At 59.5% G+C, this 55,057-nt stretch carries 57 protein-coding genes (1 of these 57 running past the window's edge); 27 read left to right on the top strand and 30 right to left on the bottom strand.

Annotated elements, in window-relative coordinates; translation table 11 throughout:
• Window positions 1–277 precede the first annotated feature (277 nt).
• Both BBF94_RS04245 and BBF94_RS04240 read right to left on the bottom strand, forming a co-directional pair.
• Window positions 278–661 carry a PaaI family thioesterase gene (locus tag BBF94_RS04245; RefSeq protein ID WP_065257797.1) on the bottom strand — a complete coding sequence of 128 codons (384 nt, stop codon included), beginning with the start codon at window positions 659–661 and terminating at the stop codon, window positions 278–280.
• Window positions 661–2,985, bottom strand: coding sequence for a Tex family protein (locus BBF94_RS04240; protein ID WP_065257796.1), 2,325 nt, complete (start codon window positions 2,983–2,985; stop codon window positions 661–663). Before BBF94_RS04240 ends, BBF94_RS04245 begins: the two co-directional genes overlap by 1 nt.
• A gap of 361 nt (window positions 2,986–3,346) precedes the next feature.
• Between BBF94_RS04240 and ompR the strand changes: the two genes are divergently transcribed.
• Together ompR and BBF94_RS04230 are read left to right on the top strand one after the other, a co-directional pair.
• Entirely contained in the window at window positions 3,347–4,087 is a 741-nt protein-coding gene (gene ompR, locus BBF94_RS04235) for an osmolarity response regulator transcription factor OmpR (RefSeq protein ID WP_007952694.1), read from the top strand.
• Between the two features lie 112 nt (window positions 4,088–4,199).
• Window positions 4,200–5,513: an ATP-binding protein gene (locus BBF94_RS04230; RefSeq protein WP_065257795.1), complete on the top strand. Its 1,314-nt coding sequence runs from the start codon at window positions 4,200–4,202 to the stop codon at window positions 5,511–5,513.
• A gap of 85 nt (window positions 5,514–5,598) precedes the next feature.
• Here BBF94_RS04230 and rimK read toward each other — a convergent pair whose 3' ends face one another.
• Window positions 5,599–6,504: a 30S ribosomal protein S6--L-glutamate ligase gene (gene rimK / locus BBF94_RS04225; protein ID WP_065257794.1), complete on the bottom strand. Its 906-nt coding sequence runs from the start codon at window positions 6,502–6,504 to the stop codon at window positions 5,599–5,601.
• Window positions 6,501–6,980, bottom strand: coding sequence for a retropepsin-like aspartic endopeptidase RimB (gene rimB, locus BBF94_RS04220; RefSeq protein WP_065257793.1), 480 nt, complete (start codon window positions 6,978–6,980; stop codon window positions 6,501–6,503). Before rimB ends, rimK begins: the two co-directional genes overlap by 4 nt.
• 218 nt (window positions 6,981–7,198) lie before the next feature.
• Between rimB and BBF94_RS04215 the strand changes: the two genes are divergently transcribed.
• Window positions 7,199–7,606, top strand: a complete 408-nt coding sequence (locus tag BBF94_RS04215; RefSeq protein ID WP_065257792.1) for an RNA-binding S4 domain-containing protein — start codon at window positions 7,199–7,201, stop codon at window positions 7,604–7,606.
• A gap of 66 nt (window positions 7,607–7,672) precedes the next feature.
• Here the strand turns inward: BBF94_RS04215 and BBF94_RS04210 are convergent, their stop codons facing one another.
• A complete protein-coding gene (locus tag BBF94_RS04210; protein ID WP_065257791.1) occupies window positions 7,673–8,473 on the bottom strand; it encodes a phosphatase PAP2 family protein in 801 nt (266 codons plus the stop codon).
• Between the two features lie 104 nt (window positions 8,474–8,577).
• On the opposite strand from BBF94_RS04210, the gene hslO reads away from it, so the two are divergent.
• On the top strand, window positions 8,578–9,480 hold the full coding sequence (hslO, locus tag BBF94_RS04205) for an Hsp33 family molecular chaperone HslO (RefSeq protein WP_065257790.1): 903 nt from the start codon (window positions 8,578–8,580) through the stop codon (window positions 9,478–9,480).
• A gap of 181 nt (window positions 9,481–9,661) precedes the next feature.
• Window positions 9,662–11,203 carry a phosphoenolpyruvate carboxykinase gene (locus tag BBF94_RS04200; protein WP_065257789.1) on the top strand — a complete coding sequence of 514 codons (1,542 nt, stop codon included), beginning with the start codon at window positions 9,662–9,664 and terminating at the stop codon, window positions 11,201–11,203.
• 178 nt (window positions 11,204–11,381) lie between these two features.
• On the opposite strand, the gene BBF94_RS28115 is transcribed toward BBF94_RS04200, so the two are convergent.
• Window positions 11,382–11,471, bottom strand: coding sequence for a hypothetical protein (locus BBF94_RS28115; RefSeq protein WP_263970145.1), 90 nt, complete (start codon window positions 11,469–11,471; stop codon window positions 11,382–11,384).
• Between the two features lie 492 nt (window positions 11,472–11,963).
• Window positions 11,964–12,281, bottom strand: coding sequence for a hypothetical protein (locus BBF94_RS04195; protein ID WP_065257788.1), 318 nt, complete (start codon window positions 12,279–12,281; stop codon window positions 11,964–11,966).
• Window positions 12,282–12,578: 297 nt separating this feature from the next.
• On the opposite strand from BBF94_RS04195, the gene BBF94_RS04190 reads away from it, so the two are divergent.
• The 4 genes from BBF94_RS04190 to BBF94_RS04175 all read left to right on the top strand — a co-directional run bounded on the left by BBF94_RS04190 (window position 12,579) and on the right by BBF94_RS04175 (window position 17,192).
• Complete coding sequence (locus tag BBF94_RS04190; protein ID WP_065257787.1) at window positions 12,579–13,082, top strand: polysaccharide deacetylase; 504 nt, start codon at window positions 12,579–12,581, stop codon at window positions 13,080–13,082.
• Between the two features lie 385 nt (window positions 13,083–13,467).
• Window positions 13,468–15,417: a RecQ family ATP-dependent DNA helicase gene (locus BBF94_RS04185; protein WP_065257786.1), complete on the top strand. Its 1,950-nt coding sequence runs from the start codon at window positions 13,468–13,470 to the stop codon at window positions 15,415–15,417.
• Window positions 15,418–15,505: 88 nt separating this feature from the next.
• On the top strand, window positions 15,506–16,729 hold the full coding sequence (locus tag BBF94_RS04180; protein WP_065257785.1) for a 3-hydroxyacyl-CoA dehydrogenase: 1,224 nt from the start codon (window positions 15,506–15,508) through the stop codon (window positions 16,727–16,729).
• A 31-nt stretch (window positions 16,730–16,760) separates the two neighbouring features.
• The gene (locus BBF94_RS04175) at window positions 16,761–17,192 is read left to right on the top strand and encodes an acyl-CoA thioesterase (protein WP_065257784.1); all 432 of its coding nucleotides are present in this window, start codon (window positions 16,761–16,763) and stop codon (window positions 17,190–17,192) included.
• Window positions 17,193–17,256: 64 nt separating this feature from the next.
• Here BBF94_RS04175 and BBF94_RS04170 read toward each other — a convergent pair whose 3' ends face one another.
• The 4 genes from BBF94_RS04170 to BBF94_RS04155 all read right to left on the bottom strand — a co-directional run bounded on the left by BBF94_RS04170 (window position 17,257) and on the right by BBF94_RS04155 (window position 22,111).
• On the bottom strand, window positions 17,257–17,736 hold the full coding sequence (locus tag BBF94_RS04170; protein WP_065257783.1) for a glycine zipper domain-containing protein: 480 nt from the start codon (window positions 17,734–17,736) through the stop codon (window positions 17,257–17,259).
• Window positions 17,737–17,946: 210 nt separating this feature from the next.
• A complete protein-coding gene (locus tag BBF94_RS04165; protein ID WP_065257782.1) occupies window positions 17,947–20,295 on the bottom strand; it encodes an FdhF/YdeP family oxidoreductase in 2,349 nt (782 codons plus the stop codon).
• Entirely contained in the window at window positions 20,292–21,131 is an 840-nt protein-coding gene (gene fdhD, locus BBF94_RS04160; protein ID WP_065257781.1) for a formate dehydrogenase accessory sulfurtransferase FdhD, read from the bottom strand. The genes BBF94_RS04165 and fdhD overlap by 4 nt, the downstream gene beginning before the upstream one ends.
• Before the next feature lie 92 nt (window positions 21,132–21,223).
• Window positions 21,224–22,111, bottom strand: coding sequence for a LysR family transcriptional regulator (locus tag BBF94_RS04155; protein WP_065257780.1), 888 nt, complete (start codon window positions 22,109–22,111; stop codon window positions 21,224–21,226).
• Window positions 22,112–22,247: 136 nt separating this feature from the next.
• Here BBF94_RS04155 and lysM point away from each other — a divergent pair, with 136 nt between their 5' ends.
• Window positions 22,248–22,688, top strand: a complete 441-nt coding sequence (lysM, locus tag BBF94_RS04150) for a peptidoglycan-binding protein LysM (RefSeq protein ID WP_065257779.1) — start codon at window positions 22,248–22,250, stop codon at window positions 22,686–22,688.
• Between the two features lie 93 nt (window positions 22,689–22,781).
• On the opposite strand, the gene yrfG is transcribed toward lysM, so the two are convergent.
• Window positions 22,782–23,444 (bottom strand): GMP/IMP nucleotidase, encoded by a 663-nt coding sequence (yrfG, locus tag BBF94_RS04145; protein ID WP_065257778.1) that lies wholly within the window; start codon window positions 23,442–23,444, stop codon window positions 22,782–22,784.
• 88 nt (window positions 23,445–23,532) lie between these two features.
• Between yrfG and nudE the strand changes: the two genes are divergently transcribed.
• Together nudE and cysQ are read left to right on the top strand one after the other, a co-directional pair.
• Window positions 23,533–24,099: an ADP compounds hydrolase NudE gene (gene nudE / locus BBF94_RS04140; RefSeq protein WP_065257777.1), complete on the top strand. Its 567-nt coding sequence runs from the start codon at window positions 23,533–23,535 to the stop codon at window positions 24,097–24,099.
• A gap of 5 nt (window positions 24,100–24,104) precedes the next feature.
• The gene (gene cysQ / locus BBF94_RS04135) at window positions 24,105–24,938 is read left to right on the top strand and encodes a 3'(2'),5'-bisphosphate nucleotidase CysQ (RefSeq protein WP_065257801.1); all 834 of its coding nucleotides are present in this window, start codon (window positions 24,105–24,107) and stop codon (window positions 24,936–24,938) included.
• A gap of 15 nt (window positions 24,939–24,953) precedes the next feature.
• Here cysQ and BBF94_RS04130 read toward each other — a convergent pair whose 3' ends face one another.
• The 4 genes from BBF94_RS04130 to rfbC are packed head-to-tail and all read right to left on the bottom strand — an operon-like array spanning window position 24,954 to window position 29,194.
• On the bottom strand, window positions 24,954–25,409 hold the full coding sequence (locus BBF94_RS04130; protein ID WP_065257776.1) for a YiiD C-terminal domain-containing protein: 456 nt from the start codon (window positions 25,407–25,409) through the stop codon (window positions 24,954–24,956).
• Complete coding sequence (locus tag BBF94_RS04125) at window positions 25,406–26,791, bottom strand: sigma-54-dependent transcriptional regulator (protein WP_065257775.1); 1,386 nt, start codon at window positions 26,789–26,791, stop codon at window positions 25,406–25,408. Before BBF94_RS04125 ends, BBF94_RS04130 begins: the two co-directional genes overlap by 4 nt.
• Window positions 26,788–28,596 carry a sensor histidine kinase gene (locus tag BBF94_RS04120; protein ID WP_065257800.1) on the bottom strand — a complete coding sequence of 603 codons (1,809 nt, stop codon included), beginning with the start codon at window positions 28,594–28,596 and terminating at the stop codon, window positions 26,788–26,790. The genes BBF94_RS04125 and BBF94_RS04120 overlap by 4 nt, the downstream gene beginning before the upstream one ends.
• 52 nt (window positions 28,597–28,648) lie before the next feature.
• The gene (rfbC, locus tag BBF94_RS04115; RefSeq protein ID WP_065257774.1) at window positions 28,649–29,194 is read right to left on the bottom strand and encodes a dTDP-4-dehydrorhamnose 3,5-epimerase; all 546 of its coding nucleotides are present in this window, start codon (window positions 29,192–29,194) and stop codon (window positions 28,649–28,651) included.
• A 179-nt stretch (window positions 29,195–29,373) separates the two neighbouring features.
• Between rfbC and BBF94_RS04110 the strand changes: the two genes are divergently transcribed.
• From BBF94_RS04110 to BBF94_RS04100, 3 genes are all read left to right on the top strand, one after another.
• A complete protein-coding gene (locus BBF94_RS04110) occupies window positions 29,374–32,286 on the top strand; it encodes an aminotransferase (protein WP_065257773.1) in 2,913 nt (970 codons plus the stop codon).
• A gap of 179 nt (window positions 32,287–32,465) precedes the next feature.
• On the top strand, window positions 32,466–33,572 hold the full coding sequence (gene aguA / locus BBF94_RS04105; protein WP_065257772.1) for an agmatine deiminase: 1,107 nt from the start codon (window positions 32,466–32,468) through the stop codon (window positions 33,570–33,572).
• A gap of 245 nt (window positions 33,573–33,817) precedes the next feature.
• Complete coding sequence (locus BBF94_RS04100) at window positions 33,818–34,030, top strand: hypothetical protein (RefSeq protein WP_065257771.1); 213 nt, start codon at window positions 33,818–33,820, stop codon at window positions 34,028–34,030.
• A gap of 64 nt (window positions 34,031–34,094) precedes the next feature.
• On the opposite strand, the gene BBF94_RS04095 is transcribed toward BBF94_RS04100, so the two are convergent.
• Window positions 34,095–36,182, bottom strand: a complete 2,088-nt coding sequence (locus BBF94_RS04095; RefSeq protein WP_065257770.1) for a TonB-dependent receptor — start codon at window positions 36,180–36,182, stop codon at window positions 34,095–34,097.
• Between the two features lie 255 nt (window positions 36,183–36,437).
• Between BBF94_RS04095 and BBF94_RS04090 the strand changes: the two genes are divergently transcribed.
• The 6 genes from BBF94_RS04090 to BBF94_RS04065 all read left to right on the top strand — a co-directional run bounded on the left by BBF94_RS04090 (window position 36,438) and on the right by BBF94_RS04065 (window position 41,137).
• Window positions 36,438–37,106 (top strand): DsbA family protein, encoded by a 669-nt coding sequence (locus BBF94_RS04090; RefSeq protein ID WP_065257769.1) that lies wholly within the window; start codon window positions 36,438–36,440, stop codon window positions 37,104–37,106.
• Window positions 37,107–37,405: 299 nt separating this feature from the next.
• Window positions 37,406–38,692 carry an OprD family porin gene (locus BBF94_RS04085; RefSeq protein ID WP_065257768.1) on the top strand — a complete coding sequence of 429 codons (1,287 nt, stop codon included), beginning with the start codon at window positions 37,406–37,408 and terminating at the stop codon, window positions 38,690–38,692.
• A 232-nt stretch (window positions 38,693–38,924) separates the two neighbouring features.
• Window positions 38,925–39,671, top strand: coding sequence for a 2OG-Fe dioxygenase family protein (locus tag BBF94_RS04080; RefSeq protein WP_065257767.1), 747 nt, complete (start codon window positions 38,925–38,927; stop codon window positions 39,669–39,671).
• A gap of 79 nt (window positions 39,672–39,750) precedes the next feature.
• Window positions 39,751–40,128, top strand: coding sequence for a GNAT family N-acetyltransferase (locus BBF94_RS04075; protein ID WP_065257799.1), 378 nt, complete (start codon window positions 39,751–39,753; stop codon window positions 40,126–40,128).
• Window positions 40,125–40,841 carry an AzlC family ABC transporter permease gene (locus BBF94_RS04070; RefSeq protein WP_065257766.1) on the top strand — a complete coding sequence of 239 codons (717 nt, stop codon included), beginning with the start codon at window positions 40,125–40,127 and terminating at the stop codon, window positions 40,839–40,841. Before BBF94_RS04075 ends, BBF94_RS04070 begins: the two co-directional genes overlap by 4 nt.
• Window positions 40,820–41,137 (top strand): AzlD domain-containing protein, encoded by a 318-nt coding sequence (locus BBF94_RS04065; RefSeq protein ID WP_007952614.1) that lies wholly within the window; start codon window positions 40,820–40,822, stop codon window positions 41,135–41,137. Before BBF94_RS04070 ends, BBF94_RS04065 begins: the two co-directional genes overlap by 22 nt.
• Here BBF94_RS04065 and BBF94_RS04060 read toward each other — a convergent pair.
• Complete coding sequence (locus tag BBF94_RS04060; protein ID WP_065257765.1) at window positions 41,054–41,980, bottom strand: LysR family transcriptional regulator; 927 nt, start codon at window positions 41,978–41,980, stop codon at window positions 41,054–41,056. The genes BBF94_RS04065 and BBF94_RS04060 overlap by 84 nt on opposite strands.
• A 446-nt stretch (window positions 41,981–42,426) precedes the next feature.
• Between BBF94_RS04060 and BBF94_RS27890 the strand changes: the two genes are divergently transcribed.
• The 4 genes from BBF94_RS27890 (at window position 42,427) to BBF94_RS04040 (ending at window position 44,834) form a co-directional block, all read left to right on the top strand.
• Window positions 42,427–42,960: a PBECR2 nuclease fold domain-containing protein gene (locus BBF94_RS27890; RefSeq protein WP_065257764.1), complete on the top strand. Its 534-nt coding sequence runs from the start codon at window positions 42,427–42,429 to the stop codon at window positions 42,958–42,960.
• A gap of 348 nt (window positions 42,961–43,308) precedes the next feature.
• A complete protein-coding gene (locus BBF94_RS04050; protein WP_065257763.1) occupies window positions 43,309–43,527 on the top strand; it encodes a tautomerase family protein in 219 nt (72 codons plus the stop codon).
• 49 nt (window positions 43,528–43,576) lie between these two features.
• On the top strand, window positions 43,577–44,287 hold the full coding sequence (locus tag BBF94_RS04045; RefSeq protein ID WP_065257762.1) for an SDR family NAD(P)-dependent oxidoreductase: 711 nt from the start codon (window positions 43,577–43,579) through the stop codon (window positions 44,285–44,287).
• A gap of 262 nt (window positions 44,288–44,549) precedes the next feature.
• A complete protein-coding gene (locus BBF94_RS04040) occupies window positions 44,550–44,834 on the top strand; it encodes a helix-turn-helix domain-containing protein (protein WP_065257761.1) in 285 nt (94 codons plus the stop codon).
• Window positions 44,835–45,122: 288 nt separating this feature from the next.
• Here the strand turns inward: BBF94_RS04040 and BBF94_RS04035 are convergent, their stop codons facing one another.
• From BBF94_RS04035 to BBF94_RS26985, 9 genes are all read right to left on the bottom strand, one after another.
• Complete coding sequence (locus BBF94_RS04035) at window positions 45,123–46,271, bottom strand: site-specific integrase (protein ID WP_065257760.1); 1,149 nt, start codon at window positions 46,269–46,271, stop codon at window positions 45,123–45,125.
• Window positions 46,268–46,480: a DUF4224 domain-containing protein gene (locus tag BBF94_RS27000; protein WP_080769328.1), complete on the bottom strand. Its 213-nt coding sequence runs from the start codon at window positions 46,478–46,480 to the stop codon at window positions 46,268–46,270. The genes BBF94_RS04035 and BBF94_RS27000 overlap by 4 nt, the downstream gene beginning before the upstream one ends.
• Window positions 46,481–46,809: 329 nt before the next feature.
• A complete protein-coding gene (locus tag BBF94_RS26990; RefSeq protein WP_082302363.1) occupies window positions 46,810–47,073 on the bottom strand; it encodes a hypothetical protein in 264 nt (87 codons plus the stop codon).
• An 81-nt stretch (window positions 47,074–47,154) separates the two neighbouring features.
• Entirely contained in the window at window positions 47,155–47,988 is an 834-nt protein-coding gene (locus BBF94_RS04030; RefSeq protein WP_065257759.1) for a hypothetical protein, read from the bottom strand.
• Between the two features lie 23 nt (window positions 47,989–48,011).
• On the bottom strand, window positions 48,012–50,705 hold the full coding sequence (locus tag BBF94_RS04025; RefSeq protein WP_065257758.1) for a toprim domain-containing protein: 2,694 nt from the start codon (window positions 50,703–50,705) through the stop codon (window positions 48,012–48,014).
• A complete protein-coding gene (locus tag BBF94_RS04020) occupies window positions 50,702–50,953 on the bottom strand; it encodes a hypothetical protein (RefSeq protein ID WP_039756488.1) in 252 nt (83 codons plus the stop codon). The genes BBF94_RS04025 and BBF94_RS04020 overlap by 4 nt, the downstream gene beginning before the upstream one ends.
• A gap of 74 nt (window positions 50,954–51,027) precedes the next feature.
• On the bottom strand, window positions 51,028–51,393 hold the full coding sequence (locus BBF94_RS04015; protein ID WP_065257757.1) for a hypothetical protein: 366 nt from the start codon (window positions 51,391–51,393) through the stop codon (window positions 51,028–51,030).
• Entirely contained in the window at window positions 51,390–51,863 is a 474-nt protein-coding gene (locus tag BBF94_RS04010; protein WP_065257756.1) for a YmfL family putative regulatory protein, read from the bottom strand. The genes BBF94_RS04015 and BBF94_RS04010 overlap by 4 nt, the downstream gene beginning before the upstream one ends.
• Before the next feature lie 29 nt (window positions 51,864–51,892).
• Window positions 51,893–52,105: a helix-turn-helix domain-containing protein gene (locus BBF94_RS26985; RefSeq protein WP_082302362.1), complete on the bottom strand. Its 213-nt coding sequence runs from the start codon at window positions 52,103–52,105 to the stop codon at window positions 51,893–51,895.
• Window positions 52,106–52,189: 84 nt separating this feature from the next.
• Between BBF94_RS26985 and BBF94_RS04005 the strand changes: the two genes are divergently transcribed.
• Both BBF94_RS04005 and BBF94_RS04000 read left to right on the top strand, forming a co-directional pair.
• On the top strand, window positions 52,190–52,540 hold the full coding sequence (locus BBF94_RS04005; protein WP_065257755.1) for a helix-turn-helix domain-containing protein: 351 nt from the start codon (window positions 52,190–52,192) through the stop codon (window positions 52,538–52,540).
• A 102-nt stretch (window positions 52,541–52,642) separates the two neighbouring features.
• Complete coding sequence (locus BBF94_RS04000) at window positions 52,643–52,828, top strand: hypothetical protein (RefSeq protein WP_065257754.1); 186 nt, start codon at window positions 52,643–52,645, stop codon at window positions 52,826–52,828.
• Between the two features lie 55 nt (window positions 52,829–52,883).
• Here BBF94_RS04000 and BBF94_RS03995 read toward each other — a convergent pair whose 3' ends face one another.
• From BBF94_RS03995 to BBF94_RS03985, 3 genes are all read right to left on the bottom strand, one after another.
• A complete protein-coding gene (locus tag BBF94_RS03995; protein WP_047293252.1) occupies window positions 52,884–53,141 on the bottom strand; it encodes an ogr/Delta-like zinc finger family protein in 258 nt (85 codons plus the stop codon).
• Between the two features lie 75 nt (window positions 53,142–53,216).
• Complete coding sequence (locus BBF94_RS03990; RefSeq protein ID WP_065257753.1) at window positions 53,217–54,059, bottom strand: phage portal protein; 843 nt, start codon at window positions 54,057–54,059, stop codon at window positions 53,217–53,219.
• Window positions 53,998–55,057, bottom strand: the 3' portion of a protein-coding gene (locus BBF94_RS03985) for a terminase large subunit domain-containing protein (protein ID WP_065257752.1). Its footprint extends 983 nt past the window's final position; 1,060 of the gene's 2,043 nt are visible here — the last part of the coding sequence; the start codon falls outside the window, past its right edge; it ends in the stop codon at window positions 53,998–54,000. The genes BBF94_RS03990 and BBF94_RS03985 overlap by 62 nt, the downstream gene beginning before the upstream one ends.

Below are 55,057 nucleotides of genomic sequence, written 5' to 3'. Positions count from 1 at the left end.
GGGCAGGACGGTCTACAAGGGTGAAGTTGAAACTGGCGTTTTCGCCTGGTTTTTCGGGCCCTGAAGCCCCCGTTGAAACGCCAACTTCGCTCCCTGAATCTGGCCGATGCACGCGAAGATTACGCGATCCCTGTGGGAGCGGGCTTGCCCGCGAAAGCGGTGTATCAGACTAGTTGATACTGGCTGATACGCCCCATTCGCGGGCAAGCCCGCTCCCACAGAAAAGCTCGACGCTGCGATCACAGCGCCGAAATTAACCCAAATCGATGACGACTAGCTACAGGACAGCGAACGTGCCTTGTGCTTTTGCGACCAGTTTGTCGCCCTGCATCACGTCGGCTTCGACCACCAGCGTGCGCCGGCCCGGATGGATCACCCGGGCCGTGCAGATCACCTCGCCTTCGGAGACGGCGCGGATGTAGTTGATCTTGCACTCGATGGTAGCGCTCTGCTGGTCAAAACCGTGGGTGCTGGAACAGGCCAGCCCCATGGCGATATCGACCAGACTGAACAGCGCGCCGCCGTGCAGCTTGCCGCCGCGGTTGCGCAGTTCGGGTTCCAGCACCAGGGCGACTTGCGCCACCCCGGTTTCCAGGCTCTGCAGGCGGCAGCCCAACAGCTTGTAAAACGCGCTCTCGACGAGCCCGGCCGGAATTTCCATCAGCGTTTCTTCAACTGCTTGGCGTTGGCGAACAGCGAGGCCATGGCGTTGTTCGCCGGGGCAGCCGGGGCGCTTTCCTTGCGTGGAGCCGAACCCTGCGACTGGCGTGGCGCCGAGCCCGGACGCGAGCCGCGGGCACCGTCGACTTTCTCGCCCGGGGTGTCGCTCATGCGCATCGACAGGCCGACGCGTTTGCGCGGGATGTCGACTTCCATGACCTTCACTTTCACCACGTCACCGGCCTTCACCGCTTCGCGTGGGTCCTTGATGAACTTCTCCGACAGCGCCGAGATGTGCACCAGACCGTCCTGGTGAACGCCAATGTCGACGAACGCACCGAACGCGGTCACGTTGGTCACCACGCCTTCGAGGATCATCCCCGGTTGCAGGTCTTTCAGGTCCTCGACGCCTTCCTGGAACTCGGCGGTCTTGAACTCCGGACGCGGGTCGCGGCCCGGTTTTTCCAGTTCCTGCAGGATGTCGGTGACGGTTGGCAGACCGAAGGTCTCGTCGGTGAATTTCTTCGGGTCCAGACGCTTGAGGAACCCGGCGTCGCCGATCAGCGAGCGGATGTCGCGGTCGGTTTCGGCGGCGATGCGTTGCACCAGCGGATAGGCTTCCGGGTGAACGGCCGAAGCGTCCAGCGGGTTGTCGCCGTTCATCACGCGCAGGAAGCCGGCGGCCTGTTCGAAGGTTTTCTCGCCCAGACGCGCGACTTTCTTCAGCGCGGCGCGAGTCTTGAACGCGCCGTTTTCGTCACGGTGAGTCACGATGTTCTGCGCCAGGGTCGCATTGAGGCCGGAGATCCGCGCCAGCAGCGCCACCGACGCGGTATTCACGTCCACGCCCACGGCGTTCACGCAGTCTTCGACCACGGCATCCAGGCCGCGCGCCAGTTTCAGTTGCGACACGTCGTGCTGGTACTGGCCGACACCGATGGATTTCGGATCGATCTTCACCAGTTCGGCCAGCGGGTCTTGCAGGCGACGGGCGATGGAAACAGCGCCACGGATCGACACATCCAGATCAGGGAATTCTCTGGCTGCCAGCTCCGATGCCGAATACACCGATGCGCCGGCTTCGGAGACCATGACTTTGGTCATTTTCATGGCTGGATATTTTTTGATCAGCTCGATGGCCAGCTTGTCGGTTTCACGGCTGGCGGTGCCGTTGCCGATGGCGATCAGGTCAACCGAGTGCTTGGCGCACAGGGCGGCCAGAATCGCGATGGTCTGGTCCCATTTGTTGTGCGGTACGTGTGGGTAGACGGTTGTGTGATCCAGCAGCTTGCCGGTGGCGTCGACCACCGCGACCTTGCAGCCGGTGCGCAGGCCCGGGTCGAGGCCCAGGGTAGCCCGTGGACCGGCCGGAGCGGCCAGCAGCAGGTCATGCAGGTTGTGGGCGAAAACGTTGATCGCTTCGGCTTCGGCGCCGTCGCGCAGTTCGCCCAGCAGGTCGGTTTCCAGGTGGGTGTAGAGCTTGACCTTCCAGGTCCAGCGCACCACTTCACTCAGCCACTTGTCGGCCGGACGGTTCTGGTTCTGGATGCCGACGTGCTGGCCGATCATGCCTTCGCACGGGTGCAAAGTGCCCGGCAGTTCTTCGCCGACTTTCAGCGCAGAACTGAGGATGCCTTCATTGCGGCCACGGAAAATCGCCAGCGCGCGGTGCGACGGCACGCCTTTCAGCGGCTCGTCGTGTTCGAAGTAATCGCGGAACTTGGCGCCTTCCTCTTCCTTGCCGGCGATCACGCGGGCACTGAGGGTGGCTTCCTGCTTCAAATAGTTGCGCAGTTTTTCCAGCAGGTTGGCGTCTTCGGCAAAACGCTCCATGAGGATGTACTTGGCGCCTTCCAGTGCAGCCTTGATGTCCGCCACGCCTTTTTCGGCGTTGATGAAGCGCGCGGCTTCGGTTTCCGGGGTCAGGTTCGGGTCGTTGAACAGGCCGTCGGCCAGCTCGCCGAGGCCGGCTTCCAGGGCGATCTGGCCCTTGGTGCGGCGTTTCTGCTTGTACGGCAGGTACAAGTCTTCGAGGCGGGTCTTGGTGTCGGCGAGTTTGATTTCGCGCTCCAGTTCAGGGGTGAGTTTTCCCTGCTCCTGAATGCTGGCGAGGATACTGATGCGCCGTTCGTCGAGTTCTCGCAGGTAGCGCAGACGCTCTTCCAGATGACGCAGTTGAGTGTCATCGAGGCTGCCGGTCACTTCTTTCCGGTAACGGGCGATGAAGGGAACTGTCGAGCCTTCATCGAGTAGCGCGACGGCCGCTTCGACCTGTTGCGGGCGTACGCCGAGTTCCTCGGCGATGCGGCTGTTGATGCTGTCCATAAAACCACCTGACAAATTGTGAAAAGCAGGCTCGCAGGCACGTAAATGAAGGCCCGGAGTCTGGTGGGGCGGCTCGCTCACGGCCGCTGCCTGGGTCAAAAGGCATTCCGTTGACCCGTGAAATCGAACAATTACTGCGACGCCCATGAAAATAAAGGGCGGCCACCTGCGGTAACGATTCAGACGTTGCCTGACTCAAAAGGCCGCGCATTATAACCGGCGTTCTGTCATTCGGGGGCGACACGGTCTGTAGGCTCAAGCCCCGGTTTTCTGGCAGTGAAGGAAAAATCTGCTAACAATGCACACGGTGCGTATAACGGCAGCTACGCCATAATGCGCGCCGAGCTAAAAGGAGCATCCAATGAGCAGCACTGCACAAACTGCTGAAGGCGAAAAAATTCTTATTGTTGACGACGATCCTGGGCTGAGCAGCCTGCTGGAACGCTTCTTCGTCAGCAAGGGCTACCGTGCCCGCGCCGTACCGAACACCGAGCAGATGGATCGTCTGCTGTCTCGTGAAGTATTCAACCTGGTCGTTCTTGATTTGATGCTGCCGGGCGAAGACGGCCTGACCGCCTGCCGTCGCCTGCGTGGCGCGAACAACCAGATCCCGATCATCATGCTCACCGCCAAGGGCGACGAACTGAGCCGGATCAAGGGCCTGGAACTGGGCGCCGACGACTACCTGGCCAAGCCGTTCAACCCGGACGAGTTGATGGCCCGCGTCAAGGCCGTGCTGCGCCGTCAGGCTGCACCGGTGCCGGGTGCGCCGGGCAGTGAAGAGGAAAACGTCACGTTCGGCGACTATGTGCTGTCCCTGGCCACCCGCGAACTCAAGCGCGGTGACGAAGTACACATGCTCACCACCGGTGAGTTTGCGGTGCTCAAGGCTTTGGTGATGAACGCTCGTCAGCCGCTGACCCGCGACAAACTGATGAACCTGGCCCGTGGCCGGGAGTGGGATGCCCTGGAGCGCTCCATCGACGTGCAGATTTCCCGTCTGCGCCGGATGATCGAACCCGATCCGTCCAAGCCGCGCTACATCCAGACCGTCTGGGGCGTGGGTTATGTATTCGTGCCGGATGGCAACTCCACCAAGTGACGGCTGATTTGCAGGAGCGGGTCTGGAGGCAAGCGCGAAGCGCTGCGCCAACAGACTCGCCATCTGCAATATGCGAGCATTGCTCGCTCCTGCAAGCGCGTAGCGGTTATCCATGAAAACCCCTGTCTGGTTCCCCCAAAGCTTTTTCTCCCGCACCCTCTGGCTGGTGCTCATCGTCGTATTGTTCTCCAAGGCCCTGACCCTGGTTTATCTGCTGATGAACGAGGACGTGCTGGTTGATCGTCAGTACAGTCACGGCGTCGCCCTGACGCTGCGTGCCTATTGGGCGGCCGATGAAGAAAACCGCGCGAAGATCGCCGATGCCGCGACCCTGATCCGGGTGATTGGTGCAGGCGTGCCGGAAGGTGAACAGCACTGGCCCTACAGCGAAATCTATCAGCGGCAGATGCAGGCGGAACTGGGGGCCGATACCGAAGTCCGGCTGCGCATGCATTCACCGCCGGCACTGTGGGTGCGTGCGCCAAGCCTCGGTGATGGCTGGCTGAAAGTGCCGCTGTATCCGCATCCGTTGCGCGGCCAGAAAATCTGGAACGTGCTCGGCTGGTTCCTCGCCATCGGTTTGCTCTCGACCGCGTCGGCATGGATTTTCGTCAGCCAGCTCAACCAGCCTTTGAAGCGCCTTGTTTATGCGGCGCGGCAACTGGGACAGGGCCGTAGCGTACGTCTGCCGATCAGTGATACGCCCAGCGAAATGACCGAGGTGTATCGCGCCTTCAACCAGATGGCCGAAGACGTCGAACAGGCCGGGCGTGAGCGCGAGCTGATGCTGGCCGGTGTTTCCCACGACTTGCGCACGCCGCTGACGCGGCTGCGGCTCTCGCTGGAGTTGATGGGCGACCGCACCGACCTGACCGACGACATGGTGCGTGACATCGAAGACATGGACGCGATTCTCGATCAGTTCCTCGCGTTCATTCGTGATGGTCGTGACGAGTCGGTGGAGGAAGTTGATCTGAGCGATCTGGTGCGTGAGGTCGCAGCGCCGTACAACCAGAGTGAGGAAAAGGTGCGCTTGCGTCTGGAACCGATCCAGCCGTTTCCGCTGCGCCGGGTGTCGATGAAACGCCTGCTGAACAACCTGATCGGCAATGCCTTGAACCATGCGGGCGGCAGCGTCGAAGTCGCGGCCTACGTGTCGGGTGACAACAGTGCGCCGTATGTGGTGTTGAGCGTGATGGACCGTGGGGCGGGGATCGATCCGTCGGAGCTCGAGGCGATCTTCAACCCTTTCACCCGTGGTGATCGCGCACGAGGCGGGAAGGGCACCGGGCTGGGCCTGGCGATCGTGAAGCGGATTGCATCGATGCACGGTGGCAATGTCGAGCTGCGCAACCGATCCGGTGGTGGTCTGGAGGCGCGGGTGCGGTTGCCGCTGGGATTGATGCTGCCAAGGGATGCCGTTTGAAAGCAGCCCCGAGCTGCAAGCTTTGAGCTGCAAGCAAAAGCGGATTTTACTCGCCTCATGCAGCTCGTAGCTCGCTGCTGTTTATTTATCCTTTGCCCTTGGTGCGGGTCATGTTCGGGCCACCGTTCTTTTCGAGGTGCTCGATGATGATCCCTGCCACGTTTTTGCCGGTGGTGGTTTCGATGCCTTCCAGACCCGGCGACGAGTTCACCTCCATCACCAGCGGTCCGTGATTGGAGCGCAGGATATCCACGCCTGCGACCGTCAGGCCCATCACCTTGGCGGCGCGCAGCGCGGTCATGCGCTCTTCCGGGGTGATCTTGATCAGGCTGGCACTGCCCCCCCGGTGCAGGTTGGAGCGGAATTCCCCCGGCTTGGCCTGGCGTTTCATCGCCGCAATCACCTTGTCGCCGACCACGAAACAGCGGATGTCCGCACCGCCCGCTTCCTTGATGTATTCCTGCACCATGATGTTCTGCTTCAGGCCCATGAACGCCTCGATCACCGACTCCGCCGCCGTCGCGGTTTCGCACAGAACCACGCCGATGCCCTGGGTGCCCTCGAGCACCTTGATCACCAGCGGCGCGCCGTTGACCATGTCGATCAGGTCGGGAATGTCGTCGGGCGAGTGGGCGAAGCCGGTCACCGGCAGGCCGATCCCGCGACGTGACAACAGTTGCAGCGAACGCAGCTTGTCCCGGGAGCGGGCGATGGCTACCGATTCGTTGAGGGGAAAAACCCCCATCATTTCGAACTGACGCAGCACCGCGCAACCATAGAACGTGACCGATGCACCGATCCGCGGAATCACTGCATCGAAACCTTCCAGCGGTTTGCCGCGATAGTGGATCTGCGGCTTGTGGCTGGCGATGTTCATGTAGGCGCGCAAGGTATCGATCACGACCATTTCATGCCCGCGTTCGGTTCCGGCTTCGACCAGACGGCGGGTGGAATACAGACGCGGATTGCGCGACAGCACAGCGATCTTCATGCAACACCTGTGGAGGAGGTAGATACCGGGAACACCGGCTTGTCTTGTACATACTTGATGCCCGGATTGACCACCAGCTGGCCGTCGATCAGGGCTTTTGAACCGAGCAACAGGCGATAGCGCATGGACTTGCGGCAGGCGAGGGTGAACTCCACCGGCCATACCCGGTCACCGAGGGCCAGTGTGGTGCTGATCACGTAGCGCACCTGGGCCTGGCCGTTGGAGCTCTTGATGGTCTTGCGGGTCACCAGCGGCGCTTCGCAACGCCGGTGACGCAACTGCACCACCGTGCCCAGATGCGCGGTGAAACGCACCCACTTCTCGCCGTCCCGTTCGAACGGTTCGATGTCGGTGGCATGCAGGCTGGAGGTGCTGGCGCCGGTGTCGATTTTTGCCCGAAGGCCTGCGACTCCCAGATCCGGGAGCGCCACCCACTCGCGCAGACCGACAACGGTCAAATGGTCAAATGTCTTCAAAAAAATGCTCAACCGGTGAAAGCCGATCGGCCCGCAGGGAGCCGCATCCGCGGTATTCACGCAGAATAATGGATAAAAGGCGACAGATATCTGCGGCCGGAATTTGCGCCTTATCAAACACATCCCGGAATGTGTGGATTGTAATCCGGGACAGCACAATTCATGGCACGACAGAAACGGTAGTACAGTTCATCAATATTTCAGAATGAGGAAATTCCATGGCACAAAAAAGCGAAGAGGACGACAAGGTCCGTCTCGATAAATGGCTGTGGGCTGCACGCTTTTTCAAGACCCGTGCCTTGGCCAAAGCCGCTATTGAAAGCGGCAAGGTGCATTGTCGAGGGGAGCGCTGCAAGCCTGGCAAAGAGCCACGCATCGGTGATGAATTGGAAATTCGTACCGGCTTCGATGAGAAGACCGTAGTGGTGCAAGCCCTGTCGATCGTGCGTCGCGGCGCGCCGGAAGCTCAGACGCTGTATGCGGAAACCGACGCCAGTATCGCCAAGCGTGAAGCCGCTGCGGCGATGCGCAAGGCCGGGGCGTTGGGTGTGACGACCGATGGCAAGCCGAGTAAAAAGCAGCGGCGCGATTTGTTTAAATTTCGTGGGAACAGTGGCAATGAATAAAAGATCGCAGTCTGCATGCGCTCCCGAAGGAGCGCCGCAAACCGCGATCTTTTCAGGCGCATCGTTTTATCGGAGCGCCACCACACTCATCCGCGAAACCAATGGCAGCTTGCCCAGAAAAGCAAAAATCGGCGCGGTGACCTTCAACCAGAAGTTTGCCGCGTGATAGGCAAACGGCGTGTAGTAACCCCACCCCAGTGCCCATACCGCCAGCAGCATGCCGCCGATGTAATCGTCCTGGCCCCAGTGCGCACCGGCCACCAAACGCGGCAGCATGAACAGCAGCGCCAGGCCCCAGACTGTCAGGAACTGTCCGGCCGAGCGACTGAACACACCCATGAACAAAGCCCAGATCAGCAACACCGAAGCATGGTCACCGGGAAAGCTCTGACTCGAGCGATCTTTCAGCTCAAAGGTCTTTTCCAGATGCGGGAAGTAGTCACTCATATGGACGGCGCCTTCGAGCACCATGGAGGGACTGTTGTGCTGCCAGCCCATGTGGTCGGCGAACTTGGAAAACAGCGCGCGAATCACCACCATCAGCAGCAGGATGGAGAAAAAGCCGAAGAAGGCGCGGCGTACGTCAATCGCCTTGAAGACCCAGTCGCCCTTGATCAGCAGCGTCAGCAGAATCAGTCCGACGACAATGTCGAACGGACGCAGACTTGCAATTGCCCATATGTGGAGCCATATGGGGTTGCTGGCCAGCGGTGTGTTGAGTGAGCGGAACAGCCACTCGTCGAAAATCACACACAGCATCTGACCCGTAGGCCATAACCAGAAAGCCAGAAGTGCCAATGGCACCGCATTGCACAGAACCAGCCGGCCGAGGTTCCACCTTGATTGGAACAAACCCGGATTGTTCATAAAATGCCTCCCGTGGCTGAACACAGGCATCAAAATCGACGCCGGAAGCGCGGAATTTTCATTCTTTGTAACCTTTTTGTCATTAAATTCAGAAACCTAGACCTATGACCGATTTCCTCGATACCGATTACACCCAACGCTTCATCTTCGATGACAGCGACACACGCGGCGAACTGGTGTCGCTGGAGCGCAGCTATGCCGAGGTGCTCGCCAAGCACCCGTATCCCGAGCCGGTTGCGCAACTGCTGGGTGAACTGATGGCTGCTGCGGCGCTGCTGGTGGGCACCCTGAAATTCGATGGCCTGCTGATTCTCCAGGCGCGTTCCGAAGGCCCGATTCCCCTGCTGATGATCGAATGTTCCAGCGAGCGTGAAATCCGTGGCCTGGCGCGGTACGAGGCTGATCTGATCGGCCCGGATGCGACCCTGGCCGACCTGATGCCCAACGGTGTCCTGGCCCTGACGATCGACCCGGCGGTCGGCCAGCGTTATCAGGGCATCGTCGACCTGGACGGCGAAACCCTGTCCGATTGCTTCACCAACTACTTCGTCATGTCCCAGCAGGTCGGCACCCGATTCAAGCTGTGCGCCGATGGTCGTCGTGCGCGTGGCCTCATGCTGCAACAACTGCCGGCCGATCGCCTGAAAGATGAAGAAGAACGCGCCGCCAGCTGGCAGCACATCACCGCACTGGGCAATACCCTGACCGCCGATGAATTGTTGAGCCTGGACAACGAAACGGTTCTGCATCGTCTCTACCATGAAGAGCAGGTACGGCTGTTCGATGCGCAGAAACTGCGCTTCCACTGCAGCTGCTCCCGTGAGCGCTCGGGCAACGCGCTGGTCAGCCTGGGTCTGGAGGATGCGCAGCAATTGGTGGCCGAGCAGGGCGGCCGTGTGGAGATCGATTGCCAGTTCTGTAACCAGCGCTACGTGTTCGATGCGGCGGATATCGCTCAATTGTTCGCGGGTGCGGGTGTCGAGACGCCGTCAGATACCCGGCACTAAAACGGTTCAGCGCAGGTAAATTCACTGCTCAACGACGGAATAACGCCGTTACGACGGGAGGGCCCTACTCTTTTTGGGCTTTTCTGGCATAATTCGGCCCACTTTTTTCGCGGTAGTAGTGCACGACTTTCTACTACAAAACGTTTGGAGCACACTCGGCCACTGGCCGACGGGGAACCTCATGACGCAAGCCAATAACGCCGTGTACACCGATCTGAGTGTTGATGATCTGGTAAAAGAAGCCCTGAAACGCGGTGAAGGCGAGCTTGCCGATACCGGCGCTCTGGTCGTTCGCACCGGTCACCGCACCGGCCGTTCGCCAGTCGACCGTTTCATCGTTGAAGAGCCTTCCACCCAGGACGCCATCGCCTGGGGCCCGATCAACCGCAAGTTCCCGGCCGACAAGTTCGACGCGCTGTGGGCTCGCGTCGAGGCGTTCAACAACGCGCAAGAGCATTTCGTTTCCCACGTGCATGTAGGCGCGGCCGAAGATCACTACCTGGCCGTGAAGATGACCACGCAGACTGCCTGGCAGAACCTGTTCGGTCGTTGCCTGTTCATCAACCCGGCCCGGTACAACCCGGCCGGCCGTGAAGAGTGGCAAGTGCTGAACGTGGCCAACTTCGAGTGCGTGCCCGAGCGTGACGGCACCAACTCCGATGGTTGCGTGATCCTCAACTTCGCTCAGAAAAAAGTGCTGATCGCCGGCATGCGTTACGCCGGTGAAATGAAGAAAGCCATGTTCTCGGTGCAGAACTTCCTGCTGCCGGCTTCCGACGTTCTGCCAATGCACTGCGCCGCCAACATCGGCGAAGCTGGCGACGTGACCCTGTTCTTCGGCCTGTCCGGTACCGGCAAGACCACCCTGTCCGCCGACGAAAGCCGTTACCTGATCGGTGACGACGAGCACGGCTGGGGCGAAGGTGTTGTCTTCAACATCGAGGGCGGCTGCTACGCCAAGTGCATCGATCTGTCCGAGAAGAACGAGCCGGTCATCTGGAAAGCCATCAAGCACGGCGCCGTGCTGGAAAACGTCGTGATCGATGATGCCAAGCACGCCGACTACGCCGATGTCAGCCTGACCCAGAACAGCCGCGCAGCCTACCCGCTGGAGCACGTTGCCAAGCGTTCCGAGAAGAACCTGGGCGGCGAGCCGAACGCTGTGATCTTCCTGACCTGCGACCTGACCGGCGTACTGCCGCCAGTTTCGATCCTGAACAACGAGCAGGCGGCCTACCACTTCCTGTCCGGCTACACCGCACTGGTGGGCTCGACCGAAATGGGTTCGGGCAGCGGCATCAAGTCGACCTTCTCCACCTGCTTCGGCGCACCGTTCTTCCCGCGCCCGGCTGGCGAATACGCTGAACTGCTGATCAAGCGCATCAAGGGCTTCGGCTCCAAGGTCTACCTGGTCAACACCGGCTGGACCGGTGGTGGCTACGGCGTCGGCAAACGCTTCAACATCCCGACCACCCGCGCCGTGATCGCAGCGATCCAGAGCGGTGCACTGGTCGGTGCCGAAACCGAACACCTGGACACCATCAACCTGGACGTGCCGCTGGCCGTACCGGGCGTCGAAACCAACCTGCTCAACCCGCGCAACACCTGGGCTGACAAGGCTGCGTACGACGAAGCTGCCAAAGCTCTGGCCGGTCTGTTCATCGAGAACTTCAAGAAGTTCGACGTGAGCGACGCGATCAAGGCTGCCGGGCCCAAGTTGTAAGATCTGGTTCTGGTGAATGAAAAAGCCGCCTCTCAGGGGCGGCTTTTTTGTGGGTGATTGGTTGGACTTCGTTGTCACATCAACTGCCATCATTTCCGCAGAGTCCGCGCTAAGCAGCCAGAATAATGCTGCTTAAGGAGCCGCGAACTCCTAAACATTTTTTCTCCAGCCATCATGGTCATCGCCGTCGGGTATGCAGCACTCGCAGTACCTCCACAACATCAACTTTGATTGCGTAGATGATGACGTAGTTTGGGGTGACGACGATTTCGCGGGTGCCTTGCGCGATACCTTTTCGGTATATATGACTGGGTGCTTGCGAGCGCTTTCTCCTTTCAGTTCGAAAACCTCATCGAGCTCCATCGCCGCAACGGGATTTTCCTGTCCGATCCGCTCCATGATGTTGTCTCGGTCTTCCAACTATAGGTGTCCGCCCACTGGCGCTGATAGAAGACAAGACATCGCTGCCTGTAGGAACGGGATACAGATCAAGGCAGGCCGCTCCTACAGATCGATAATGTTTTCCAACGAGTCGCCCGATTTCCTTCTACTGCTCTACGTCAGTGCTCTCGCCGGGCTGCAAATGGTTTCTTTAACCGCCTTGAAGTGGACGTCTTCGCTGTTCCGTGACGCATGGCGCCGACCCTGAGCCAGCTCGGGGAACCAGGTGCAAGAAGCCACGGTGTGGTTTCGCAGATCGATGTCGGTGAGGCCGAGGTCGTTGATGTGAGTGCAGACAGAGAGATTCTGAGCGTTGCGGTCATTGTTGCGAGCTTTGGGAGCTCGTCTGATGGCGCTGGTTGCCTGTCCGATGCCTGGCAACTTCCAGCAAGTCACAGCCGTCCTGAGTCAGCAGATAGAGCACACTGACGATATTGGGGATGTCCTTCACGTCGGCCTGTTTGAAACACAGGCAGTAAAGCGTTTCCAGCAGGTTGTTGGCTGCACGCAGTCGCTGATCGGCGGCATCGAGGAGATCGCGGTGGCTCGCTTCGGTATCAATGACCAGCACGGGCCTGTCGCTATAGCTGGTTGTGAGTGCGCGGTATCGGGTGTTTAGCGGTTTGAACATGTTCATGATCGGGTGTGTCCTTACGAAGTCGCGGGCCGACACAGTGTTTTCAGCCGCGCCGGCCACTATAGAAGGGCGCCCTCGACCGGGACAAGACAGCCACGATGGACAGAGTTCGTAGGGGTTTTTTCCGGCGTTCGGGTATTTGCCCTACGCGTTTTTGCAGTTTTTTCACAGCAAAACCCTGAGCAGGGAAATTTCCGACGTTTTTGTCGGGCGATTCCCGTTAAACCTCTGTATGGTGCGCGCCAGAATCCGTAGGGCGTTTCCAGGCGTCCGACACACGCTTAAAGGGAATTGGGTATGCAGTGGCTACGAATGGCCTCGATCATTTTGCTGTGGGCCAGTGGTTGTCGTTTGACGATGGCCTCCGATGCGGGCAACGGATTGGCTCTGGCCAATCTGGAGCGCAGTGGCTGGCCGGAGGCCCTCACCACTCAGGACAACATCGACACAGCCTCCCGCGCGCAAGTGCTGATCTTCGGCAAGGCCCTCCTGGCCAGCGAAGCGTTGGACGAAACCGGACTCAAACAACGATTGGGCGTGCAGCAGATGCAGCTCAAGTCGATCCGGCAGGTGCGCGACGGCCTGTGGGATCGCTTGCTCAACACTTATCACGACGCCAGCCAGAGTTGCGACGAACAAGCGTTTTGCCCGCGGGTACGCAGTGTCGCGGACTTGCGTCAGTTGGCGGCGGCATTCACGGGCGATATCAGCCCGGCTCATGCACAGTGGGCAAGCAAAAGCCTGAACGTGCATGAGCGGGTGCTGGATGAGCAGCTGCGGGTGGCCGTGTTGCACCCATGACGCTGCGTCTGCGGGTGTCAGACCGAAGCGGTTGCACCCGCAGTCATGGCGGATGCCCAAGGCGGTGGAAAGTTGTCGGGAGAGGGCGTGCATCCACCCAGCAACAGGGATGCAAGGATCAGGGCGAGGGGGCGTTTCAAAAGATTCGGCATGTTCATTCCTTGATAAAAGTGACAGGCATCGGCCTTCCTGGCTCGAAGCGTGACGGACATTACCCTCGGGTCGACTCACATGGCGATGAACAAAGTGTTTCATTTGTTTGATCCCGTGACAGGGCCGCCGACGCTGTATCATCCCGTATCGATTTGCCCCCCGGCCTTTTCTCGACTCGCTGCGATCGCCCGCTAGGCTGTTGGCATCACAGCGGTCAACGGAGTGACAGCGCATGCACAACACCCTGGAACAGGTTTTCGGTTATCCACAGTTTCGACCCGGTCAGGAAGCGGCGATCAGTGCCGTTCTGGCCGGACGTTCGGCGGCGGCGATCTTTCCCACGGGCTCCGGCAAATCCCTTTGCTACCAGGTGCCGGCTCTTCTGCTGCCACACCTGACGCTGGTGGTCTCGCCGTTGCTGGCGCTGATGCAGGACCAGCTCGCATTCCTGCAGCGTCACGGTATTTCGGCAGGCAGCATCGACTCTGCACAGAGTCGCGAAGATGCCAATGATGTGATGGCCCGTGCCCGTTCCGGTGAGCTGAAGATCCTGATGATTTCCGTGGAGCGCTTGAAGAACGAGCGCTTCCGCAATTTTTTGCAGCAGGTGCCAATCTCGCTGCTGGTGGTGGATGAGGCGCACTGCATCTCCGAATGGGGCCACAACTTTCGGCCCGACTACCTCAAGCTGCCGCACTACCAGCGCCAGTTCAACATCCCGCAGACCCTGCTGCTGACCGCCACGGCAACGCCGAAAGTCATCGCCGACATGCAGGCGAAATTCGCCATCGCCGCCGAGGATGTAATTACCACCGGTTTCTATCGGCCCAATCTCAATCTGCTGGTGGAACCGGTGCGCGGCGAGGACAAGCGTCGACGGCTTGTGGAGTGGATGGCCGGGCGGGCGGGCCAGCCGAGCATCGTCTACGTCACCCTGCAGAAAACCGCCGAGCACATTGCCGAGCATCTGAATCGCAATGGCATTCAGGCCGAGGCTTATCATGCCGGGCTGCCCCACGAGCAACGGGAAGTGATCCAGAAGCGCTTCATGGACGGGCAGTCCAATTGCATTGTTGCGACCATCGCATTCGGTATGGGCATCGACAAGAGCGACATCCGCAACGTGGTGCATTTCGACCTTCCCAAATCCATCGAAAACTACAGCCAGGAAATCGGCCGCGCCGGGCGGGACGGGCAACCTTCCGACTGCCTGGTGCTGGCCAACCGCGACAGCCTTAATGTGCTGGAAAACTTCGTCTATGGCGACACGCCGGAGCGCGATGGCATTCGCCATGTGCTGGAGGAGTTGCAGGCCGCTGCGCCTGGAGGCCAATGGGAATTTCTGATCGGGCCGCTGGCAGATCAAAGCAACATTCGTGCGCTGCCATTGAAGACGTTGCTGGTGCAACTGGAGCTGCGCGGACTGATTGCCCCGCGCTACGCGTATTACGCCGAATATCGTTTCAAGTACCTGCTGGAACCCGAGGCGTTGCTTGAGCGGTTTGAGGGTGAACGTGGGGATTTCGTCGCGGCGATCATCCAGACCTCAAGCCGCGCGCGGACCTGGGCCACGGTGAATTTCGAGGCGATGTATACGCAGTACTCGGCTGAGCGCAATCGTGTGGTGAAGGCCCTGGATTACTTCCAGGAAAAGGGCTGGATCGAGCTGGAAAGCAAACAGATGACCGAGGTCTACAACGTCCTGGACGACTCGTTTGACAGTCAGGTTTTGAGTGACGAGTTGCATGATTACTTCTCTCGCCACGAGCAGGCCGAAGTGGCGCGGATTCACGGGATGCTCGAACTGTTCGCCACCGAGCGCTGTCTGGGTCATCGACTGGCGGAGTATTTCGGCGACCACAATGCTCCGGTGCATTGCGGGCATTGCTCGGTGTGTCACGGGCAGGTTGCCCGGCTGCCGGCGCCTCCCGACTTGCCGGCGCTTGTGGATAAGCGTTTCCCGGCACTGTGTGGCGACTTTATCCACAGGCACGAGCAACAGACCGGGTGTGTTCCTTCGGCGGAACGTCTGACGCGGTTTCTGTGCGGGATCAGTGTGCCGCTGTTCACCAGGCTCAAGGCGCGGACCCTCTCCGGGTATGCAGCGCTGGAGGACTATCCCTACGCGGATGTGCGGGCGTGGGCTCAGGCACATTTGCGAACCGGCGAATCCATCTGCTGAATGTCGGTCATCACGGCAGTGAACTTCAAAAAGGCCCGGTGGCTGACTATGGTGAAGGCTGTCTTCGGGTCTTCAACAAGAGAACAACATGAGTCAGACATCCTTCGAAATCCGCCAGGCCGCCGTGATCGGCGCCGGCACCATGGGTCGCGGCATTGTCATGTGCCTGGCCAACGCCGGCGTGTCAGTGCAATGGGTCGACACCAATCCGCAAATGCTCGAGCAGGCGCTGAAGGCAGTGGCCAATACCTGTGCGCATAACGTGCGTCAGGGGCGGATCGATCAGGCGGAGGCCGACAGGCGAATCGCACGGGTCAGTGCGGCAGCGGATTACGTGGCGATCCGAAATGTCGATCTGGTGATTGAAGCGGTTTACGAGAACCTCGAGCTCAAGCAAAAGATCTTTCGCGAACTCGATGGTGTGCTGAAGCCTGAGGCCCTGATGGCGAGCAACACCTCGGCGCTGGACATCGATGCCATCGCCGCTGCGACGCGCCGCCCGACTCAAGTGCTGGGCCTGCATTTCTTCAGCCCGGCGCACATCATGAAACTGCTGGAAATCGTCCGTGGTGCGCAAACCTCGCCAGCGGTGCTGGAAGCTGCGCTTGAACTGGGCAAACGCATGGGCAAGGTCAGTGTGGTGTCGGGCAACTGTCACGGGTTCATCGGTAATCGCATGCTTCATCCTTATGTGCTGGAGGCGCGAAAGATGCTGCTCGAAGGGGCCTGGCCGCAGCAGATCGATGCGACGTTGCAGGGCTTCGGTTTTGCCATGGGGCCGTTTCGCATGTACGACGTGGTCGGCATCGATCTGGAGTGGCGTGCCAGGGAGCTGGCCGGCAAAGGCCAGGACGCGCCGGAGGTTCAAGTGGATAACCGTCTGTGCGAGCTGGGGCGGTTCGGACAGAAATCCGGTAACGGTTACTACCACTACGAGCCGGGCAGTCGTCAGGCCGAGCACGATCCCGAGGTGGATGCACTGGTATTGAGTGTCAGCGAAGATCTGGGGTTTCATCGCCGTGAGATCGGCTCCGAGGAAATCCTCGAACGCTGCCTTCTGGCCCTGGTCAACGAGGGCGCGAAGATCCTGCAGGAAGGGATTGCCGAATCGGCCCACGACATCGATCAGGTGTACCTGAACGGCTATGGTTTCCCGTCGCAGAGGGGCGGGCCGATGGCCTGGGCGGACGACCAGGGGCTGGCAGACATTCACAAGCGGTTGCTGGCGCTGGAGACCCGCCAGGGGGATCAGTGGCGACCGGCGCAATTGATTGGCGAGCTGGCGGCGCGAGGCAAGGGTTTTTACCTTTAGACTGGGCCGATCACTCAAGGAATCGACACTGATGTCCAACCCGATGCCGCAACGTACCGATTACCCGCATTTCCAGCCGATCACCACACGCTGGCACGACAACGATGCCTATGGCCACGTCAACAATGTCACGTACTACAGCTTTTTCGATACAGCCGTTAACACCTACCTGATCCAGGTTGGTGGACTGGATATTCACGACGGCGAAGTGGTGGGGTTTGTCGTGAGTTCGTCTTGCGATTACTTCGCCTCGATTGCATTCCCGGACTTGATCGAAGTCGGTTTGCGGGTCGGTAAACTGGGCAACAGTTCAGTGCAATATGAGTTGGCCGTGTTCAAGGCTGGCGAACATGAAGCGTGTGCGGCGGGGCGCTTCGTGCATGTGTTCGTTGATCGGGCGTCGAACCAGCCGGTGGCCATTCCGGCCGGTTTGCGTCAGGCACTGGAGCGTCTGGCAGTTTGACAGGCAAAAAAAATCGCAGCTCGGGAGAGCTGCGATCCGGCTTTGCCTGCAACGAGGTCCGGCCTCAGTCGCGGTAGTAGCGGTGGTGTTTGCGATGACCGTAGGCATGGCCGCGACCCGGGTGATGGTCACGATAGTAGCGGCGATCATCACGACCGCGATCGTAATGACGGTCTTCGCGATTGCTCTCGTTGCCCATGTAGTTGCCCAGCGCGCCGCCGGCGCCGCCACCGGCTGCGGCGCCGATCAGGCTGCCGGTGGTGCCGCCCATGCTGCGGCCGATCACGTTACCGCCGGCTGCGCCCAATGCACCGCCAATGGCGGCTTCGCCACGGCTGTGTTTGTTGGCGCCAACCGCGCTGCCACCCGCGCCGCCCAGGGCCGCGCCAATGGTTGAACCTGTGCTGCCGCCCAAGGATTGACCGACGACCGAGCCAAGAACCCCGCCCAATGCGCCGCCCACACCGGCTTCGGTGGTGCCTCCGGCAGAGGCGAAGCCACTGACCAGGCCGAGGGACAACAAGAGAATCTGGGAGAACTTCATAGAGGAGCCTCAAAGGGATGACGGCGCGATCCTGAGGCTGTGTAACAAGGCTGACAATCGAAATCCGACGAATAGCACGACTTGTATACAATTATGCAAGTTACTGATTTATGGATGGAACTTAACCGATTTTGGCCGGTCTTTAGCTACTTCACAAAGGCCGCTTTTATGCAAAAGCGGCCTTTTTTGTGGGCGCTGAAAAAGTTGCCGTCAGGCCGATCTGGCCATGATCAATCCGTTCTCACTCGCCGCTTCCAGCCGGATTGCGATGAACTTCGACGTTGGCGTATGGCTGCCATCCCCGATGCTTTCCAGTGGCACCAGCGGGTTTACCTCAGGGTAATAGGCCGCTGCCTGTCCCGCCGGAATGTCGAATGCCAGCAACGTGAAGCCTTTCACCCGACGCTCGCGGCCATCTTCCCACAGCGACACGATGTCGGCTTTCTGGCCAGGCTTGAAGCCGAGCCGGATGATGTCCGCTTCGTTGGCGAACAGCACATCGCGCTGTCCCTTGACTCCGCGATAACGGTCGTCGAGACCGTAGATCGTGGTGTTGTACTGATCGTGGGAGCGCATCGATTGCAGGATCAGATCCGGCAGCTTGCCGGTGGCGCGGGTGCGTTCATGGATCAGGTCCTTGGGCAACAGGTTCGGCTTGAAGTTGGCCCGACCCGAAGTCGTGTTCCACTTGCGCGCGCCAGCGCTGTTGCCGAGGTAGAACCCTCCCGGGTTCTTGACCTTCTCGTTGAAATCCTTGAAGCCCGGGATGGTATCGGCGATCAGTTCGCGGATGCGCCGGTAGTCGGCCACCAGCCAGTTCCAGTCCACCGGTTTGCTGCCCAGGGTCGCCGCAGCGATACCGGCGATGATCGACGGCTCCGAGCGCATCTGGTTCGACAGAGGCTGCAACTGCCCGTTGGAGGCGTGCACCATGCTGAACGAGTCTTCCACGGTGACGGCTTGCGGGCCTTCGGTCTGGATGTCGATGTCGGTACGCCCCAGGCACGGCAGGATCAATGCATCCTTGCCGTGGGCCAGGTGGCTGCGGTTGAGCTTGGTGCTGATCTGCACCGTCAGGTCGCAGTTGCGCAGGGCCTGGAAGGTGCGCGGGCTGTCCGGCGTGGCCTGGGCGAAGTTGCCGCCCAGACCGATGAACACCTTGGCGCGGCCCTCGGCCATCGCGTGAATCGCTTCGACCACGTTGTGCCCGTTGTGGCGCGGCACCTTGAACTGGAAGCGGCGCTCAAGGGCGTCGAGGAACGCCACCGGCGGACGCTCGTTGATGCCCATGGTGCGATCGCCCTGCACGTTACTGTGGCCGCGCACCGGGCACAGGCCGGCGCCGGGTTTGCCGATGTTGCCGCGCAGCAGCATCAGGTTGGCGATTTCCTGGATGGTCGGTACCGAGTGGCGGTGCTGGGTGATGCCCATCGCCCAGCACATGATCACGTTCTTGCCTTTGGCGTACATGCGCGCCGCCTGCTCGATTTCCACCAGGGTCAGGCCGGACTGCGCGACGATCTGTTCCCACGGTGTGTCGTCGACGACACCGAGGTACTCCAGCACGTTGACGCTGTGTTCATTGAGGAAGTCGTGATCGAACACGGCCGGCGCACCGGCCTTCTGCGCATCGCGTTCCCATTGCAGCAGGAACTTGGCCATGCCACGCAGCACCGCCATGTCGCCACCCAGCGCCGGGCGGAAATACGCAGTGTTGGTGGGTTTGTCACCGTTGGTGAGCATTTCGATCGGGTGCTGCGGATGCTGGAAGCGCTCCAGGCCGCGCTCTTTCAGCGGGTTGATGCAGACCACCTGAGCGCCGCGTTTCACCGCTTCACGCAGCGGTTCGAGCATGCGTGGATGGTTGGTGCCAGGGTTCTGACCCCAGACGAAAATCGCGTCGGCGTGTTCGAAGTCGTCAAAGGTCACCGTGCCTTTGCCGACACCGACGCTTTGCGCCAGCGCTACGCCGCTGGCCTCGTGGCACATGTTCGAGCAGTCGGGGAAATTGTTGGTGCCGAAAGCGCGGACGAACAGCTGATACAGATACGCCGCTTCGTTGCTGGCGCGGCCCGAGGTGTAGAACTCGGCCTGATCCGGGCTCGACAGGGCTCGCAGGTGCTTGCCGATCAAGGCGTAGGCATCGTCCCAGCTGATCGGTTTGTAGCGATCGGTTTCGGCGTCGTACACCACCGGCTCGGTCAGGCGACCCTGGTACTCGAGCCAGTAGTCACTCTGTTCCAGCAAAGCGGTGACGCTGTGTTTGGCAAAGAACTTGCCGTCCACCCGGCGCTTGGTCGCCTCCCAGTTCACCGCTTTGGCGCCGTTCTCGCAGAATTTGACCATGCCGCTTTCCGGCGAATCGCCCCAGGCGCAGCCCGGGCAGTCAAAGCCGCCGTTCTGGTTGGTCTTGAGCATCATGCGCAGGTTTTTCAGCGCGTTGTCGCTGGTCAACCACGCCTGGGCCACGCTGATCAGTGCACCCCAGCCACCGGCAGGGCCCTTGTAAGGCTTGTAGCGCGGGACGGGTTTCTGGTCGGCTTGATGGTGTTGGCTCACGGGTGTTTCTCCATTTCTGGGCTATACACCCGCGGCGCGTTCTTCTGCGGCAGGTGGATGAGATTGAGGTTATGGCGCCGGGCCCACTGCACGGCGAGGCCGGTGGGGGCGGAGAGGCTGACGAGGGTCTGGATCCCGGCGCGCAGGACTTTCTGGATCAGTTCGAGACTGCAGCGGCTGGTGACAATCGCCAGACCGCCGGTTGTGGATATCTTTTGCCGGACCAGGCCGCCGATCAGTTTGTCGAGAGCGTTGTGCCGGCCGATGTCTTCACGGCCCAGCAGCAATTCACCGCTGGCGTTCATGAATACTGCCGCGTGCACCGCACCGCAATGCTGGCCCAATGGCTGGAAGGCGCCGATGCGCTGGCGCAGTCCTTCGAGCCATTCGACTGGCGGCAAAGGCGCGCCGGGCAAGACTTTGAGATCGGGCAGCGCCTGCTCCACCGCTTCCACGCCGCACAAGCCGCAGCCGCTGGTGCCGGCCAGTTGCCGACGCTGTTGCTTGAGATTCCAGAACGCGCGGTTGGCGATGGTCACCTGGGCGTATTGCGCCGAGCCCGACCCGGTCAATTGCAGGTCGTAAATGTCGGTGGCGTCTTCGATGATGCCGCTGCCGAGGCTGAAGCCGACGATGAAGTCTTCGAGGTCGGTCGGCGTCACCAGCATCACGGCCTGGCTGATGCCGTTGTAGGCAATCGCCAATGCAACTTCCTCGGCCAGCGCAGTGCTGGCCGACTCCGCCAGAGGCAGGTCGCTGTAGCTGTAGGTCTGACTGGCGGCGGGCGCAGGCGTTTCGAGTGCAGGCGCCGCGCAGGCCGGGCGCTTGGCGTTCATGGCATCACCGACGGATTGATCAACGTTAAGACTAGGCGCGGCAACTTGTCGCGTCTAATCGCTAGTGTCGATCTATCGATAGATGCCGTCGATCAAACGGCTGCCGGCGATTTCTGATAAAGCGCGAAACAGGCCTCGGCCAGTGCCGAACGCGGGGCGCCGCGGCGCATGATCAGGCCCAGTCGGGCGAGGGTCTGGGCGTTTTCGATCGGTTGCAAACGCAGGTGATCGGTGAGGCTGTCGAGGCCGCCGTCCAGCGGCATGATCGCGCAGCAGAATCCTCCATGAACGGCTTGTAACAACTGGTGCACGGCGTCGGTCTGCAACAGTGGCTGCGGTGTCAGGCCCCGACTGTGGAAGTTGTGGTCGATGGACTGGCGAAAATGCATGCCGCTGGTGAGCATGCCCAGCGGCAGTTCGATCAGCGCCTGCCAGCTCAGTGGAGCCTCGCCGAAGCTGAAGGAGCGCTGGTCATACAACAGGCCCATACGGGTTTCGTCGAACGCCAGTGATTCGAAACGTTCGTTGTCGAGACGATCCAGATACGACACCCCGAGGTCGATGCGGTTGTCCGCCAGTTGTTCGAGGATCTGTTCGGAACTCAGCGCCGACAGTTCGAAGCGCAACTCCGGGTGTGCAGCGTGCAGGCGTTGCATCAGTGGTAGTGGATCGAAACTCGACAGCGGGACCACGCCCAGGCGCAAGGTGCCGATCAGGTTGCCGCGACAGGCCGCCGCTTCCGCCTGCAGGCCGTCATAGGCTGCCAGTACCGTGCGCGCCCAGGCCAGCACCCGCTCGCCCGGTGCGGTGAATCCTTCAAAGCGCTGACCACGATTGACCAGTGGCAGATCGAGCTCTTCTTCAAGGCTGCGCAGGCGCATTGACAGGGTTGGCTGCGTAATGTGACAGCGGGCGGCGGCCTGGCCGAAATGGCGGGTCTCGTCGAGAGCGATGAGGAATTTCAGCTGCTTGATGTCCATCTACGCTCCGGGGCGCTGGCAAGGGTGGGCGATTCTACGCTTGCGCGGGGGCAGGGTCATTGGTCGGGCCGGAACCGGGTGGGTTCACGGTGGTCTAGGCTTGGGCGTCTGGAACTTAAATCAAGGAGTGTGCGCCATGAGTCTTTTGAGCTTTGTAAAAGAAGCAGGTGAGAAACTGATCGATCTGCTGACCCCCGGCAACGCCAATGCCAGCGAGCAGTTGAAGGAACACATCAGCAAGGTCGGGTTGGGTAACCCGAACGTCCAGGCCACTGTGGATGGCGACAAGGTGACAGTCACCGGCGAAGTGGCGAGCCAGGAAGAGAAAGAAAAGATTCTGTTGGCTGTCGGCAATATCGAGGGCGTGGGCAGTGTCGATGACCAGATCACCGTGACCGGGCCGGTCGTGGCTGCCGCACGTTTTGTGGTGGTGAAAAAGGGCGACACCCTCAGCGCGATTTCCCTGGCGGTGTACGGCAATGCCAACCAGTACAACAAGATCTTCGAGGCCAACAAGCCAATGCTCAAGGATGTGAACAAGATCTATCCGGGGCAGACGCTGCGTATTCCTGACTGATCGTCGAAACCGCAATCGTGAGCAGGCTCGCTCCCATATCGGAATGCATTTCCATTGTGGGAGCGAGCTTGCTCGCGATGAAGTTCGCGCGATCTAAAGCCCTTTGATCAACTCCCGATAATCCCCGACCGCCGCGAACTCCGCCGTGTCCTTCGGCCCCTTGCGACTGTCCGGTTCCTTCACCGCCAACAAATGCGCCACGCCGTAATCCCGTGCACTGCGCAGGATCGGCAAGGTGTCGTCGATGAACAGGCTACGTGCCGGATCGAAACCGATGTCGGCCTGCAACGCATCCCAGAACTGCGGGTTCTCCTTGGGAAAACCGTAATCGTGAGAACTGATCAACCGCTCGAAGTACGGCGCCAGTTCAACCCGCTCCAGCTTCAGCGACAGCGAATCGCGGTGCGCGTTGGTGATCATCACCACGCGTTTTCCGGCACGCTTGATCGCCGCGAGAAAGGTGTCGGCATCGGGGCGCAGGGCAATCAGATGGGCGGTTTCCTGCTTCAGTTCGCGTACCGACAACTTCAACTCCGCGCTCCAGAAATCCAGGCAATACCACTGCAACTGACCGGCATGGCGTTCGAACAACGGCTGCAACTCCATCTCCGCCATGGCACGGCTCACACCGTGCAGTTCGGCATAGCGCTGCGGCAGGTGTTCCAGCCAGAAGTGGTTGTCGAAGTGCAGGTCGAGCAACGTGCCGTCCATGTCCAGCAGAACGGTATCAATGTCGGACCACGGTAATGAAGGCATGGCAACGTCTCGAACGGTAGAAAGATATCCGACGCAAACTATCGGAAAAGCCGCGTTATAGTAGCGCGTTCACGCCAAGGAGCTTTGCATGCGCCAGAAACCTACCGTACTCGCCCGGGAAATCGTCGCCACCAGCCGTCTGTTCTGTGTCGAAGAGCTGAAGCTGCGCTTTTCCAACGGCGTGGAGCGCACCTACGAGCGGCTGGTGGGCAAAGGCGCCGGTTATGGCGCGGTGATGATCGTGGCCATGCTCGATGCCGAACACGCGGTGCTGGTCGAGGAATACTGCGGTGGTACCGACGAATACGAACTGTCCCTGCCCAAAGGGTTGATCGAACCGGGTGAGGATGTGCTGGCGGCGGCCGAGCGTGAGCTCAAGGAAGAGGCAGGCTTTGGTGCACGGCAACTGGAGCACCTGACCGAGTTATCGTTGTCCCCCGGCTATATGAGCCAGAAAATCCAGGTGGTGCTGGCCAGCGATCTGTACGAAGAGCGACTGGAAGGCGATGAACCGGAGCCGATGCGGGTGGACAAGGTCAACCTGCGGGATCTCTCTTCATTGGCACAAAATCCGCAATTTTCCGAAGGTCGTGCCTTGGCGGCGTTGTACCTGGCCCGCGATCTGCTGACCCAGCGCGGCTTTTTCCAGTCATGAGTGAGATATCAATGAATTTTCCCCATCCGATGATGGCACCGGTGGTTGAACTGGCGATGCGGGCCGGTGAGGCGATCCTGCCGTTCTGGCGCGCCGATGTGGCGGTTACCGCCAAGTCCGATGATTCGCCGGTGACCGCGGCGGACATCGCCGCGCACCATGTGATTGTCGCCGGCCTGACGGCCCTGGACCCGAGCATCCCGGTGTTGTCCGAAGAGGACGCCGGCATCCCGCAAAGCGTGCGCGCCGGCTGGCAGCGCTGGTGGCTGGTGGATCCGCTGGATGGCACCAAGGAGTTCATCAGCGGCAGCGAGGAGTTCACCGTCAATATTGCCTTGATCGAAAATGGCCGGGTGGTCTTTGGCGTGGTGTCGATGCCGACCAGCGGGCGTTTCTACGTCGGCGGAGCGGGGTTGGGGGCCTGGCGTGGCGATAAGGGAGGCACGCCGGTAGCGATTCAGGTGCGTGACGTGCCTGGCCCTGGCGAAGCCTTTACTGTGGTCGCCAGCCGCCGTCATTCCAGCCCGCAACAGGAACGCCTGCTGGCCGGCTTGAGTGCAAGCCTTGGCGAGTTGCAACTGGCCAACATCGGCAGTTCGCTGAAGTTCTGTCTGTTGGCCGAAGGCGCGGCGGATTGTTATCCGCGACTGGCGCCGACATCCCAGTGGGACACAGCGGCCGCGCAGGGCGTGCTGGAAGGCGCGGGTGGCGAGGTGCTGGGTTTGAACGGTGAAGCGTTCTGCTACCCGGCGCGGGAATCACTGCTGAACGAGTTCTTTTTGGCGCTGCCGGCAAAAGCCGCATGGCGCGCGAAACTGCTTGAACTGGCCCGTTCCTGAGCACATTTGCTTGCCTCAGCGGTGCAGCACGTACTGGCCGCTGAAGGTCACAGCATCCTCATCGCTGCCCGCATTGACGATCCGCGTCTGCAGGGTCAATCGAGCCCGCCCGTAACGCTGATACATCGCCAGGAATTTCTTCCACACCGCCGCACCCGGTGCCGGGCAGATCGCGATGGCATCGCCGGTCACCGGCAGCGGATAACTGATCTGTCCTTCCTGAATGACGATGTGTCCGTCGTCGATACCTTCTTCCTTCAAACGCAGGTGCAGCCAGCCCCAGCCGGCCAGCACCGCACCGCAATACAGACTGCCGCCGAACATGGTGCTCTTGTGATTGACGTTGGCCTCAAGCGGCAAGTGCAGGCGCAGTTGCTGTTCGTGCCAGTCGAGCACCTTGAGGCCCATGTCCCGGGTCAGCGGGATGTCGTGATGGAGGACGGATTCAAGATATTGGCTGTCGTGCTTCATTCGGATTCGTCTCCATGGTTGCTGCTGTCGGCGAAGTTCAGACCGTGCTTGCGCAGTTTGTCGTGCAGGGTCTTGCGCGGAATGCCCAGGGCTTCGGCGAGGCTGCGCACCGAGCTGTGCGAGCGGGCCAGCTCGGCGGCGATCAAGGACTTCTCGAATTGTTCCACTTGCTCACTGAGGCCTGCGCTGGTGACTTCGACGGTCGCGCTGCCGTCGTCGGGTCGAGAGTTGTCGAGCGCCAGTTCCAGGCCGAGGGCGAAACGCTCCGCCGCGTTCTGCAATTCCCGCACATTGCCCGGCCATGAGTGACGCAGCAGCAACGCCCGTTGTGCCGGTTGCAGTTCATGGGGCGGCAAACCGTGTCGGGCACTGGCTTCGTCGGCATAGTGCTGGAACAGCACCAGAACGTCCTCACCCCGTTCGCGCAGCGGCGGAATACGCAGCGGTGCCACGTTGAGCCGGTAATACAGGTCCGCACGGAAGCGGCCTTGATCGGCGGCCTGGCGCAGGTCTTCCTTGGTCGCGGCGATGACGCGTATGTCCAACGGGATCAGCTGATTGCCGCCCAGGCGTTCGACGACCCGCTCCTGCAGCATGCGCAGCAATTTGACCTGCACGTCCATGCTCATGCTCTCGATTTCATCGAGAAACAGCGTGCCGCCATTGGCGAATTCGAACTTGCCGATCCGGCGTTTCTGCGCGCCGGTGAAGGCGCCGGGCTCGTGGCCGAACAGCTCGCTTTCCACCACCGATTCGGCCAGCGCGCCGGCATTGATCGCCACGAAGGGACCGTTACGCCGGCTCGACAGGTCGTGCAGGGCGCGGGCCACGACTTCTTTGCCGGCACCGGTTTCGCCGAGGATCAGGACGTCAGCCTTGGTCGCGGCCAGCGCACCGATCTGCTCGCGCAGGCGCGCCATCGGGGCCGACTGGCCGACCAGTCGAGCGCTCAGTTCATTGCGGTCGCTCAGGGCCATGCGCAGGCTGCGGTTGTCCAGCACCAGGCGCCGCAGGGCCAGTGCGCGGCGCACGCTGTCGAGCAGGGCGTCGCTGGCGAAGGGCTTTTCGAGAAAATCATAGGCTCCGGCACGCATGGCCTGCACGGCCAGCGGCACATCGCCATGTCCGGTGATCAACAGCACGGGGAGTTCGGGATCCTGAGCATGCAGTTCGCTCAATAACTCAAGACCGTCCATGCCGGGCATGCGGATGTCGCTGACCACCACCCCGGGCCAGTCACGCTCCAGTTGCGCGGCCAGCCCCTTGGCTTCGGACAGCGGAAGGATTTTCAGACCGGCCAGATCCAGCGTCTGGCCGAGGGCCTGGCGCAGATGCGGATCGTCGTCGATCAGCACCACCTGAATGCGGTTGTCGATGGTCATGCACTTCGATCCTCGGACGGTTGCAGGCTGACTCCGGGCGCGCCGGCGCGCAGCCGCAGGGTAATCAAGGCACCGCCTTGCTTGTGGTTGGCGAACGACAGTTCACCGCCGAAGGCGCGCATCAGGGTTTCGCAAATGGCCAGGCCCAGCCCCAGGCCCTGCGTGCGGGTCTTGGTGGTGTAAAACGGCTCGCTGGCGCGGCCCAGCGCTTCCATGCAGAAGCCAGGGCCGTTGTCGCGAATGTACAGATTGACGCCTTCGCCGGTGGATTCGGCACTCAGCCACAATTTGCGCGGCGGACCTTTCTCGGTCAGGGCATCGAGGGCGTTGGCCAACAGATTGCCAAGGACCTGACGCAATCGGGTTTCTCCGGCCTCGACCCACAGCGTCGCGGCGGGCAGGTCGCGGATCAGCTCGACGTCCATGCTCCGGCGTCGTTTGGCCAGCAATGCCAGGGCATCGTCCAGCGCCGGCTGCAGGGCCACGCTTTCCGGGGCATGGCGATCACGGCGGGCGAAGGCGCGCAGGTGAGCGATGATCGAGGCCATGCGCCCGGTCAGTTCGCTGATCAGTTTGAGGTTGCCGCGAGCATCATCGATGCGCTGATGATCGAGCAGCACTTCGGCGTTTTCCGCGTAACTGCGGATTGCCGCCAGCGGCTGATTGAGCTCGTGGCTGATACTCGCCGACATCGTCCCGAGCGCCGACAGTTTGCCGGCCTGTACCAGATCGTCCTGGGCACGCACCAGTTCCTGCTGTGCCTGTTCACGCTCCAGCACTTCCTGTTTCAGGCGCCGGTTGAGCCCCTCCAGATCGCTGGTGCGTTCGGCGACCCGGCCTTCGAGCTCTCGTCGCGCCTTGGCCTCGAAGGCGATCCGTTCCAAATAGTGGCGGCGACGCTGCATCAACAGTCCCAGCAACAGCATTACCACCAGCAGCGTGGCGCCGCCGACAGCCACAACGGTGCGCACAGGACGGTCGATCAGCGTGCGCGGAGCGAGAATACTGACGCTCCAGCCGGTTTCTTCGATTTCCCGGGTCTGGGTCAGCCAGGCGGTCGGGCTGAGATTCAGCGGGCGCGGCGAACGGGTCGGATACGGCTGTATGGCGGTGATCGCCGAGCGTTCGTCGTCGTTCAGCGGGCGAGTCGAGCGGAATCGCCATTCCGGGCGCGATGTAAGGATGACCACGCCATTGTGATCGGTCACCAGCAATTGCTCCGGGGTTTTGCCCCACAGGCTTTCGGTGTGGTCCAGATCGACCTTGATGACCAGTACGCCAATGATTTTTTCGCCATTGCGCACGGCCGCCGCAAAGAAGTAGCCGCGCTTGGCGGACGTCGTGCCAAGGCCGAAGAAGCGCCCCAGCCGCCCGGCCATCGCCTCGTTGAAGTAGGGCCGGAACGAGAAGTTGCGCCCGACGAAACTGTCATGTTTGTCCCAGTTAGAGGCTGCCAGTGTCTTGCCGCTGGTATCCATCAGATACATGACTTCGGCGCCGGTCTGGGCGGCAATGTTTTTCAGCAGGCGATTGGCGTTGCCCTGTGTGACACCATCGTCCGGTGCACCGATGACCGCCCGCAGGGCCGGCAGGTCGCCGAGGATCTGTGGCAGTACTTCGTAGCGATGCAGGGTGCCCAGCAGGTTGGCGACGTAGAGGTCGAGGGTCTGGCGATTCTGACCGATCAATTCGCTGCGGTAATAGCGCTCGGCCAGATGCTGCAGCGGCCACAGCAACGGCGCCAGACAAAGGGCCAACAAGGCGAGACTGCGCCAGCGGGGGCGGCGGGGAACGGTTGGAGTCATGAGCATCGGGCGCCTGGGAGTACAGGCGCATTATGCCTAGGCCTGAAGCACTTCAGGAAAAGACGTCGGCATCCTTGAGCAGCGCCCCAGCCTGATCCTTGGCCGACAGTTTCGGGGCTTCGTCCAGTTGCCAGTCGATACCCAGGTCCGGGTCGTCCCAGCGAATGCTCCGTTCGGCGGATGGGGTGTAGTAATCGGTGGTCTTGTAGAGGAACTCGGCGAATTCGCTGAGGACCACGAAACCGTGTGCGAAACCTTCCGGTATCCACAGTTGGCGATGGTTTTCTGCCGACAGCCGTACCGCCACCCATTTGCCGAAATGAGGCGAGCTGCGACGGATATCGACGGCTACGTCGAGCACTTCGCCGACCGTGACGCGGACCAGTTTGCCCTGGGTGTTTTCCAGTTGGTAGTGCAAACCGCGCAGGACGCCTTTCTGCGAGCGGGAATGGTTGTCCTGGACAAACTGCGTGTCCAGACCGGTCGCTTCCTGAAAAGCCCTGGCGTTGAAGCTTTCATAAAAGAAGCCGCGCTCGTCACCAAATACCTTGGGTTCGATGATCAGAACACCGGGCAAGTCGGTGGTGATTACATTCATGAATATTTTCCGGTGGCAGGTTGGATGGGCGACATTCTTGCGCAAAGTGCCGATGGGCGCGAGTGCCGACTTGCAAATACGTCGTGCGCGCGAGGCCGAAAGGGACGGATGGCAGGGGGTTGCTTATCGCCTGAAGCGATGGCGATATAGGCGCCTAATAAAATTTCAGGGGTCGTTCCATGTCGTTCGCCACGTTGATTCATCGCGCCAGTCTTCCCGGCCCACAGGTCACCGCCGAGCAGGCGCTGCATGTGCTGGAGCAGCATTACGGGTTGAACGGCAGGCTGCAGGCGCTGGGCAGCCAGCAGGACCTCAACTATCGCGTGGACAGTGAGCGTGGGCGGTTCGTGCTGAAGATCTGCCGGGGCGACTATTCACTGGTGGAGTTGCAGGCCCAGCACGCCGGCCTGAAGTATCTGGCCGAACATGGCGATGTCCACGTTCCCCGGGTCATCCCGGCCAATGACGGCCAGGACCTGTTGTCGCTGGAGATCGACGGTGAAGCGGTGCATGTGCGGCTGCTCGATTACATCGAAGGTCAGCCGCTGACCGCGCTCGATCATCTTGGCCACGAAGTCGTCGCCGGATTCGGCCGACTCTGCGGCGAAATGGATCTGGCCCTGGCCGGGTTCGACCATCCGGGACTTGAGCGCACCTTGCAGTGGGACGCGCGCCACGCCAGCGCACTGATCGAGCATCTGCTGCCGGTGATCGGGGATCAGCACCAGCGCGCACTGATCACCGAGGCCGCCGAGCAGGCCGGGCGCCGTCTGCAACCCTTGCTGGATAAGCTCCCGGTGCAGGCGATCCACATGGACATCACCGATGACAATGTGGTCTGGCAGCGTGATGCACGGCGGCACTGGCAGTTGCAGGGCGTCATCGATTTCGGTGACCTGGTGCGTACATGGCGCATCACCGACCTGTCCGTCACCTGTGCCGCGCTGCTGCATCACGCCGCAGGCGATCCGTTCGTGATTCTGCCGGCGGTACAGGCCTACCACGCGGTGAATCCGCTGCGAAACGAGGAATTGCAGGCGCTGTGGCCGCTGATCGTGATGCGGGCGGCGGTGCTGGTGCTCAGTGGCGAGCAGCAAGTCGCCATCGACCCGGGCAACACTTATAGCCGCGACAACCTGATCCATGAGTGGGAGATTTTTCGGGTTGCCACGTCTGTGCCATTGGCATTGATGGAAGCGGCGATCCTCTCGGCGGTCGGGCAGACGATGCCGGCCATCGACAGTGAAGGTTTCGCACCGTTGCTGCCGGATCTGGTCGGGCGCGAATTCGCGTTGATCGATCTTGGTGTGTTGAGTGCGCACTTCGAGGCGGGCAATTGGGAGCAATCGGGGATCGATCAGCGGTTGCTGGACGAGGCTGCCGTCATTCATGGTCTTGCCGCCAGTCGCTATGGGCAATACCGGTTGTCCCGCACCCGGCCTGACAGCGCCGTGGAACCCGAGACGTTCCCGCTGCACGTCGAATTGCGTGTGCCGCAGGGTACCGCAGTGGAAGCGCCGTTCGCCGGTGTACTGCATTTGTCAGTCGATGGCGCGTTGCGACTCGACGGCCCGCAACTGAGCCTGCGTCTGTGGGGCGTGACGCCGTCGTTGCAGGGTGGTGCGGCGCTGGTCAAAGGTCAGGTGTTTGGATCGGTGGACGGGCCGCTGATTGTGCAATTGGTTCGCGATGCGCATCTGGAGGTCCCGCTGTTCTGTACACCGACGCGTGCGTTGGTGTGGCAAATATTGGCACCATCGCCGGCAGCACTGCTGGGCCTGGCCTGCGACGCCGAGCCGGAGCTGGACGCGAAAACCCTGCTGGCCCGCCGTGACGCCAGTTTCGCCCGTACTCAAAAACACTATTACGTCGACCCGCCGCGTATCGAACGCGGCTGGCGCAATCACCTGATCGACATGCAGGGCCGCTCCTACCTCGACATGCTTAATAACGTCGCGGTGCTGGGCCATGGTCATCCGCGCATGGCGGCAGTCGCGAGCCGACAGTGGTCACTGCTCAATACCAACTCGCGATTCAACTATGCGGCGGTCGCGGAGTTTTCCGAGCGCTTGCTGAAACTGGCGCCGCAAGGCATGGACCGGGTCTTTCTGGTCAACAGCGGCAGCGAGGCCAACGACCTGGCCATTCGCCTGGCATGGGCCTACAGCGGTGGGCGCGACATGCTCAGCGTGCTCGAGGCCTATCACGGCTGGACGGTCGGCGCGGATGCGGTGTCGACCTCGATCGCCGACAACCCGCAGGCCCTGAGCAGCCGTCCGGACTGGGTGCACCCGGTGACCGCACCGAACATCTATCGGGGTGAATTCCGTGGCCTCGATTCGGCACCGGACTATGTGCGCAGCGTCGAGCATCATCTGGCGAAAATCGACGCACAGAAACGCCAGTTGGCCGGATTCATCTGCGAGCCGGTCTATGGCAACGCGGGCGGGATCTCGCTGCCGCCGGGCTATCTGAAGAAAGTCTATGAACTGGTGCGCGCCCGGGGCGGCGTGTGCATCGCCGACGAGGTGCAGGTCGGTTACGGGCGCATGGGCCGCTTTTTCTGGGGCTTCGAAGAGCAGGGCGTGGTGCCGGACATCATCACCATGGCCAAAGGCATGGGTAATGGCCAGCCGCTGGGCGCGGTGATCACCCGTCGGGAGATCGCCGAAGCGCTGGAGGCCGAGGGTTATTTCTTCTCGTCTGCCGGTGGCAGCCCGGTGAGCTGCCAGATCGGCATGGCGGTGCTTGATGTCATGGAAGAAGAAAAGCTCTGGGAAAACGCCCAGGTCGTCGGCGGGCACTTCAAGCAGCGGCTGGAGGCGTTGATCGATAAACATCCGCTGGTCGGCGCGGTTCACGGATCGGGGTTCTATCTGGGGGTCGAACTGATCCGCAATCGGCAGACCCTGGAGCCGGCGACCGAAGAAACCACGTTGCTGTGCGATCGTCTGAGAGAGTTGGGAATCTTCATGCAGCCGACCGGCGATGACTTGAACATTCTCAAGATCAAACCGCCGATGGTCACGTCCCGGCAGAGCGTGGATTTCTTTGTCGACATGCTGTCGAAGGTGCTGGAAGAAGGCCTCTGAGCCTACAGAGGGCCGATTAATGTCGATTTCTATCGGCATTAATCGGTAAAAACAAAAACTGTCATTTGTTTTTAGCTTTTAAAGTCGATATTTATCGTTTATAAAGTCATCATCGTCCGTCGTCCAAACCTGTTCGGCGCATTGAACAACCTCGACCGTTCACTGGAGTCCTGATCGACATGACCACCTTGAAAAGTACCCCACGCGCCGATGGCTTCTACATGCCGGCCGAGTGGGCGCCGCACACCCAGACCTGGATGATCTGGCCCGAGCGTCCGGACAACTGGCGTCTGGGCGGCAAGCCGGCGCAGGCCGCTCATGCTGCGGTGGCCAAGGCCATCGCACGTTTCGAACCGGTGACCGTGGCGGTGTCCGCCGGCCAGTACGAAAACGCTCGTGCGCGCCTCGACGTGCCGAATATCCGCGTGGTCGAGATGTCCAGCGATGACGCCTGGGTTCGCGACAGCGGCCCGACGTTCGTGATCAACCACAGCGGTGAAGTGCGCGGCGTGAACTGGGATTTCAACGCCTGGGGCGGTTTCGACGGCGGTCTGTATTCGCCGTGGAATCGCGATTCCCAGGTTGGCGGCAAGATTCTCGAGATCGAGCGCAGCCCGCGTTATCGCACCGAAGGCTTCGTGCTGGAAGGCGGTTCGATTCATGTCGATGGTGAAGGCACTGTGATCACCACCGAGGAATGCCTGCTCAACCGCAATCGCAACCCGCACCTGGGCCGCGAAGAAATCGAAGCGGTGCTGCGCGACAACCTGTCGGTGGACAAGATCATCTGGCTGCCGGATGGCCTGTTCAACGACGAAACCGATGGTCATGTGGACAACTTCTGCTGCTACGTGCGTCCGGGTGAAGTGCTGCTGGCGTGGACCGATGATCCGCAGGACCCGAACTACCCGCGCTGCCAGGCTGCGATGAAGGTGCTGGAAAGCAGCACCGACGCCAAGGGCCGCCCGTTCACAGTGCACAAGATGCCGATCCCGGGACCTTTGTTTGCCACCGAAGAAGAATGTGCGGGCGTGGACCCGGTGGACGGCACTCAGGAGCGCAACCCGAGCGTGCGTCTGGCCGGTTCCTACGTGAACTTTTTGATCGTCAATGGCGGCATCATCGCGCCAAGCTTCGACGACCCGATGGACGCTCCGGCCCGGGAGATCCTGCAGAAGCTGTTCCCGCAGCACGAAGTGGTGATGGTGCCGGGCCGCGAACTGTTACTGGGCGGCGGCAATATTCACTGCCTTACCCAACAGCAACCCGCGCCGCACAAAGAGTGAGTGCGGATGTAACAGCTTGAGTTGATTGGAAAATCGACCGGGCAGTCATTTGTTGCCCACGCTTGAAGAGAAACCCGCAGCCCGTCAGGACTGCGGGTTTCTTTATGTCCGCTGGTCGACAATCGGCAGACATTGGCATAGCTCTTGTATCGCTCATGACGCACTAGGGAGGGGGGAGAACTTCAACAGTTCTGTCATAAACCTTGGATAACTTAGCCGCTCACGAACGGGGAGAGAGCGCTGACATGAACGCCGAAGTGAACGTAATCAGCGAGCGGACGTTGCATCCCATGGCTGTAAATAGTGAGTCGCTCCAGATTGTCGCGCACTGGTTGAAGTCCAATGGAACGCGTCAGATCAGGGAACCTGATCCGCGCCGGATGATGATCGAGCGTTACCCCGCTGGCCTGTTCAGCGAGGCCGAACTGGACGCACTTTGGGATGTGATGGAAGGATAAGAAGAACAGACAGGGATTGTAAAAAGCGCTGCCGGGATGGCAGCGCTTTTTTTATGGGCGCGAATCAGAAGCTGTAAGTGCCCGTCATGACCAGGCTGCGCGGCGTGCCCGGCTGGATCTGGAAGGCGCTGGTGGCCGAGGCGTAATACTCGCGGTCGGTGATGTTGTTCAGCGCCGCACGCAGGTCCCAGTCCTTGTGGCGGTAGCCGACCAGCGCGTCCCAGCGACCGTAACCCGGTAACACCGTGGTGTTGGCGTTGTCGGCGTAACGCTGGCCGACCAGGGTCAAACCGGTTTCGCCGTACCAGCCCATCTCCGGTTTCCAGGTCAGGAACAGGCTGCCATTGTGCTTGGCCACGTTGTTGACGCGCTTGCCCTCAAGACCGTTGTTGTCCTTCTCGATGGTCGCGTCCTGTACGCCGATGCCACCGCGCATGTACCAGTTACCGACGATCTTGCCGGTGCCGGTCAGTTCGATCCCGCGCGAGCGTTGCAGGCCACTGAGTACGGTCAGGGTCGGGTCGTTCGGATCGGTGGTGCGACGGTTGTAAAGCTCCAGCTCGTAGATCGCCAGAGTGGTGCTCAGGCGATCGTCGAGCCAGTCGCTCTTGACCCCGATTTCTTTCTGTTTGGTCAGCTCCGGGCTCAGGTCGTTGGTGTTGCCCGTCGCGCCGGGGGTGATGCCGATCAGACCGCCACCGACCGGCGAGAAGGTCTTGGTCCACGACGCGTAAAACGAATGGTTCTGCAGTGGCGTCCAGACCACGCCGAAACGCGGGCTGGTGCTGTGACTGTCACGGTCTTCGGAAATGTTGCGCAGCTTGTTGGTCGACTCGATGTCGAAGGTGTCGTAGCGCAAACCGGCCAGCAATTGCCATTGATCATTCAGGCGCAGTTGATCCTGAACGTAGATCGCACGACTTTCGACTTCGGTGTGGCTGCTGCTCGACACCTGCATGCGCCCGGTGTGGCGCAGGTCGCGGTCGGGGTTGTACAGGTCCAGCGACGGCACCGGCTGAGTGCCCCGGCCGGTGGCCGCGTTGTACAGCGTCGGGTCGCGGCGCTGGCTGCCGGTTTCGATCCCGGTCAGCAGACGATGCTCGAGGCCGAAGGTGTCGAAGCCGCCTTCCAGTTCGACGTTGTTGTAGACGTTGCGGGTGGTCAGGTCCTGTTGCCAGTGCTGGCGGGTGACCTTGTTGGTCTTCGCGTCGAAGCCGGTGAGGTAGGTATTGTCGAAATCGCTGTCGAGCTTGAACACGCCGAGGGTGTGGCGCAGCTGCCAATTGTCATTGAGTTCATAACTGAGCCGGGAGCGCAGGGATTGCGTCTTGTCGTCGATGAAGTCGTGATCGTTGCCGTAAGTCGTGTCCCGACCGACGTCGGCCGGGCGCCCGCCAATTCCGGGAATGCCGCGATCCGGGGTGCGGTTGTTGCGGCTGTATTCGTATTGCACCAGCCAGTTCAGGTCAGGGGTCAGTTGCCAGCTTATCGACGGCGCGAACAGTTTGCGGTTGCCGCTGACGCCGTCACGGAAGCTGTTCTCGTCCATGTTGCCCATGTTCAGGCGCAGGCTGATGTTCTCGTTCGGGTCGGCGCTGAGGTCGGCGTACAGACTGCGCAGGTCCTCGCTGCCGCCTTGGGCCTCAATGGTCGAGCGGCGGCCGGCCTCGGGTGCCTTGCTGACACGGTTGACGATCCCGCCCTGGCTGCCGCGGCCGTACAGCACGGCTGCGGGGCCCTTGAGCACTTCTACGCGTTCGATGTTGTGCAGATCGCGCTTGTACTGGCTATCGTCGCGGATGCCGTCCAGATAGAAGTCGTTGCTGGCATCGAAACCACGGATGCGCAGGCTGTCGAAGCGTGTGTCGCCTCCTCCGCTGACGTTGGGAATCCCGCTCAGGGCGTCTTCGATGTCATTGATGCCGTAGTCCGCGACGTTGGCGGTCTTGATCGAATCGATCGCCTGGGGCACATAGCGTACCGGGGTGGAGGTGCGGGTCGCGGTGCTGCTGACCTTCACACGCGGATCATCGATCTGCGACTCGACGCTGATCGAAGTGGCGGGAAGCTCGGTCGCGGAGTAAGCGAAACCGGAGGACAAAAAGGCAGAAAGCCCAAGCGTGACGGGCGTGAGACGGAACGGGGCAGGCATTGAAAAGCGCATCCGAAAGGGTGGAAGAATTCGAGCGCGCGAATGGTAATGCTTTGCATTTGCTGCCGTTAATTATTCTGAAAAAGTTCCGCGGTTTGATTGTGTCAATTTGTTTCTGTTCTGTGTCACGGCTGTCACAGGTCTCACAACAAACGCATTCGACCGATTGCCGAAACAGACTGAAAGCCATTCCGGCGTTTTTCCGCAACGGCCGAGGGATTAACGTGGCAGCCATCGATTTCCCGGAGTTTTCAGATGATCCTTCACTACATTTACGACCCTCTGTGCGGCTGGTGCTACGGCGCCAAACCGCTCGTTCAAGCCGCACAGCATGTGCTGCCGGTTATCGCCCATGCGGGCGGCATGATGACCGGTGCCAACCGTCAGAGCGTTTCACCGCAACTGCGCAATTACGTGATGCCCCACGACCGGCGCATTGCCGAGTACACCGGACAGCCATTTGGCGAAGCCTATTTCGAAGGCCTGTTGCGTGATCACACGGCGGTATTTGATTCCGCGCCACCGACTGCCGCAGTCATGGCAGCAGAAAGCATCGATGGACGTGGCCTGGAACTGCTGGGCCGTTTGCAAACCGCACACTATGTAGAAGGCTGGCGGATTGCCGATGAGGCCGTGCTGGTGGAATGCGCGGTCGAGTTTGGCTACAAGGCGGAAGTTTTCCTCAAAACACTGCAAGCGACCGATACCGATCAACACATAAAGAGCAGCCGCGCATTGCTGGCGAAACTCGGTGGCCAAGGCTTCCCGACCTTCGCGCTGGAACGGGACGGTCAGTTCACCCTGATCGATATCGGCCCGTGGCTTGGCAAACCGCAGGCGTTTGCACAATGGTTGAGCGAGTCGATCCCGTCGGCACCCGACACGCAAGCCTTGCCGGCCTGTGGCCTCGACGGTTGCGCGTGACAGGGCATCAAAATCACTTATTACTGGCGTTTCCCTGCACGAAGCCGTCGGAAAATTTACTTTTATTAGACGATTTTTGCCTATTTAAAGACGATTCTTGAAATTGACACATTGTTCAGGGCGCGGCTACGATTCGGCCCAACGCCTGTGGCTAACCGCCATGACACAAAATCAGGAGCAGGCCCGCCATGACAATGTCCTGGGCGGGTCTTTTTGTTTCGGGGTGAATAAAAGAGTGCATCAAGCGCCGTTTCAGCCGTTCGACACAGCGCGTTTCAACCCGTAATAAGGAAAACAAAATGTTGAACAAGCGGATCAGTCTGATCGCATTGGGGATGTTGAGCGCCACTCAGGCCATGGCTAACGACCAGGCCGAGTCCAAGGGTTTTGTGGAAGACAGCAGCCTCAAAGTGCTGTTGCGCAATGCCTACATCAATCGTGATTACAAAGACGGCAACAAGGACAAGGCCGAGTGGGGCCAGGCGGCCATCGGTACGTTCTCCTCCGGTTTCACCCAGGGCACCGTCGGTGTGGGTGTGGACGCATTCGGTCTGTATGCACTGCGTCTGGACGGCGGCAAGGGCCGCAGCGGCGCTGGCGGTATCGACTTCTTCAAGCAGGGTGACAGCGGCAACGCGGCTGACGACCTGTCCAAGGGCGGCGCAGCGGTGAAATTCCGTCTGTCCAGCACCACCCTGACCTACGGCGACCAGATGCCGGCCCTGCCGGTGCTGAATTACGACAATTCGCGTCTGCTGCCGGAAAGCTACACCGGTACCTTGATCACCTCCAAAGAGATCAAGGGCCTGCAACTGGATGCCGGTCGTTTCACCGCCGAATCGCGCAAGAGCGCTGAGGGCCGTGACAGCGGTGGCCTGAAGTCGATCAACGTATTGGGCGGCAGCTACCAGTTCACCGAACAGTTCAAGGCTGCGCTGTACGCTTCCGACGTCGAAGACGTGCTGAAGAAGCAATATGTGAACGCCAATTATGTGTTCCCGATCGACAAGGATCAGTCCCTGACCCTGGACTTCAACGGTTACCGCACCAAGCTGGACAACTCCTACGTCCGCGAAAACGGTGTGACCGGCGACGACAACAAGATCTGGAGCCTGGCAGCGACCTTCGCCACCGGCCCGCACTCCTTCACCGTGGCGCACCAGCGTTCCACTGGCGACAGCAACCTGGGTTATGCCTACGGCGGCTACCAGAAAGGTCAGGGTCGCGTAGGTGACGGTGGCAACACCATCTATCTGGCCAACTCCTACTGGTCAGACTTCAACGCTGAAGACGAGCGCAGCTGGCAACTGGGCTACGGCCTGGACTTCGGCGCATTCGGCGTACCGGGCCTGAGCTACAACTTCGCTTACGTGCGTGGCGACAACATCACCACGTCCACCAGCGAAGGCGGCACCGAGCGCGAGATCTTCAACCAGTTCAAGTACGTCGTGCAGAGCGGTCCGGCCAAGGACCTGAGCGTGAAACTGCGCAGCTCGATCCTGCGTGTATCGCAGAAATCCAGCGAGTACAACGTCAGCGGTAACGAACTGCGGGTGTTCGTGGATTACCCGATCAACATCTTCTGATGATCGGTTGAACCCGCGAAACGCGATAAAAAACCCCGAATGGTTCGGGGTTTTTTTTTGACATTTTTTCTGAAAAAAGTATAAAAACCCGTGTTTTTGTCATTTGAAATGCACTTTCAGGCCGTTTCAAATCGCGCTTCAAACAGGGCTTCAAATGCCTGAAATTCTTTCTCATGGACGCAAATTCTCCACCTAATAGATTAGGCCGCTCAATGCAGCGGAGAATTTGGTAATGATCGTTTTAACCAGAGAAGTGGGCGAATCGCTACGGCGCGACAAGTACGCCAATGTGCAGGGTGCTGACTTCAATCTCTACGGTCATTTCGCCGACTTCGTCAGACTGACCAAAAGTTGGGAAAACATGGAGCCTGACAGCTACTACGGTCAGGCCGATGCCGGCATGCGTTACCGTCGTTACAGCGACTTCGAATACAACCCCAAGACTCGCGAACTCAAACAGCTGGAACATCGCGCATACGTGCAGTCCAAGGCCAACAACAGCTATGTGGGCGGCGTGGTGCGGCACTTCCAGGACTTCTCGGACGAAGTCATCGGCTCGCCGGTGATGCGCAGCCTGATCGACACCGATTTCGAAGTGTACAAAAACGTGCTGCCGGAAGAGTTGCACGATGAAATCTGGCAATGCCAGATCCATCAGATCCGCATCGAGATCAAGCCCGGCAAACAGCTGGAAATCACGCCGGAGGGCATTCACTGCGACGGTTACCCGTTCAGCGGTGTGCACTTCTGGGGCCGCAACAATGTCGAGGGTGCTGAAAGCCGCCTGTACGACATTCACGAGCAGCAACTGGCGTCGACCACCTACCAGGAAATTCTCGACACCACTTACTTCCTCGACCGCGACATGCGCCACTACGTGACACCGGCGCGCAACACCCATTCCCATGCCATGGCGTATCGGCAGATTCTGGCGATTTCCTTCTCGCGGCCCGGGACCGCTTTCGACATTGTTCGCTAATCAGATCACTCAAATCGACGGCGTCGAATGCTCGACGCCGGTGGTGCTGCGGCGCGCGACGGCCAAGGACGCGCAGCGCATGGAGCGTTTCTTCCGCCAGTTCGACGAAGTGTCATTCTGTGAATGGCAGGACGCCAAATGCCTGCGCGGTGTGCTCATCCAGAAAACCACCACGGCTTATCTGGCCCTCGATGTCGAAGGCGAGATCGTCGGTGCGGTACTGGGCGGCATGCTCGGCAGTCGCGGCACCATCAACCATCTGGCGGTCAGCTTGCGCTTTCGCAGTCAGGGCGTGGGTCAGCGTCTTGTGGAAGCGGCGTCGGCCGACATGAAACGGGTCGGTGTGCTGCGGATGTTCCTGTTCGTCGATGATGCTAACCTCGCGGGCAAGCGTTTCTGGGCTGCCCAGGGTTTTTGCGAGCCTCACGGCGAACGGACATTTGAGAGGGATCTATGAATGAAACATCCGGCAGTGCGCCGCTGATGGTCGACCGTCAGCCGTCGCGCACGTTTGCCGAAGCCAGCCCGGTGGTGGCCGGTTATTTCACCGTGTCGTTCGTGTTCGGGCTGATGGCGGTCAACGCCGGGCTGCCGCTATGGCTGCCGGTGGCCATGTGTCTGTTCGTGTATGCCGGGGCTTCGCAATTCGCCGCGCTGGCGCTGATCAGCAGCGGGGCGTCGCTGACCACCATCGTGCTGACCACGTTTCTGATCAACGCGCGGCACATGCTGATGTCCGTCTACATGGCCAAGGCCCTGCGGGCACTGGGCCTGAGCCGCATGGAGCGCTGGTGCTACGCCGGCGGCCTGACCGATGAATCGTTCGCCTTCCACAGCGTCAAGCTGGGCACCGGCGCACCGGTGAATATCCGATATCTGATCGGCTTCAACCTGTTCTGCCATACCTCCTGGGTGATCGGCGGATTGCTCGGGGCCCTGTGCGCGCAGTACGCATCGCATCTGATCAAATATCAGCTTGATTACGCGCTGACCGCGATGATGCTTTATGTACTGGTCTCGCTGTGCAACACCCGCAAAAAACTCATCGCCGCCCTGGCCGCTGTGGTCTGCATGGGTGCTCTGAGCCTGGTTGGCAGCTCGTCCTTCAATGTTTTCATCGCCACATTTGTAGGCTGCGGAGTGGGTGTATGCCTGACCAGACGTTCCTGATCCTGGTGGTCGCGCTGATGATGGCCGTGACCTTTCTGCCCCGGGCGCTGCCGCTGCAGGTCAACACCGAGCACTGGCCGCCCTTCGTCGCCCGGGCGCTGGAATACCTGCCGGTGGCGATCGTCGCTGCGATCAGCCTGACACCCTTGTTGATCAAGGATCAGCACATACAGCTCGATCGCCCGGAATTCTATGCAGCGATTCCGACGCTGTTATGTGCGTATTTCAGCAAAAACCTCTTTCTCAGTGTGGCGGTTGGGACGGCCGCGTACATTGCGCTCGGCTCGTTCATGTAGCGGCAGATCGACAACGTCGTTCAGGGCCTGACCGGACAGATCCGGATTGTTCACCGCCAGGCGCACTTCGAGGAAATCCTCGAACCCGGGGAAAATCGTCAGGCCGTTCTTCTGCGCGGCTTCGCGGGAAACCATGCCGATGGCGTCCATCTGCGTGATGAGCGACAGGGTCAGTGTTTCGCTGCAGGAATAAATCGTCCGCTGACTGTTTTCGTGATTGCCCAGCCCGGCGTCGAGAAAACGCAAAAAGCTGTGGGAATACGGACAGTCTTCTGCAGGACGCACCTGAAACTTGTTGCCGAGCAATGTCAGCGGATCATTCTCTTGACCGCAATGAGCACCGACCACCTGTACCTGCACCTCCGGCAGGACGATGCTCGGCAGACCCGGACGCTGCGGACCGATCAGCACCGCGAGGTCGAAGTCCTCGTTCTTCAGCTTGCTGAGATTTTCCATCGACTCGGCGTAGCTGAATTCCATCTGGTAGTCGGGGAACACATCGATCAGGCGTCCGATCAACCGCCGGTTGAAATCCGGATCCAGCGTGGTGTTCAACGCCACTTTCAACGTGCGCTGTCCCGGCACTTTCAACGCCTCGACTTTCTCTTCCATCTGCCGCGTGGCTATCAGCACCCGATCCATGTAAGGCGTCAGCTCTGTACCTTGCGGGGTCAGCGTCAGGCCTTTGTTGGAACGGCGAAACAAGCGGAAACCGAACTGTTCTTCGACCTTGTTCAGCTGTGCGGCCAGGGCCTGCACAGTCAGGCACGAATGCTCGGCTGCGGCCGACAACGAGCCGGTCTGCACGATGCGCATGAGGTTGCGTAAGGTTCTGCTATCCATGGGTAATGCCCTCTGAAGTGGGCTGGGTATTGTTGTGTACGTGACGGCCCGAACGGCTCCATTTGCCGGCTATATTCCTGTACCTGAGCATAGTTGTCGCGCAATTAGTAGCGAATTGATGTCCCTGCCGATGGCTGGAGGCTGACACAGAATCGGGATTTTTGGTGACGCGGGGGTGATCGGGGTCAAAAAAAGTGCCCGACGCGAAGGAGTCGGGCACTTTTTTGTGCGGTTGGGTTACAGCGGCTGGGACAATTTCGTACAGCCATCTCGCGCTGTTCTGCGTTGATGCCGGAAGCCTCCTATTGAAAGACAAGAACGGGCTGATTTATTACCGCAGCACAAGTGGCTGAAATATCAGGCAGTTACTTTCGGGACTTTTTCAGTCCGAGGCCATTGGATATCCAGGCAATGCCGGCATCCGCGAAGCTAGCGAGAAGGTGCCAATGAATTTGCCTTGGAGCATGGCGTTACCTGAACAAAAGAACTGGAAGGATCATGGTTTACCGGACATTCGGGACATTGATCCCGAGTTGCTGACTTCTGCGATCAGAGAACGTCCGGGCGCCGAGAGTCTGGAGGCTGCATGGGAGCAAGTTGCCAAAGGCTTCGGACTTCATGACGGCCTCAATTCGACTGTGATTGAGACACCCATTTGCCCAGTTCTGGTGAGGCGCGAGCACTTGTTGCACATTGTGGAAAAACGTCCGAATGCTCGGGAGCGCTTCACAGACTTCGCGCAAGACACCCTGAAAACACCGTTAGAGATCTGGAAGATTTCCTACGATGACGACTCTTTCCGGCTCTCATATATCGGTGCCTACAACACGAAATACCAGATGCTGGTCGTGATCCATATCGATCATGGCAACGTACTCTGGAACTTCATGAACTGTGAAAAAAAGGGTCTGAACAAGCATCGGCATGGAGAGCTACTGTTTCAACGTTACCGATGGTCCAAACAAAAAGGGCAGCCTTGATAGGCTGCCCTTCACGAAAAAGTTGCTTGATATTGTGCTCCCTCAAGCAGGGGAGAAGAGGTCTCACCCGAACGCTGATTTTCAGGTCATCAACGGGGTTCCTAACGCCGACTATAGCCACCTGATGGCAGTCGGTTTCGCGCTCTTGGTGCCGATTCTCGGCCACTGAATTCGATGTGTCAACCCGAGACTTCAGGGGGTAAGTGGGAGCGACGTAGGTGTTTCAATTCATTACACCACCTCACAAATGAAGTACTTCTCCCCTACTTTTTCCCCTCCCGACACATACCTAAATTGAGCTCCAACACCTGATCCTCATCCCGAGGGCAGGTCACTGGAGTCGTCGTCATGCCATTTGTCAGCGTACGCATCACCCGCGACGGTGTTACCCGTGAGCAGAAAGCTCAGGTGATCGCCGAAATCACTGAAACCCTGGAACGCGTCCTCAACAAGCGCCCGGACCTGACCCACATCGTGATCGAAGAAGTCGACACCGATAACTGGGGCTACGCCGGCATCACCACCACCGAGTACCGCCGGCAGCTGGCGGAGCGGAATCAGTCCTGACCGTGCCCGCTGTGTTGCCGATCACTATCAATCTGTTGAGGATTTCATCATGAGCAATTCGAAAAAAACCGTCGTTATCACCGGTGCTTCCCAGGGTCTGGGCGAAGGCATGGTCAAGGCCTTCCGTGAACTGGGCTACAACATTGTCGCTACTTCGCGCTCGATCAAACCGTCGAACGACCCGCAGATCCTGACCATCGCCGGCGACATCGGCGATCCGGCCACCGCTCAACGCGTGATCAGCGAAGGCATGGCACGCTTCGGCCGCATCGACACCCTGGTCAACAACGCCGGCATCTTCGTTGCCAAACCGTTCACCGCCTACACCCCGGAAGATTACGCGGCGGTGCTGTCGGTCAACCTCAACGGCTTCTTCTACATCACCCAATTGGCCATCGCCGAGATGGATAAACAGGGCAAGGGCCACGTGGTCAACATCACCACCAGCCTGACCGACCACGCGGTCGACGGCGTGCCCTCGGTCCTCGCCTCACTGACCAAGGGCGGCCTCAACGCCGCCACCAAATCCCTGGCCATCGAATACGCCAAACGCGGAATCCGGGTGAACGCGGTATCACCGGGCATCATCAAGACGCCGATGCACGGCGAGGAAACCCACGTGGCACTGGGCGCGCTGCACCCCGTCGGACATATGGGCGAGGTCGAGGATATTGCGCAGGCGGTGGTGTATCTCGATAACGCGAACTTTGTGACTGGCGAGATTCTGCATGTGGATGGTGGGCAGAGTGCCGGGCACTGATTGATGTTGTTGAACAGCGCTTTACGAGACAGGGGCTCTTGAAATCGAGCCCGCAGAAACAACAAAGCCCCTGCATTTCTGCAGGGGCTTCGTCTTGTATGGTGCCAGAAAAGGTGACAGATCAATTTTTCGAATACTTCTTCAATACTGGGAAGCTCCAGTCCTCACAGGTCCACCAGATTCTGCATCAGACAAACGTACATTGCTCGCCTATACGGCAAAGCCGTATAGTGCCGCTCATGTTTGAAGGAGGAAATCAGCGATGGTCAATGAACTGGAGCAATTCCAGCAGGACTTGCTGGACTCTGTCCGCCAAATGAAGGCGGGAAAAGCCGCTCGTGTCACAGCGGTGCCACTCTCGGCAGCCGCTGAAGCGCGGGCCAAGGTGGGCGTTTCGCAGAGTGCGTTTGCCAAGTTGATCGGTGTGAGTTTGCGCACGTTGCAGGATTGGGAGCAGGGTCGCAGGCAGCCGACAGGTGCAGCACAGACACTGTTACGTATTGCTAGCCAGCATCCTGAAGCATTGCGGGATTTGCAGCCAGTCTGAGGTGAAATCGTCTACGGATTGTTGCGATTAGAACTGGCAACGCGGTTGCCGACGATCGGAGATGTGGACGAAATGTGGACACTCCAGAAACAACAAAGCCCCTGCATTTCTGCAGGGGCTTCGTCTTGTATGGTGCCGGCACCAGGAATCGAACCCGGGACCTACTGATTACAAGGAAGGTGCTTAAAACATACAAATCAATGACTTATGAGATTCCTTGTTACGTGCAGACGCGCCAAAACCCGCATGTTTCGCGGGCTTCGGTACGTTTGTTACGTGGGTGTTTACTCAGTCAGCTGAAGGTGAAACCACCGGCACGCTGTGATCGTAGACGTCCATCATCTTCGCGTCACGGTGGCCACTCGCTTCCTGTTTGTCTGCCCTGGTGCCGGTCGTGTCAGTGATGCCGCGCCGTTTCAGATCGTGCAGCGCGAAGCGATCTTCCGGATCGATGTTTCCGTCTGCGATCGCCAAAGTGATAAAGCGTTGCCAAGCGGTGTCGAGGCTTGTTTTTCGAAGCGGGCCACCGTGGCTGGCCACGATGATAAAGCGCTTTGACGCCGCGATCGGGATAGGCGTTTTACGGCGCTCCCAAACCTTGGCGCGTAAAGCCTTCGCGCCTTCCCAAACGGTGCGCAGTCGCGGTGTCCATCGGACGATGTTGTCCCGGCTGCCCTTGCGCCGATTGGTCAGAATCCCTTCCTGCAGTTCGTTCGCGTCCGTGAGCGTCACGACCTCGATGCCGCGTAGTCGGCAAAGGTAGGCCAGCTCCATTACGCTGGCCAGGTATTCGGGACAACCGCCAGGCTCGTTACGTGCCAGACGTCCACGCGCCGTTGCGCGATCGATGAGTACGTCCATAACGTTCAACCGTGGCAACCGGCGTTGTTTACGTTCTATCGGCGCTTCGATGCCCAGGGCTGGGTTCACTTCAAGGAAACCCCGATTACGTCCCCACTGCAGAACGCGGCGCAGATAACGCAGTGCGTGCGCCGCCTTTGAGGGCGTGCCCTCGTCTGCGATCCGATCGACAATGCGTTGCACCAGGGCAGCGGTGAATTTCTTCACTGCGAGATCGCCCAGCGGCTTGCCCAATTTGGTGGGAATGTTCAGCAGTACATCGCGGGAGTAGCAGTAATCGTCGTGGGTTTTGGAAGCGAGTTTTTTGTATCGATCGCTCAGGTGGAACTGTTCGCACACGTAGCGCAGCGTTCCCCGATCGACGTTGGACGCCTCGTCCATGATTTGATGGAGTTCTGCCAGCGACACGGCTGCGGGCGCCACGTTTTGGCGGCGCTGCTTTCCTGTCTCGTCCCGACGAAGGGTGTACCAGACACCACTGTCGCGATGGTCGAAGTACACGGCCGCCGGGAGGGCGGCCTGATCGACATGGGCAGGGATATGGGGGTTGTGCTTACGTTTCCTCGCTCGCCTCATAATATGTCGGTGTCATACCTTTCAGCGCTCGCCGACGTGACGCCGCCGGCGTGATTAATCAGGTCAAGCGTTGTCCACGGGCCAGTTCGGCCACGGAACAAGCGCACACCCTGGGCGATCAGCGAGCGCTCAACATCGGATCGACGCTGATAACCGGTGATGTGCTGCAGGTCTTGAAAGGTCAAAACACCTGTTGTTGCTTGGCTCACGGTACAACCCTCGAACCTGTGTATTCCCGCGCCTGATGACAGACCAGTGTAGAGGCGGGTTCTGCTGAAAGCGTAGTAGAAACCACTGGTTTTGATTCTGGTGCTGCTTGCTCACGGCGTTTAGACATAACGGCGTTCCTTTGCTTTTCTGATTGCGGCCTTTTCGGCCATTACAGCGGCCCATTCTTCAGTCTTTCGATGCTGGCGAATACGGCTGCACTTTTGATGTTTCCGGGTAGATCGGGCGGTGCCGCAGATGTCGCAGATGCTCGGTAAATCCAATCGCTTACTGGCCATCGCTGGCCGCTCCCGGATTGTTTTGCCATCGCTCATATGCTGGCCCCCGATGACGCGTTGCTGGCCAGTAGATGGGCTACAATGGCGGCTTCGGCCGCATCAATATCGCCCTGCTGCTTGGCGAAGGTGGCCAAGCATTCAAGGCGGATTCGCGCTTCGTCAGTCTTGGTAACTTGGTAGTCGAATATCGCTGTGCCGACTATCCGAATTGCCATTAGGTGCCGTGCTGATTGAGTGTCGTTACTGCCCTGTGTGTTAGCCTTCGGATCACTGCTGCTCGGGTGCTGTGCTTGCATGGTTCTGCCCTCGGTAGTGGTTGGTGTCGGGGAGGTGCAACTCCTCGACACCCCTTCAATTCATGGCGTACGCCGACTGTTTCAGAACGGTACGTCGTTATTCATCAGGTAATCCGTGCTGTGTAGCCTGCTCAGCGCTGCAAAGCGTTGTCGTTCGGAAATGCCAACGAGGTCGCATAGCGCTTCGATTAATGCCGCGACCTGAGCGAAATTCCTTGCATACCGCCGATTCAAATCCTCGCGGAATTGGCTTTCATACTTGGCCATCTGTGCTGGCACAATTCCTTGTAGTGCCGTCAGAATCAGGTCTTCGTGATGTCGGAACACTCTGGCAAATGCACCTGCCCGGTCAGCGCTTAACTCAATAAGCTGTGCCACCGATCCGAACTTCTTGTCTTGTTTGGATGGATGCAAAAACACTGTCTGCATTCTGCTTTTGACGGCCTCACTGCAGCGCAGAGGGGCATCAGCAACGATCAAAATTGCCCCCTTAAACTTGGTCAGTTCACCACCTCGGCTGTGGTCTAAAAACTCCGCATTGGAGTCATAAAGCGGCTTCATCTCGTCCGCCCAGTCGCCGGTTGCTTTCTCATGGATAGGCACCAGTGCGGTGACCTTGTTGCCGGCATTGGTCATAAAGCGAGACCGGCCTGCTCGTGATGCGTGATCAGGAGCGCACCCCTGAAAATGTTCTTCCCCGCTCAGTTTCCACAAGTAGTCGAGCAGCAGGCCTTTGCCGCCACCTGGCTGGCCGGTTATTTGTAGAAACGGAAAGCTTCCTTGTTCTTTGCGAATGCGATCGGCGTGCAATGCACCAAGCCACCAGGCCATGGTCACAACACCGTCAGGCCCGAAGACGTTGTAAAAGTCACCAAAGCGAATCGCCGACTTCAGATTTACAGTCTCTACTTTCATTGGGTCACTCCTGAGTTGCGGGTTTAGGCGCTTTGGAAAATCCAGCAGCGCACAGTTTTCGGTTTATCTGCAGCGTCCAACTCCCAGGCAGAGCAAACGGTTCTGTTTGTCTCCACGAACTTCGGGCACTTGCTGGTTTTCAGGTGGCGTTTCAGCTCGGTCATGTCCGGGACTTTCTGGCGTTTCTCCGCGGCTTCTTTGGCAAAGTCGTTGAGGTTCACCGCAATCAAACTGTCATTGCGTGAGTGGTTTAGTCCGCCGGCAGCGCTGTTTAGGTATTCGTACAGTTCCCAAAACTCGACGACGACCGGGTGATCAGCATTGATGGCCAGCTGGCGATCCTTTGCCATGTTCTGGATCTCCGCGTGTGTAGCTTCCAACTGATGCTTTTTAAGAGGAGCGACGTGCACCAGTGCGTCTACGAGCGCGTGCAGCTGGGCATGATTCTTTGCGATCCGTACGGTGCGAATTTCAGGCAGGGCCAGCAGCGCCTGTTCGTAGGTCGGAACCTTCGCGCGAATGGTCTCCATCACGGAGGACTCCGACGTGGTGGCCTTGAGCAGAAACCCGCTCACGCGGTCGATGGGCATACGCTCAAGTTTTTCAACCAACAGCTTGGTTTGCGGGGTCTGCCCGTCCTTCGTCATGGCGATGTGCACTAGGCGCTGCAGGATCGGTTCAGAGGCGTTCACCGCGTGGTTCTGACCGATGACCACGGCGCCACGGAAGGGCGGTTCGCGGGTGTCGTTACCGTTGTTCTTTACACCGGTTGAGCGAACGCTGCGGCCGTTGTAGGCAGTCTTCAGTTCGTCCCAGTCGTATTGGCGGGTTTGGCTTCCATCTGATTTTTCGCGCTCAGATTCAATCAACACCACCGGCAGATTCCCGACCTGGGCAAAGTTTCGTGCCCGAGCAACTGGGGTGCCTTTAGTGGGGTCAAAACCTTCGTAGTCGAGGCGTCCGCACAACTTCCATAGGAATTCGATCAGGGTGGATTTACCGGCGCCTGGCTCACCGATAATTTCCATGAAGGGGTAACTCTTTTGATGCTGCCGGATCTGCTCGGCGAACAATGAGCCGAACCAGAAAGCGAGTGCGACCAGCCCTTTGGCACCGAAGCATTGCCAAATGATGTCGAGCCATTCGGTGTCGAACTTCTCCAGGTCAGTGTTCAGGTTCAAGGTCACTGACTGGCTGAGCGTTTTAATGCTCAAGCGATCCATGTCGAAGAAGTCTTCTTCGTTCAGTTTGAAGATTTTACCGTCGCGTACAGCCACATCGCCGTACACGTATGCGCCGTGTTCGCGGGTGTAGCCCGTGAAGTCGATGGTTTGAACGGTCTTGAGAGCGTCGGTTTGTTCCTCAATGAACGCGTCCAATTGCTGCGTTGTACCGGTGAACATCCCACCGGGGGCAATGCCCAACAGACGCTTTTTGAACTCGGCCGATGAAGAGATCTGAGCGCTGGTGAAAGTGTTTTTAATCGGCGCAGCGTCGTGTGCAAACGTGATCCGGAAGTAATACCAGGACTCGTCTGTGAGCTTGTTTTCCTGGTAGTACAGGGCTTTCGGATTGCAGGTAGCGATGCGCTGCAGCGCGCCGCACTGCTGCATGGCCTTCGCCCGCATCTGCTTGTTATTCAGTTGCTGATCGTCGTGATGCTCGCTGTCCTCCAGTTCCTGAATGGCCTTGTTGTATTTCTCCAGATCAAGTTTGAACCAATACAGGCGATTGCCGAACTCCAGATGAAATTCGCTTCGACGCTTCCAATCGAACATGACCAGGGCTTTTTCGGTAGCGTTCTCAGCGATCAGCAGCGCGCCGTGATGCCGAGCAATGGTGATGTCTTTTTCAATTTGGGCATTGCGCTTCTCGCCGTCGTCCAGGAACTGCCAGCGCTGATGTAAGTCGTTCCAATCGACCTTGCGTTTTTCCCGCTGAGGGATCTGCGCGGCCTCACAGGTAAACCCCAATTCGCGGGCCATACGTACCCAACGTTTGGTGTAAGCGTGTGCACCTGGTTCGTTGTCCAACGCCCAAACCAGCTTCGGCAGATTGCCCGGGCGTGCTGTGACCAACGCCTGGAGCGAGTCAGCCGGGAAGGCGTTGGATGACATGGCGGACACGGCGGCAATGCCGTGGTGCACTAGGGCGGTGGCGTCAAAGATGCCTTCCACGATCCACACTTCTTTCGCTTCGAGCAGATCCACACAGGGCGGGCACCACCACACCCCCCGGTAGCTTTCACCCGGAGCGAAACGCGCTTTCATCTTTCCGAAGCGTGCCGGCTTGTCGATCAAGCGTTCCCAGTAGCCGCCTTTCTCCAAGGCGAAACGCACTGTCGCGCTGCCTGCGTTGTGCTGAGAGGAGTAGTAGGTGTCTTGCGTGAACCAGCCAGCAATCAACTGGATGTCAAAGCCCCGGCCGAACTCCAGATAGGCGCGGGCTGTGGCCGTTGGTGCACTGTCCGTAGCGGGGGCTCGCTTGCTCCAGTCTTCGAAAAGATCGTCGTAGATCTCCTTGACGTGCATGGTGTGGCCGCACTTTTCAGGGCGACCGCAGATAACCAGCCACGGCTTGTCGTGACGTGAATACAGCTCTTTCTTCCTGCACTTGGGGCATTCACCACCGCGCATGTAGTCGGTGCCGGTACGGTGTTTTAGGCCGTAGTCATTTTCAAGGCGCTGCAGGACGTCGGAACGGAGATCGTCTCTCATGGTTTTTTCACTGTTTTGAGGCTTTGAGTCAGGGCGCCGGCGAGGGCGCCGATCAGATGTTTTCGAGCAGCCATCACCGGATCGTTCGTGAGGATCGACCCGTGGCGCAGCCCTTCGGGGATCAGGCGGTAATGGTCGGAATACCAAAGGTCATTGAGGCTGAGACGGTACTGCTCGCGCAGGTTGGCCAAGAGCGCTTCGGCCTGCACCGGTGGCAGTTTTGCGTTAATGTTCAGGGCGTTTTCCATCGTCAAACCTCAATTTCGGGCGCAGCTCACCCAAACCCACGGGAATGGGGGATCGGGGATTTAGTGGTTAGGAGTTACGGAGTGGTGACGCGGAAACGCCCGTTGTCCGGTGCGTTGAGGATGCGTTCGTAAATCAGGCTGACGGGAATGGCCCAAACCTCACCGGTGCCTGTGTCAGTGATAACGGTGTGTGTCGGTGTGCTGGTGATTACATCCAGTCGCTGCCGATCGCCGACAACAGACAAATCGCTGTAGGCCAGGTGAACAATTTTTTCAGCTGTCGGAGTGAGTACGTCGAAGTCCGCGACCAAATGCTGCACAGCTCGTTTGATCAGTTGCTGATCGTCGCTCAAATGTTCGCAACGGTGCCGTTCAAGAAACACCGACGCCGCAGCTTTGAGCATGTCCTGATATTCCTGTACTGCAGGCAGATTGTTCATTGAGCTTTCCCTGCGCGGTAAAGAGCTATTGCGGCAAGCACTTCGGCGTGCCGTGCAGCAACGTGGAGGTTGTGAGCGTCCATAATCAGTTCGGCTTCTTCTTCGCTGATTGAACCGTCCTCCAGCGCCTTGGCGATCGCCTGGTCGACGCAACCGCGTTTTGCCGCTACCTGTAGCGATCGAGCGTATAGCTCGACGTTGTCTAGCGTTTCAGGATCAGCCACTGGAACGAACAACCCGCCGTACATTGAGGCGACGTAGTTGGGGAAGTGGTGAGTTCCGCAGTCCTGCTCAAGCATGAAAACCTGAGAGTCACTGAGAGGACTGCATCCGGCGTTTTCGTAGGCATGGTTGTCGAACTTCTTGAGCTTCAGCCCCAAGCGTGCAGCGGCGGCTTCGCGTCCGCCGATATAGCTGCGGATGATCTCGCTCATAACTTCTTTGCGGGTGTCTAGGATCGGGCTTTTCATCTTCTACTTTTCCCTGTTGGCCCATGCCATTACTGTTCGATCACACCTTGTTTAACGCCTAGTAAAACGGCAGCTCGGTGTGCCTCCCCACGGCGACATTTGCTTTGTCCACTCAACACCGCATAAACGGTGCTGGGACTCAGGTTGTGCAAAGCAGCAAAATCTTTCGCGGACTGACCGCGCTTCTCCAACGCTTCACGGGCTTTTTTGCGGGCTTGCTCGGTGATGCTTGTGTTCGGCATAGTGCAAATCTCTGCGTTTTCGTGTGATGACGAGCGCAGAATGTGGCAAAAAACTGCCAATGTAAATATGCGAGTGGAAAAATATTGACTCTCTCAGAAGAGATCGGCGCCAGGCTGCGGGAACTTCGCGCCGGTGCTGGCCTGACTCAAGATCAACTGGCTGAAAAACTTGGCGTGTCCAAACGTACCCAGGGCAACTACGAATCGGGCGCCAGCGATGCGCCTGCGTCCTACCTGAGTCTTGCTAACTCGCTGCTCGATTTTGACATTGCTTATATCGTTCATGGATCGCGTAAGACGTTGCCGAATGAGGCACTGTCAGACGTCGAAGATTGCTTGGTAAAGCAGTTCCGTAGCATTCCTGAAGACGACCAGAAAGCGATTCGTCGCATCCTCGAAGCCATGGCCGACGACGCCGCCCGGCACCGGTCTTAAATCGCAACAAAGCCTTTCATCCATTGGGATTACTCCCATTCCAATGCCGTTTGCTACTCCCCATAAAGCCAGTTCAGCAATGCACTTTATGGAGTAGTAAGCATGTTGGATCGCAAGATGAACGATCGCACCGCGTTCGAGAAAACCGAGTTCGATAAGTCCGGACTCACAAATATCGAGCGTCGTTTGATCGATCTCTATCGACGGTTGAGCCAGGTGGAGCAGCAGCAAGTCCGTCGAGTTGCCGAGATACTGGCCGTAAACCCAAAGGAGCCAGTAAAGGGCTGAATCTCATTCCTTGAGTGATCCCGATCGCCGACGCTTCTGCGTTGGCGATTTGCAGTTACGCCACCGCCTGCGATCCCAGCTGTTCGAAAAGCTCTCTCTGCTTCGCCCTGGGCAATTCGCGAAACCGGTCGATCAACATGCGTTCGAAGGTCTGCGATGACGGGCTGAGTGTGTGTGAGAACGTCAGGTTCGACACCCACGTATGCCCGCACCTTGCGTCCAGGCATTGGCAGTACAGCTTCACGAACTCCGTTGTTACCTCTTCCCGTGAAGCAATTCGGCCCTTGTGGCCGCACTTGCATACAACTCTCATTGTGTCCCTCCCCAGGGGCAGCTGATCGCCACCATATTGCCATATTTTGTAGTGGCATTCGCTTCGAAAGGTGTTTCATGCAGTGGCATCCACTGCTGCTGGCGCGACTTTCCAGCTAAAACGCCTGTCTTCGCGTAACCGGTCATTGAGCTGATTGAACAGCTGGCAAATCGGGCGGATCTCGTTACTGGTGTACACGCGATCGATCTTTTCAATGTCGCCAAACCCGCCGGTGTTTTCCGGGATGATGCCGGCCAGTGCAGGGTTCATCCGCCAGGCCGCGATGACATCGTTTCGGGTGATGTTCTTCACCTTCTCCAGCTCGTCTTTCGCCTGGAAGTCACCGACCGGGATGATCTGGATCGCGTTCTCTTTGCCGTTGGGGATGTTGACGAACATCGATCGGAAGTTGCCCACGCCTTTGCTCGCGCTGATTTGGGCGCGCAGCTCGTCTTCGTCCTCTTCGGTCAGGTCGGGATCGTTGGTGTAGAAGATGTAGCCGGCGTGCGCGCCGTTGCTGTAGTAGCGCCGGCGGAAGAGGGTCGCAGCCTCATTCAGCAGCAACGCCTGCAAGCCCCCCAGGTAGTCCGGAATCCCGTAAATGTTCTGTTCCACGTCGTAGTCCAGGACGTGGGAGATTTCGTGCGCCTCGAACTCCATTTCCTTGTTGTCCGGCAGCAGCATCACGTAGCCGCCGTCGACCTTCACGCGCATGTTGATCGCCGGCAGGTGCTGCAGCTCCAACACCTGGCCGAATGCGTTGGTGTCGTTGTAGAAGTACGCTTCGCCAAACACCATGTAGTCCAGTCCGGCGCGTCCCATCGTCTCAGTGCTGCAGCCAGCCGAGGCGATGAACTCACGCAACAGCAGGTTGCGCTTGAACTTCGGAATGGCTCCGTGGTGCGCGTTGGCGCGCAACAGCTTCGCCAGGCCGGCCCGCGATACTGGCGGCTTGTAGATTTTGCCGTCGTCGCTCGGAAACACGCCCACGTACTCGCCGATGTTGCCGGACAGCACCTGTTCCGGCTCCCCGAACGTAAACGAGCGCATCGGTTGCTGCTGTGGTTGGGCTACGTGGTGCTTTCTGCGTTTGCGGTTGGCCATGGCTGCTCTGGTTACTCGTGACGTAGCGGCTACGGCGCCGCTTGTTGGTGTTCAAAGGTTCGTTGGACAGGGCGTGCATCACTGCCCAGGCAATGTCGGCGTGACCGGTGGCTTCGGTACGGGATGCGCTGTAGGTGATCTGGCCGCTGTTGGTGGCGCCGCGCTTGATGGTCAGGAATGCCTGGGCAATGTCCGTCCAACCGGCGTCCCACTCGATGCGGCTGCCCTGGATCGTGTCCTGGGCTTTCAGCACCAGGGCGTTTTTCGCTTCCAGGCTGTAATGAATCGGTGTTGCCTTGACGTAGAAGTCGCGCACCAGGTCGAACACGCCGTAACCCACGCCGGTGACATCGATGCCGATGTGCTGCACGTTGAAGCGCTCGGTCAGCTTCTTGACCTGCGCGGCCTGGTAGGTGAACGAGTGGCCCCGCCAACTGTGTTTTTCCAGAATTCTGAACTTCGCCCCGGGTTCGAGCGGCGGCGCGATGACCACGCAGGTGGCGTCGTCGCGTGTGCGGCTCGGGTCGTAGCCCAGCCAGACCGGACTGTTGCCAAACGGGCGATCCAGATCAGGGTTGTAGTCCTCCCACAACGACAGATCCGAGTAGCAGCGCTCCAGATCCTTGAGACTGAATGCGCTTTGCGTGCTGTCGATGAACTTGCAGTAGAACAGCTGCTGGAACTTGTCTTCGTCGTACTCCAGCTGCAGCTGCTCCAGGTCGAACAGATCGCAGCCACCGGCGATCGCATCGTCCAGGGTGATCGTCTTGCGCCACTGACCGTCCGGACACAGCGCGCCCTGCGTGTAAGCC

The sequence above is a fragment of the Pseudomonas bananamidigenes genome (assembly GCF_001679645.1).
GTDB classification, from domain to species: Bacteria; Pseudomonadota; Gammaproteobacteria; order Pseudomonadales; family Pseudomonadaceae; genus Aquipseudomonas; species Aquipseudomonas bananamidigenes.
The sequence above is the reverse complement of the archived record's forward strand: the minus strand, read 5'-3'. Positions and strand labels throughout refer to the sequence as shown.

Excerpts from the sequence above, each read along its gene's own strand:
- BBF94_RS04065 (WP_007952614.1), top strand. The coding sequence starts at position 40,820 with ATGCCTGACCAGACGTTCCTGATCCTGGTGGTCGCGCTGATGATGGCC.
- BBF94_RS27890 (WP_065257764.1), top strand. The coding sequence starts at position 42,427 with ATGAATTTGCCTTGGAGCATGGCGTTACCTGAACAAAAGAACTGGAAG.
- nudE (WP_065257777.1), top strand. The coding sequence starts at position 23,533 with ATGCGCCAGAAACCTACCGTACTCGCCCGGGAAATCGTCGCCACCAGC.
- BBF94_RS04130 (WP_065257776.1), bottom strand. The coding sequence starts at position 25,409 with ATGAAGCACGACAGCCAATATCTTGAATCCGTCCTCCATCACGACATC.
- BBF94_RS04060 (WP_065257765.1), bottom strand. The coding sequence starts at position 41,980 with ATGGATAGCAGAACCTTACGCAACCTCATGCGCATCGTGCAGACCGGC.
- BBF94_RS04155 (WP_065257780.1), bottom strand. The coding sequence starts at position 22,111 with ATGGACATCAAGCAGCTGAAATTCCTCATCGCTCTCGACGAGACCCGC.
- BBF94_RS04215 (WP_065257792.1), top strand. The coding sequence starts at position 7,199 with ATGGCACAAAAAAGCGAAGAGGACGACAAGGTCCGTCTCGATAAATGG.
- BBF94_RS04035 (WP_065257760.1), bottom strand. The coding sequence starts at position 46,271 with ATGAGGCGAGCGAGGAAACGTAAGCACAACCCCCATATCCCTGCCCAT.
- BBF94_RS04200 (WP_065257789.1), top strand. The coding sequence starts at position 9,662 with ATGACGCAAGCCAATAACGCCGTGTACACCGATCTGAGTGTTGATGAT.
- yrfG (WP_065257778.1), bottom strand. The coding sequence starts at position 23,444 with ATGCCTTCATTACCGTGGTCCGACATTGATACCGTTCTGCTGGACATG.
- BBF94_RS04075 (WP_065257799.1), top strand. The coding sequence starts at position 39,751 with ATGGAGCGTTTCTTCCGCCAGTTCGACGAAGTGTCATTCTGTGAATGG.
- BBF94_RS04045 (WP_065257762.1), top strand. The coding sequence starts at position 43,577 with ATGAGCAATTCGAAAAAAACCGTCGTTATCACCGGTGCTTCCCAGGGT.
- BBF94_RS04020 (WP_039756488.1), bottom strand. The coding sequence starts at position 50,953 with ATGGAAAACGCCCTGAACATTAACGCAAAACTGCCACCGGTGCAGGCC.
- BBF94_RS04100 (WP_065257771.1), top strand. The coding sequence starts at position 33,818 with ATGAACGCCGAAGTGAACGTAATCAGCGAGCGGACGTTGCATCCCATG.
- BBF94_RS03995 (WP_047293252.1), bottom strand. The coding sequence starts at position 53,141 with ATGAGAGTTGTATGCAAGTGCGGCCACAAGGGCCGAATTGCTTCACGG.
- BBF94_RS04120 (WP_065257800.1), bottom strand. The coding sequence starts at position 28,596 with ATGACTCCAACCGTTCCCCGCCGCCCCCGCTGGCGCAGTCTCGCCTTG.
- rimK (WP_065257794.1), bottom strand. The coding sequence starts at position 6,504 with ATGAAGATCGCTGTGCTGTCGCGCAATCCGCGTCTGTATTCCACCCGC.
- BBF94_RS04185 (WP_065257786.1), top strand. The coding sequence starts at position 13,468 with ATGCACAACACCCTGGAACAGGTTTTCGGTTATCCACAGTTTCGACCC.
- BBF94_RS04180 (WP_065257785.1), top strand. The coding sequence starts at position 15,506 with ATGAGTCAGACATCCTTCGAAATCCGCCAGGCCGCCGTGATCGGCGCC.
- BBF94_RS04080 (WP_065257767.1), top strand. The coding sequence starts at position 38,925 with ATGATCGTTTTAACCAGAGAAGTGGGCGAATCGCTACGGCGCGACAAG.
- BBF94_RS04070 (WP_065257766.1), top strand. The coding sequence starts at position 40,125 with ATGAATGAAACATCCGGCAGTGCGCCGCTGATGGTCGACCGTCAGCCG.
- ompR (WP_007952694.1), top strand. The coding sequence starts at position 3,347 with ATGAGCAGCACTGCACAAACTGCTGAAGGCGAAAAAATTCTTATTGTT.
- BBF94_RS04240 (WP_065257796.1), bottom strand. The coding sequence starts at position 2,985 with ATGGACAGCATCAACAGCCGCATCGCCGAGGAACTCGGCGTACGCCCG.
- BBF94_RS04040 (WP_065257761.1), top strand. The coding sequence starts at position 44,550 with ATGGTCAATGAACTGGAGCAATTCCAGCAGGACTTGCTGGACTCTGTC.
- rfbC (WP_065257774.1), bottom strand. The coding sequence starts at position 29,194 with ATGAATGTAATCACCACCGACTTGCCCGGTGTTCTGATCATCGAACCC.
- BBF94_RS04110 (WP_065257773.1), top strand. The coding sequence starts at position 29,374 with ATGTCGTTCGCCACGTTGATTCATCGCGCCAGTCTTCCCGGCCCACAG.
- BBF94_RS04015 (WP_065257757.1), bottom strand. The coding sequence starts at position 51,393 with ATGAACAATCTGCCTGCAGTACAGGAATATCAGGACATGCTCAAAGCT.
- BBF94_RS04050 (WP_065257763.1), top strand. The coding sequence starts at position 43,309 with ATGCCATTTGTCAGCGTACGCATCACCCGCGACGGTGTTACCCGTGAG.
- BBF94_RS04030 (WP_065257759.1), bottom strand. The coding sequence starts at position 47,988 with ATGAAAGTAGAGACTGTAAATCTGAAGTCGGCGATTCGCTTTGGTGAC.
- BBF94_RS04175 (WP_065257784.1), top strand. The coding sequence starts at position 16,761 with ATGTCCAACCCGATGCCGCAACGTACCGATTACCCGCATTTCCAGCCG.
- lysM (WP_065257779.1), top strand. The coding sequence starts at position 22,248 with ATGAGTCTTTTGAGCTTTGTAAAAGAAGCAGGTGAGAAACTGATCGAT.
- BBF94_RS04195 (WP_065257788.1), bottom strand. The coding sequence starts at position 12,281 with ATGAACATGTTCAAACCGCTAAACACCCGATACCGCGCACTCACAACC.
- BBF94_RS04085 (WP_065257768.1), top strand. The coding sequence starts at position 37,406 with ATGTTGAACAAGCGGATCAGTCTGATCGCATTGGGGATGTTGAGCGCC.
- BBF94_RS04190 (WP_065257787.1), top strand. The coding sequence starts at position 12,579 with ATGCAGTGGCTACGAATGGCCTCGATCATTTTGCTGTGGGCCAGTGGT.
- BBF94_RS04210 (WP_065257791.1), bottom strand. The coding sequence starts at position 8,473 with ATGAACAATCCGGGTTTGTTCCAATCAAGGTGGAACCTCGGCCGGCTG.
- BBF94_RS04125 (WP_065257775.1), bottom strand. The coding sequence starts at position 26,791 with ATGACCATCGACAACCGCATTCAGGTGGTGCTGATCGACGACGATCCG.
- BBF94_RS26985 (WP_082302362.1), bottom strand. The coding sequence starts at position 52,105 with ATGCCGAACACAAGCATCACCGAGCAAGCCCGCAAAAAAGCCCGTGAA.
- fdhD (WP_065257781.1), bottom strand. The coding sequence starts at position 21,131 with ATGAACGCCAAGCGCCCGGCCTGCGCGGCGCCTGCACTCGAAACGCCT.
- BBF94_RS04010 (WP_065257756.1), bottom strand. The coding sequence starts at position 51,863 with ATGAAAAGCCCGATCCTAGACACCCGCAAAGAAGTTATGAGCGAGATC.
- BBF94_RS26990 (WP_082302363.1), bottom strand. The coding sequence starts at position 47,073 with ATGCAAGCACAGCACCCGAGCAGCAGTGATCCGAAGGCTAACACACAG.
- BBF94_RS04025 (WP_065257758.1), bottom strand. The coding sequence starts at position 50,705 with ATGAGAGACGATCTCCGTTCCGACGTCCTGCAGCGCCTTGAAAATGAC.
- BBF94_RS04090 (WP_065257769.1), top strand. The coding sequence starts at position 36,438 with ATGATCCTTCACTACATTTACGACCCTCTGTGCGGCTGGTGCTACGGC.
- BBF94_RS04170 (WP_065257783.1), bottom strand. The coding sequence starts at position 17,736 with ATGAAGTTCTCCCAGATTCTCTTGTTGTCCCTCGGCCTGGTCAGTGGC.
- BBF94_RS04095 (WP_065257770.1), bottom strand. The coding sequence starts at position 36,182 with ATGCCTGCCCCGTTCCGTCTCACGCCCGTCACGCTTGGGCTTTCTGCC.
- BBF94_RS04000 (WP_065257754.1), top strand. The coding sequence starts at position 52,643 with ATGTTGGATCGCAAGATGAACGATCGCACCGCGTTCGAGAAAACCGAG.
- BBF94_RS04230 (WP_065257795.1), top strand. The coding sequence starts at position 4,200 with ATGAAAACCCCTGTCTGGTTCCCCCAAAGCTTTTTCTCCCGCACCCTC.
- BBF94_RS04245 (WP_065257797.1), bottom strand. The coding sequence starts at position 661 with ATGGAAATTCCGGCCGGGCTCGTCGAGAGCGCGTTTTACAAGCTGTTG.
- hslO (WP_065257790.1), top strand. The coding sequence starts at position 8,578 with ATGACCGATTTCCTCGATACCGATTACACCCAACGCTTCATCTTCGAT.
- aguA (WP_065257772.1), top strand. The coding sequence starts at position 32,466 with ATGACCACCTTGAAAAGTACCCCACGCGCCGATGGCTTCTACATGCCG.